The organism is Nocardia sp. NPDC004654 (assembly GCF_040609595.1).
Lineage (GTDB): Bacteria > Actinomycetota > Actinomycetes > Mycobacteriales > Mycobacteriaceae > Nocardia.
Genome location: NZ_JBEXKI010000004.1, coordinates 454,514 through 511,680, shown reverse-complemented (window position 1 = coordinate 511,680; position 57,167 = coordinate 454,514). Strand labels below are relative to the sequence as shown.

At 67.6% G+C, this 57,167-nt stretch carries 52 protein-coding genes, 1 tRNA gene and 4 pseudogenes (1 of these 57 cut by a window edge); 33 read left to right on the top strand and 24 right to left on the bottom strand.

Going from position 1 to position 57,167, the window contains the following annotated elements:
- Nucleotides 1-23: 23 nt before the first annotated feature.
- Entirely contained in the window at nt 24-1,061 is a 1,038-nt protein-coding gene (locus ABZV58_RS16665) for an amidohydrolase family protein (RefSeq protein WP_355000981.1), read from the bottom strand.
- A 220-nt stretch (nt 1,062-1,281) separates the two neighbouring features.
- Here ABZV58_RS16665 and ABZV58_RS16660 point away from each other — a divergent pair, with 220 nt between their 5' ends.
- Complete coding sequence (locus ABZV58_RS16660) at nt 1,282-2,106, top strand: class II glutamine amidotransferase (protein WP_355000980.1); 825 nt, start codon at nt 1,282-1,284, stop codon at nt 2,104-2,106.
- Between the two features lie 29 nt (nt 2,107-2,135).
- On the opposite strand, the gene ABZV58_RS16655 is transcribed toward ABZV58_RS16660, so the two are convergent.
- The gene (locus ABZV58_RS16655) at nt 2,136-2,498 is read right to left on the bottom strand and encodes a metalloregulator ArsR/SmtB family transcription factor (RefSeq protein WP_355000979.1); all 363 of its coding nucleotides are present in this window, start codon (nt 2,496-2,498) and stop codon (nt 2,136-2,138) included.
- Between the two features lie 120 nt (nt 2,499-2,618).
- On the opposite strand from ABZV58_RS16655, the pseudogene ABZV58_RS16650 reads away from it, so the two are divergent.
- From ABZV58_RS16650 to ABZV58_RS16635, 4 genes and pseudogenes are all read left to right on the top strand, one after another.
- A pseudogene (locus ABZV58_RS16650) lies at nt 2,619-3,260 on the top strand (energy-coupling factor ABC transporter permease); the annotation flags it as partial.
- A 51-nt stretch (nt 3,261-3,311) separates the two neighbouring features.
- On the top strand, nt 3,312-3,689 hold the full coding sequence (locus ABZV58_RS16645) for a PDGLE domain-containing protein (RefSeq protein WP_355001163.1): 378 nt from the start codon (nt 3,312-3,314) through the stop codon (nt 3,687-3,689).
- 1 nt (nt 3,690) lies between these two features.
- Entirely contained in the window at nt 3,691-4,446 is a 756-nt protein-coding gene (gene cbiQ, locus ABZV58_RS16640; protein ID WP_355000978.1) for a cobalt ECF transporter T component CbiQ, read from the top strand.
- Nucleotides 4,443-5,162 carry an ABC transporter ATP-binding protein gene (locus ABZV58_RS16635; protein WP_355000977.1) on the top strand — a complete coding sequence of 240 codons (720 nt, stop codon included), beginning with the start codon at nt 4,443-4,445 and terminating at the stop codon, nt 5,160-5,162. The genes cbiQ and ABZV58_RS16635 overlap by 4 nt, the downstream gene beginning before the upstream one ends.
- A 96-nt stretch (nt 5,163-5,258) precedes the next feature.
- On the opposite strand, the gene ABZV58_RS16630 is transcribed toward ABZV58_RS16635, so the two are convergent.
- The 4 genes from ABZV58_RS16630 to ABZV58_RS16615 form a co-directional block, all read right to left on the bottom strand.
- Nucleotides 5,259-5,867: a DJ-1/PfpI family protein gene (locus ABZV58_RS16630; RefSeq protein ID WP_355000976.1), complete on the bottom strand. Its 609-nt coding sequence runs from the start codon at nt 5,865-5,867 to the stop codon at nt 5,259-5,261.
- Between the two features lie 8 nt (nt 5,868-5,875).
- Entirely contained in the window at nt 5,876-6,928 is a 1,053-nt protein-coding gene (locus ABZV58_RS16625; RefSeq protein ID WP_355000975.1) for a DUF4440 domain-containing protein, read from the bottom strand.
- A 114-nt stretch (nt 6,929-7,042) separates the two neighbouring features.
- On the bottom strand, nt 7,043-8,029 hold the full coding sequence (locus ABZV58_RS16620; RefSeq protein WP_355000974.1) for a helix-turn-helix domain-containing protein: 987 nt from the start codon (nt 8,027-8,029) through the stop codon (nt 7,043-7,045).
- Nucleotides 8,030-8,130: 101 nt separating this feature from the next.
- Nucleotides 8,131-9,132, bottom strand: coding sequence for an NADP-dependent oxidoreductase (locus tag ABZV58_RS16615; protein ID WP_355000973.1), 1,002 nt, complete (start codon nt 9,130-9,132; stop codon nt 8,131-8,133).
- Nucleotides 9,133-9,360: 228 nt separating this feature from the next.
- Here ABZV58_RS16615 and ABZV58_RS16610 point away from each other — a divergent pair, with 228 nt between their 5' ends.
- The 8 genes and pseudogenes from ABZV58_RS16610 to ABZV58_RS16575 all read left to right on the top strand — a co-directional run bounded on the left by ABZV58_RS16610 (nt 9,361) and on the right by ABZV58_RS16575 (nt 15,780).
- Complete coding sequence (locus ABZV58_RS16610; protein WP_355000972.1) at nt 9,361-10,047, top strand: TetR/AcrR family transcriptional regulator; 687 nt, start codon at nt 9,361-9,363, stop codon at nt 10,045-10,047.
- A 311-nt stretch (nt 10,048-10,358) separates the two neighbouring features.
- Entirely contained in the window at nt 10,359-11,600 is a 1,242-nt protein-coding gene (locus ABZV58_RS16605) for an acyl-CoA dehydrogenase family protein (protein ID WP_355000971.1), read from the top strand.
- Nucleotides 11,600-11,761: pseudogene (locus ABZV58_RS16600) on the top strand (3-oxoacyl-ACP reductase); the annotation flags it as partial. The gene ABZV58_RS16605 and the pseudogene ABZV58_RS16600, both read left to right, overlap by 1 nt.
- A gap of 22 nt (nt 11,762-11,783) precedes the next feature.
- The gene (locus ABZV58_RS16595) at nt 11,784-12,821 is read left to right on the top strand and encodes a phosphotransferase family protein (RefSeq protein ID WP_355000970.1); all 1,038 of its coding nucleotides are present in this window, start codon (nt 11,784-11,786) and stop codon (nt 12,819-12,821) included.
- A 138-nt stretch (nt 12,822-12,959) separates the two neighbouring features.
- Complete coding sequence (locus ABZV58_RS16590) at nt 12,960-13,928, top strand: NADPH:quinone reductase (RefSeq protein ID WP_355000969.1); 969 nt, start codon at nt 12,960-12,962, stop codon at nt 13,926-13,928.
- Nucleotides 13,929-14,069: 141 nt separating this feature from the next.
- Nucleotides 14,070-14,405 carry a ferredoxin gene (fdxA, locus tag ABZV58_RS16585; RefSeq protein ID WP_355000968.1) on the top strand — a complete coding sequence of 112 codons (336 nt, stop codon included), beginning with the start codon at nt 14,070-14,072 and terminating at the stop codon, nt 14,403-14,405.
- Nucleotides 14,406-14,484: 79 nt separating this feature from the next.
- Complete coding sequence (locus ABZV58_RS16580; RefSeq protein ID WP_355001162.1) at nt 14,485-15,333, top strand: 3-hydroxybutyryl-CoA dehydrogenase; 849 nt, start codon at nt 14,485-14,487, stop codon at nt 15,331-15,333.
- A gap of 12 nt (nt 15,334-15,345) precedes the next feature.
- Nucleotides 15,346-15,780 (top strand): FCD domain-containing protein, encoded by a 435-nt coding sequence (locus tag ABZV58_RS16575; RefSeq protein ID WP_355001161.1) that lies wholly within the window; start codon nt 15,346-15,348, stop codon nt 15,778-15,780.
- A gap of 69 nt (nt 15,781-15,849) precedes the next feature.
- On the opposite strand, the pseudogene ABZV58_RS16570 reads toward ABZV58_RS16575, so the two are convergent.
- The 4 genes and pseudogenes from ABZV58_RS16570 to prpD form a co-directional block, all read right to left on the bottom strand.
- Nucleotides 15,850-15,939: pseudogene (locus ABZV58_RS16570) on the bottom strand (dihydrofolate reductase); the annotation flags it as partial.
- A 15-nt stretch (nt 15,940-15,954) separates the two neighbouring features.
- Complete coding sequence (locus ABZV58_RS16565; protein WP_355001160.1) at nt 15,955-17,076, bottom strand: bifunctional 2-methylcitrate synthase/citrate synthase; 1,122 nt, start codon at nt 17,074-17,076, stop codon at nt 15,955-15,957.
- Nucleotides 17,077-17,078: 2 nt separating this feature from the next.
- On the bottom strand, nt 17,079-17,993 hold the full coding sequence (gene prpB, locus ABZV58_RS16560) for a methylisocitrate lyase (RefSeq protein ID WP_355000967.1): 915 nt from the start codon (nt 17,991-17,993) through the stop codon (nt 17,079-17,081).
- Nucleotides 17,993-19,495, bottom strand: coding sequence for a 2-methylcitrate dehydratase PrpD (prpD, locus tag ABZV58_RS16555; RefSeq protein ID WP_355000966.1), 1,503 nt, complete (start codon nt 19,493-19,495; stop codon nt 17,993-17,995). The genes prpB and prpD overlap by 1 nt, the downstream gene beginning before the upstream one ends.
- 154 nt (nt 19,496-19,649) lie before the next feature.
- Here prpD and ABZV58_RS16550 point away from each other — a divergent pair, with 154 nt between their 5' ends.
- Nucleotides 19,650-21,074, top strand: coding sequence for a short-chain fatty acyl-CoA regulator family protein (locus ABZV58_RS16550; RefSeq protein WP_355000965.1), 1,425 nt, complete (start codon nt 19,650-19,652; stop codon nt 21,072-21,074).
- A gap of 208 nt (nt 21,075-21,282) precedes the next feature.
- On the opposite strand, the gene ABZV58_RS16545 is transcribed toward ABZV58_RS16550, so the two are convergent.
- Entirely contained in the window at nt 21,283-21,978 is a 696-nt protein-coding gene (locus ABZV58_RS16545) for a hypothetical protein (protein WP_355000964.1), read from the bottom strand.
- Nucleotides 21,979-22,204: 226 nt separating this feature from the next.
- On the opposite strand from ABZV58_RS16545, the gene ABZV58_RS16540 reads away from it, so the two are divergent.
- The 13 genes from ABZV58_RS16540 (at nt 22,205) to ABZV58_RS16480 (ending at nt 33,745) form a co-directional block, all read left to right on the top strand.
- Nucleotides 22,205-23,413, top strand: a complete 1,209-nt coding sequence (locus tag ABZV58_RS16540) for an ATP-grasp domain-containing protein (protein WP_355000963.1) — start codon at nt 22,205-22,207, stop codon at nt 23,411-23,413.
- The gene (locus ABZV58_RS16535; RefSeq protein WP_355000962.1) at nt 23,410-24,246 is read left to right on the top strand and encodes a hypothetical protein; all 837 of its coding nucleotides are present in this window, start codon (nt 23,410-23,412) and stop codon (nt 24,244-24,246) included. The genes ABZV58_RS16540 and ABZV58_RS16535 overlap by 4 nt, the downstream gene beginning before the upstream one ends.
- Nucleotides 24,243-25,283, top strand: a complete 1,041-nt coding sequence (locus ABZV58_RS16530; RefSeq protein WP_355000961.1) for a PLP-dependent cysteine synthase family protein — start codon at nt 24,243-24,245, stop codon at nt 25,281-25,283. The genes ABZV58_RS16535 and ABZV58_RS16530 overlap by 4 nt, the downstream gene beginning before the upstream one ends.
- Nucleotides 25,280-26,320 (top strand): enolase C-terminal domain-like protein, encoded by a 1,041-nt coding sequence (locus tag ABZV58_RS16525; RefSeq protein WP_355000960.1) that lies wholly within the window; start codon nt 25,280-25,282, stop codon nt 26,318-26,320. Before ABZV58_RS16530 ends, ABZV58_RS16525 begins: the two co-directional genes overlap by 4 nt.
- Nucleotides 26,317-27,612, top strand: a complete 1,296-nt coding sequence (locus tag ABZV58_RS16520; RefSeq protein WP_355000959.1) for an MFS transporter — start codon at nt 26,317-26,319, stop codon at nt 27,610-27,612. The genes ABZV58_RS16525 and ABZV58_RS16520 overlap by 4 nt, the downstream gene beginning before the upstream one ends.
- On the top strand, nt 27,609-28,439 hold the full coding sequence (locus ABZV58_RS16515) for a class I SAM-dependent methyltransferase (protein WP_355000958.1): 831 nt from the start codon (nt 27,609-27,611) through the stop codon (nt 28,437-28,439). Before ABZV58_RS16520 ends, ABZV58_RS16515 begins: the two co-directional genes overlap by 4 nt.
- Nucleotides 28,439-29,362: a hypothetical protein gene (locus tag ABZV58_RS16510; protein ID WP_355000957.1), complete on the top strand. Its 924-nt coding sequence runs from the start codon at nt 28,439-28,441 to the stop codon at nt 29,360-29,362. The genes ABZV58_RS16515 and ABZV58_RS16510 overlap by 1 nt, the downstream gene beginning before the upstream one ends.
- Nucleotides 29,359-30,147, top strand: a complete 789-nt coding sequence (locus ABZV58_RS16505; RefSeq protein WP_355000956.1) for an ABC transporter ATP-binding protein — start codon at nt 29,359-29,361, stop codon at nt 30,145-30,147. Before ABZV58_RS16510 ends, ABZV58_RS16505 begins: the two co-directional genes overlap by 4 nt.
- A 61-nt stretch (nt 30,148-30,208) precedes the next feature.
- On the top strand, nt 30,209-31,264 hold the full coding sequence (locus tag ABZV58_RS16500) for an iron ABC transporter permease (RefSeq protein ID WP_355000955.1): 1,056 nt from the start codon (nt 30,209-30,211) through the stop codon (nt 31,262-31,264).
- Nucleotides 31,265-31,287: 23 nt separating this feature from the next.
- Complete coding sequence (locus ABZV58_RS16495; RefSeq protein ID WP_355000954.1) at nt 31,288-32,265, top strand: ABC transporter substrate-binding protein; 978 nt, start codon at nt 31,288-31,290, stop codon at nt 32,263-32,265.
- Entirely contained in the window at nt 32,262-32,825 is a 564-nt protein-coding gene (locus ABZV58_RS16490) for a GNAT family N-acetyltransferase (RefSeq protein WP_355000953.1), read from the top strand. Before ABZV58_RS16495 ends, ABZV58_RS16490 begins: the two co-directional genes overlap by 4 nt.
- A gap of 157 nt (nt 32,826-32,982) precedes the next feature.
- Complete coding sequence (locus ABZV58_RS16485; protein WP_355000952.1) at nt 32,983-33,210, top strand: hypothetical protein; 228 nt, start codon at nt 32,983-32,985, stop codon at nt 33,208-33,210.
- 22 nt (nt 33,211-33,232) lie between these two features.
- Nucleotides 33,233-33,745 carry a hypothetical protein gene (locus tag ABZV58_RS16480; RefSeq protein WP_355000951.1) on the top strand — a complete coding sequence of 171 codons (513 nt, stop codon included), beginning with the start codon at nt 33,233-33,235 and terminating at the stop codon, nt 33,743-33,745.
- Between the two features lie 20 nt (nt 33,746-33,765).
- On the opposite strand, the gene ABZV58_RS16475 is transcribed toward ABZV58_RS16480, so the two are convergent.
- The 5 genes from ABZV58_RS16475 to ABZV58_RS16455 all read right to left on the bottom strand — a co-directional run bounded on the left by ABZV58_RS16475 (nt 33,766) and on the right by ABZV58_RS16455 (nt 38,627).
- Nucleotides 33,766-35,169, bottom strand: a complete 1,404-nt coding sequence (locus ABZV58_RS16475; RefSeq protein ID WP_355000950.1) for a hypothetical protein — start codon at nt 35,167-35,169, stop codon at nt 33,766-33,768.
- A gap of 20 nt (nt 35,170-35,189) precedes the next feature.
- Entirely contained in the window at nt 35,190-36,545 is a 1,356-nt protein-coding gene (locus tag ABZV58_RS16470; protein ID WP_355000949.1) for a nucleotidyltransferase, read from the bottom strand.
- Nucleotides 36,542-37,111 carry a hypothetical protein gene (locus ABZV58_RS16465; protein ID WP_355000948.1) on the bottom strand — a complete coding sequence of 190 codons (570 nt, stop codon included), beginning with the start codon at nt 37,109-37,111 and terminating at the stop codon, nt 36,542-36,544. Before ABZV58_RS16465 ends, ABZV58_RS16470 begins: the two co-directional genes overlap by 4 nt.
- 140 nt (nt 37,112-37,251) lie before the next feature.
- Nucleotides 37,252-37,896, bottom strand: a complete 645-nt coding sequence (locus tag ABZV58_RS16460; RefSeq protein WP_355000947.1) for a 2'-5' RNA ligase family protein — start codon at nt 37,894-37,896, stop codon at nt 37,252-37,254.
- The gene (locus ABZV58_RS16455) at nt 37,893-38,627 is read right to left on the bottom strand and encodes a hypothetical protein (protein WP_355000946.1); all 735 of its coding nucleotides are present in this window, start codon (nt 38,625-38,627) and stop codon (nt 37,893-37,895) included. Before ABZV58_RS16455 ends, ABZV58_RS16460 begins: the two co-directional genes overlap by 4 nt.
- 71 nt (nt 38,628-38,698) lie before the next feature.
- Between ABZV58_RS16455 and ABZV58_RS16450 the strand changes: the two are divergent.
- Nucleotides 38,699-38,854 (top strand): annotated as a pseudogene (locus tag ABZV58_RS16450) (zinc ribbon domain-containing protein); the annotation flags it as partial.
- 72 nt (nt 38,855-38,926) lie between these two features.
- Here ABZV58_RS16450 and ABZV58_RS16445 read toward each other — a convergent pair.
- Together ABZV58_RS16445 and ABZV58_RS16440 are read right to left on the bottom strand one after the other, a co-directional pair.
- Complete coding sequence (locus ABZV58_RS16445; protein ID WP_355000945.1) at nt 38,927-39,391, bottom strand: hypothetical protein; 465 nt, start codon at nt 39,389-39,391, stop codon at nt 38,927-38,929.
- 100 nt (nt 39,392-39,491) lie between these two features.
- Nucleotides 39,492-39,576, bottom strand: a tRNA-Leu gene (locus ABZV58_RS16440).
- A 389-nt stretch (nt 39,577-39,965) separates the two neighbouring features.
- Here ABZV58_RS16440 and ABZV58_RS16435 point away from each other — a divergent pair.
- Nucleotides 39,966-49,322: a fatty acid synthase subunit beta domain-containing protein gene (locus ABZV58_RS16435; protein ID WP_355000944.1), complete on the top strand. Its 9,357-nt coding sequence runs from the start codon at nt 39,966-39,968 to the stop codon at nt 49,320-49,322.
- Nucleotides 49,323-49,454: 132 nt separating this feature from the next.
- Nucleotides 49,455-49,892, top strand: coding sequence for a holo-ACP synthase (locus tag ABZV58_RS16430; protein ID WP_067788698.1), 438 nt, complete (start codon nt 49,455-49,457; stop codon nt 49,890-49,892).
- Between the two features lie 6 nt (nt 49,893-49,898).
- Here the strand turns inward: ABZV58_RS16430 and ABZV58_RS16425 are convergent, their stop codons facing one another.
- Complete coding sequence (locus ABZV58_RS16425; RefSeq protein WP_067788869.1) at nt 49,899-50,561, bottom strand: TetR/AcrR family transcriptional regulator; 663 nt, start codon at nt 50,559-50,561, stop codon at nt 49,899-49,901.
- 365 nt (nt 50,562-50,926) lie between these two features.
- On the opposite strand from ABZV58_RS16425, the gene ABZV58_RS16420 reads away from it, so the two are divergent.
- Nucleotides 50,927-52,144, top strand: coding sequence for a hypothetical protein (locus tag ABZV58_RS16420; protein WP_355000943.1), 1,218 nt, complete (start codon nt 50,927-50,929; stop codon nt 52,142-52,144).
- 96 nt (nt 52,145-52,240) lie between these two features.
- On the opposite strand, the gene ABZV58_RS16415 is transcribed toward ABZV58_RS16420, so the two are convergent.
- Together ABZV58_RS16415 and ABZV58_RS16410 are read right to left on the bottom strand one after the other, a co-directional pair.
- Nucleotides 52,241-53,029 carry an ABC transporter permease gene (locus tag ABZV58_RS16415; RefSeq protein ID WP_355001159.1) on the bottom strand — a complete coding sequence of 263 codons (789 nt, stop codon included), beginning with the start codon at nt 53,027-53,029 and terminating at the stop codon, nt 52,241-52,243.
- A 14-nt stretch (nt 53,030-53,043) separates the two neighbouring features.
- Nucleotides 53,044-54,018, bottom strand: coding sequence for an ATP-binding cassette domain-containing protein (locus ABZV58_RS16410; RefSeq protein WP_355000942.1), 975 nt, complete (start codon nt 54,016-54,018; stop codon nt 53,044-53,046).
- Between the two features lie 195 nt (nt 54,019-54,213).
- Between ABZV58_RS16410 and ABZV58_RS16405 the strand changes: the two genes are divergently transcribed.
- The gene (locus ABZV58_RS16405) at nt 54,214-54,945 is read left to right on the top strand and encodes a TetR/AcrR family transcriptional regulator (RefSeq protein WP_355000941.1); all 732 of its coding nucleotides are present in this window, start codon (nt 54,214-54,216) and stop codon (nt 54,943-54,945) included.
- Nucleotides 54,946-54,948: 3 nt separating this feature from the next.
- On the opposite strand, the gene bcp is transcribed toward ABZV58_RS16405, so the two are convergent.
- Entirely contained in the window at nt 54,949-55,419 is a 471-nt protein-coding gene (gene bcp, locus ABZV58_RS16400; RefSeq protein ID WP_355000940.1) for a thioredoxin-dependent thiol peroxidase, read from the bottom strand.
- A 140-nt stretch (nt 55,420-55,559) separates the two neighbouring features.
- Between bcp and ABZV58_RS16395 the strand changes: the two genes are divergently transcribed.
- Complete coding sequence (locus tag ABZV58_RS16395; protein ID WP_097246090.1) at nt 55,560-55,781, top strand: DUF3618 domain-containing protein; 222 nt, start codon at nt 55,560-55,562, stop codon at nt 55,779-55,781.
- Nucleotides 55,782-55,845: 64 nt separating this feature from the next.
- On the opposite strand, the gene ABZV58_RS16390 is transcribed toward ABZV58_RS16395, so the two are convergent.
- Both ABZV58_RS16390 and ABZV58_RS16385 read right to left on the bottom strand, forming a co-directional pair.
- Nucleotides 55,846-56,142: an excalibur calcium-binding domain-containing protein gene (locus ABZV58_RS16390; RefSeq protein ID WP_067788688.1), complete on the bottom strand. Its 297-nt coding sequence runs from the start codon at nt 56,140-56,142 to the stop codon at nt 55,846-55,848.
- A gap of 134 nt (nt 56,143-56,276) precedes the next feature.
- Nucleotides 56,277-57,167 carry the 3' portion of a pirin family protein gene (locus ABZV58_RS16385; RefSeq protein ID WP_355000939.1) on the bottom strand. It continues 87 nt past the right edge of the window, so 891 of the gene's 978 nt are visible here — the last part of the coding sequence; its start codon lies beyond the right edge, outside the window; it ends in the stop codon at nt 56,277-56,279.

Sequence of the window (57,167 nt, the reverse complement as noted above, 5' to 3'; positions counted from 1 at the left end):
CTGATGGTTCACAGCTCGCGGGCTCAGTGATTGCTCGCGGCGCGGGCTATGGTGCGGAACGCGCGTTGCCGCAGGCCTCGCCGTGCGCGGGCGAGGAATGGGGGTTGCGGGAGCGGGGTGGTGCGTCCGAAGCGGGGGAAGAGTGCGGTCGCGTTCGTGCGTTCGATACCGCGGCGGGTGGACGCGTCGAGGTGTGGGTATTCGTCGAGTCCGGCGTTGAAGTAGTGCACCGCGGGTTCCGGGGCGAACGGCCAGTCGCTGCCGTAGAGCACATGTCCGGGTTCGGCGAAGGCGAGGAGGCTCGGGAGTGCGGACGCGCTGGCGGAGAGCGCGGTGTCGAAGTAGAAGCCCGCGAAGTCGTCGAGGACGTCGACGGGACTGGCGCCGGTCTGGTTGAAAATGCTCAGGGACATGCGGTGCGCGGCGTAGGGCACGAAGCCGCCCCCGTGGCTGAGGATGAAGCGGATGTTGGGGTAACGGCGACGGATTCCGTTGCGTACCAAGAGATATGCAGCGCGCGTCGTGTCGAGCAGGAAGTCCGTGGCGAACGGCGGGACGCCGGGTACCGGGGCGGCGGGCAGCTCCGCGGGGTGCACGAGAACGACCGCCGAGCGCTCGTCGAGGACGCGGAACAGGTCGTTCTGGCCTTCCTCGCCGAGGTAGCTGCCGCGGGAGTTGCCGAGGAGAACGCAACCGTCGGCTCGGAGGTCGTCCAGGGCTCGCTCCGCTTCGGCGGCGGCCGCCGCCACATCGGGCAATGGCACCGTGGCGAAGAAGCCGAAGCGATCGGGGTGATCGGCGCTGAGCTTCGCGGCGTAGTCGTTGACCGCGCCGGCGAGTTCCGCGGCTTCGGCGGGATCCGTCAGGAACGCGGTGCCGGCTGTCGAAACCGACAGGATCGCGGACGCGATGCCCGCCGCCGACATCGACCGCAACGCCGCCTTCGGCGTCCATTCGGGCAGCTCACGGCCCCCCGCAGCGTCGATTCCGTGCGTCCGCAGCGCCTCGCGGTAGACGGGCGGAATCAGGTGCTGATGCACGTCGATGCGGTCGCTCGCCACGGCAATTCCTTCCTAGAACCTCACGGTAGGCCGCGCGCCTACAATTTTGAGAATATCATCAATATGTGTGGAAACTCTAGGATAATGACGAAAGTGTCAGGATGCGTGGAAAACGCGTGACGGTCCCGACGTCGAGGAGACCCCCAGCGCAGGAGGGCAAATTTCCGAAACCCGCCACAAGCGCGTGGTACGGGACTTCAATGAAGAGGTGTGCAGGTGGATGGCATACTCCGGCGATCCGATCCTCATCGAGGACCTGCTGTTCCGACCTGTCCACTCCCTGATCGACCAGAGCCTGCACTCGCGCATGGGCGCGACCACCACGAACGGTGACGGCTTCGGCATCGGATGGTACGGCGAGGGCCCGACGCCCGCGGTGTTCAAATGCATCGAGCCAGCGTGGAACGAGCGAAATCTCCAGGAGATCTCCCGGCAGATCCGGACGCCGCTGCTGTTCGCGCACGTGCGCGCGTCGACGGGCACCCCGGTGCAGCGCAGCAACTGCCATCCGTTCCGGTACGGCGACTGGCTGTGGATGCACAACGGCGCACTGCGGGGATTCTCCGAGGTCAAGCGCGACCTCTTGATGGCCGTCGACCCGGGCCTCTACCCCGACATCGAAGGTTCGACGGACTCCGAGACCCTCTTCTTCCTAGCGCTGACCTTCGGCCTCACCGAGGATCCGTTCGCCGCCGTCGCGCGGGCGGTCGGACTCGTCGAGGACGTCGGCGCCCGCCGCGGCGTCGAGAACCCGGTGCAGATGACGGTCGCGACGACGGACGGCACCTCCCTGTGGGTCTTTCGCTACTCGACCGAGGGCCGGACGCGGTCGCTGTTCTTCTCGACCGCCGTGGAGAAGGTCCGCGCTCTCCACCCGGAGGTGGAAGTGCTGCACCGGTTGAGCGACGAGACCCGGTTCGTGGTCTCCGAACCGCTTCGCGACGTCGAAGGCGCATGGAACGAGGTCCCCGAGTCGCACGCCGGTGTCATCCGGCCCGGCGAGGACGAGATCCGGCCGTTTCAGCCCGTGGCGCCGGTGCGCTGATCTCGCTGTCGAACCGGCGCCACGTTCGCTCACGGCCTCTCGGCCCGGACGGTCTCCGCGGCATGGGTCGCTCCGATCCAGTGCAGCAACTCGTGGATCGTGTCATCGGCGAGGCGGTATCGGACGATGCGACCGTCCTTGGTGCTGGTCACCCATCCCTGCTGGCGAAGCAGCCGAAGCGCTTGGGAGACAGCGGTTCCGGACTTGCCCACGGCGGCGGCGAGATCGCTGACGCTGATGTCGGGTGCGTGGTGCAGGCATACCAGAAGCCGGAGCCGGTGGGCGTCGGAGAGCATGTCGAAACGATCGGCCCACTGGTCGATGCCGACGATATCCAGTCCCGACGCGGCGCGGCTCGCGTGATCGGGGTCCAGCGGAAGACTGACTGCCACGTCTCCACTCTGCCGCTCGCGAGCGCGTAGGGCCAGTTCCCGCGCCCATACCTCCATATGTGTTCACATGCGCAGGTATCGAGCGTATCGTCTTGGGGGGTGAGCGATTACACAGTTGCCATGCATATGAGCGACGGCATCGTCGACGCTCCGACTTCGTTGGTCTTCGCCCTGATCGCGATTGCCGGAACAGGTTTCGCCGCCTGGCGGGCACGTGCCGAACTCGATGAACGTGCCGCTCCCATGGCGGGTCTGGTGGCCGCGTTCATCTTCGCGGTGCAGATGGTGAACTTTCCGATCCTGCCCGGCGTGAGCGGACATCTGCTCGGCGGGGCGCTCGCCGCGATCCTGGTCGGACCCTACGTCGGGGCGCTGTGCGTGGCGATCGTGCTCGTCGTCCAGGCGCTTCTCTTCGCCGACGGCGGCCTGTCCGCGTTGGGCGCCAACATCACCAACATGGCGCTGATCGGCGTAGCGGTGGGCTACACGGTCGCACGCCTGATCCTGCCGATGCTGGCCAAGCGGGTCGACGCAGGGATCGCTGTCACCGCCTTCGTCTCGGCGCTTGCCGGAACGCTGGCCGCCGCAATGGGTTTCGTCGTCGAGTACGCGATCGGTGGTGCGGCGGGATCGACCGTCGGGGCCGTCGCGGGATACATGGCGATCACCCACGCGCTGATCGGTGTCGGAGAGGGAATCATCACCGCGATCACCGTTGTCGCAGTGGCTAAGGCGCGACCCGATCTGGTCTACCTGTTGCGGGTCACCGAACGACACCGAACCGACGCGGCCCCGCTTCGCGCTCGACTCTCGATGACCGGGTTCCTGTGGGCGTTCGCGGGGGTCGCGGTGATCATCGCGGGCACGTTGTCCTACGTGGCCAGTTCGCAACCGGACGGACTCGACGCCACGACCCAACGCGGATGCACGGTGCTCGAGGTCGACGGCGCCGAAGAACTGCACGGCGAATGCATCGCCCAGAGCGCCGAAGAACATCGGCTCGCGAACTCTCCGCTGGCCGACTACGCGATCGACGGCAACGACGAATTGATCGGCATCGCGGGCATTCTCGGCGTCGCCGCCGCATTCGCCGTGCTGTTCGCTCTGCTTCGCACGATTCGCGCGGGACGGAAGAACAGGAGCCCTTCGGCGGAAGGCGAAACCGCGGTCGCCGGGTCGGAGTCGGCTTGAGGTGAGCGGTCACTGGCTGTATCTGCCGGGGAACTCGCCCGCTCATCGGGCGCCTGTCGAAGTGAAGATCGTCTGTGCGGTGTTCGCGATCTTCGCTGTCGTCGCGACTCCGCGAGAATTGTTCTGGCCGTTCGGTTGCTACGCGCTGGGGTTGGTCGCGTTGTGGTCGTGGATCGGTATCTCGCTCCGGTGGATCGCGCCGCGCCTGCTGATCGAAGCGCCTTTCGTCGTGTTGGCGATACTGTTGCCGTTCGCCGCGGGTGAACCGAGGACAGTGTTCGCTGGGCTATCGCTGTCGACGACCGGTCTGTATGCCGCGTGGGGGATCATCGCCAAAGGAACTATCGGCGTCGGTATTTCGCTGACCTTGGCCGCGACGACGAGCATCGGCCAGTTGCCCGCCGGGCTGGCCAGGCTGCGTGTCCCGGGCGTGATCGTCATGATCGTAGTGCTCATGCTTCGGTATGTGGATGTGCTCGTGGACGAGGCGGCGCGAATGCGGATGGCCCGGATCTCGCGCGGCGACGACCCGCGCACACTGCGTCAAGCCGGTTCGACCGCCCGCGGCGCGGGCCACTTGTTCCTGCGGTCCTACGAACGGGGCGAACGCGTACATCTGGCGATGTTGTCGCGTGGATTCGACGGAACAACCACTGATTTCGGATTCAAGCCGTCGACCCGAACACAGTGGATGTTCGGCTTGCTGCCTGCGGCCGGGGCGATCTGCGTCTGCCTGAGCGCGTGGGCGGTCCGGTGACCGAGCCGACGACACCCGCGGTGCGCCTGGTCGACCTGACTTTCGCCTATCCCGACGGAACCGGCGCCCTGCACGGCGTGAATCTCGACATCGCCACCGGGGAACGGGTGGCCGTCCTCGGCCCCAACGGTGCGGGAAAATCCACGCTGATGCTGCATCTGAACGGTGTACTCACCGCTGCATCGGGGGAGGTGCGTATCGGCGGAACTCGCTTGAACCGCAGCACTGTTCGCGCTATCCGCCAACGCGTCGGCGTAGTCTTCCAGGACCCCAACGATCAGCTTTTCATGCCGACCGTCGAACAGGACGTCGCCTTCGGTCCGGCGAATTTCGGTGTCCGAGGCGAACGCCTCGCCGAGGACGTGCGCGACGCGCTCGCGGCGGTCGGTATGACCGACCGCGCCGATCGCTCCCCGACGCACCTCTCGGTCGGCGAACGCCGCCGCGCCGCATTGGCCACAGTCCTCGCGTGCCGACCCGAGGTGCTCGTGCTGGACGAGCCCGCCGCGAACCTCGACCCGGTCGCCCGCCGCGAACTCGCCGGCATCCTCCTGACCCTGCCGACCACCATCCTGATGGTGACCCACGACCTGCCCTACGCCCAACGCGTCTGCGACCGCGCCGTGATCCTCGACGCGGGCCGGATCGTCGCGAACGGACCGATCGACGAAATTCTCGAAGACACGGCCCTTCTCGCCAAGCACCGCTTGAGCTGAAGCCCGTTCCTGTCAGCCGTTTCGCAACCCCGAATGCCGCAAGAAGGTGCGCACCGCCGCCTCAATCCCGAGCCTCGCCGTGCGGTGCGGTCGCGGTCAACTCACCTCGGGTTCGTCGGCGAGGTAGGGCGGGGCCGGGTCGTAGTGGATCTCCCGACGCACGGCCCGCGCGTGCGCCCGGCCGTGCAGTCGGCCGACGAGCCAGAGCGCACTATCGATGCCAGCCGAAACGCCCTGGCTGGTAAGGAGGTTGCCGTCTACGACGTACCGTGCGTCCCGGATGACGGTGACGTCGCCGCGCGCTTCGAGCGCGTCCTCGTATTTCCAGTGCGTGGCGACGCGGCGGCCGCGCGCCGGGCCCGCGGCATGCAGGAGAAACGCTCCGGTGCAGACGCTCACCACCCAGGAGGCTTCGGCCGCCGTCCTGGCGATCCACTCGGTGACCACCGCGTTGTGCGGCTGCGTCGTCCGTGCCCCGCGTCCGCCCGGGATCAGCAGTACGTCCAGCGGCGGGTGGTCGTCCAGCGTATGGTCCGGCAGCACGCGAAGCCCTTTGCTGAATCGGACCGGTTCGGGCCGTTCGGCGATCAGGACGGCGCGATCGGCGCCGTTCCGCAGGATCGCCGAGGTGGTGAAAACCTCCCAGGGCCCGGCGAAGTCGAGTTCCTCGGCATCGTCGAAGACGAGAATTCCGTAGGTGCTCATCGAGCGCCTCACAGCGAGAAGTACGGGTCGTCGAGCACGTAGCGCCAGGACCCGTCACGGCCGCGCCGGGCGATCTCGGTGGAACTGGAGATCACCGGATCGCCGTCGGGTCGCACGCCCGACACGGTGGCGTCGTTCGAGATCAGCGCTAGCTCGCCCACCACGTGCACCCGGCGCGTCCGCAGCTCGATCCGGGCGCCGGAGTCGATCATGTCGCCGAGCGCGTTCCGGATCGCAGCGGTACCCGATCGCCGGTCGCCCGGGCTCGGAAAGAGCAGTGCCGAGGGCTCGTACAGCGACATCAAGCCGTCGAGGTCACCGGCGTTGAAGTAGCGCTCGAACAGCGACGCCAGTTCGGCGGGCGCCGCGGCTCCGACGCTGCCGGAATCGACCCGCACCGGCCGGTCGTTCCAGCCCGCGCCGTCCACGATGTCGAACCAGGTGATCGGTCCGTGCGTCGGGTAGTACAGCTGACAGACCTGACCCGGAAACGTGAACGGGCTGCCCTTGGCCGGGTTGTCGCGCACCTGCCTGGCCAATATCTCGCCGAACGAGTACCCGAGGTCGTAACGCGGCCACACGGCATGCACCCGCTCGGCGAACCCTTCGGGCAGTAGTTCTCGGTCCCGGCCGACGATGTCGACTCCGGTGCCGCGCTGAACCAGGGCTTCCACCGGCCCGAAACGATGGGCGATGCCGTCGACGGTGTGCAGTGCGACAGCGTTCCACACTGTTCGGACCCGCGCGTCGTCGACGCCTTTGCTTCTGAGGAAATCCGCGGCGGCGTCGGCGCCGTCGACCTCGAAACGCTGGTCGCCGTTGGCGTGCTCGGTCGCGCCGAGATCGTGCAGAAGGCAGCCCAGGTAGAGCAGTTCGCCGTCGTAGTCCACACCTTCGCGCAACCCCTCGGCGGCCGCCACTTCCCGCGCGTACAGATAACTGCGCACACAGTGGTTGTAGACGAGCTCCGGTGAGACCTCGGCGACCAACGCGTCCGCGGCGACGGCGAGTTCCGAAGTGGGCAAGTTGAATTGAGCTTTGTCGGCTTGCTGAACGGTCATCGTGTGTTCCCTTCCGATTGTGCCCACTCAGTGTGTGCTCGGAAGTAACCGCCGCCCAGTGGCCAGATAGCCATGTATTGCTCAAATCTGGCCACGGGCTACGCGGAGTAGCGGCTACGCCGTTCGTTCGCCAAGCCGCGAGGAACGGCCGGAATGGTGAAAGCTGTTGCGGTAGGCCTGCGGAGACGTTCGCGTCAGGCGGGCGAAGTGGTAGCGCAAGGTCGTGGCGGCGCCGAAGCCCGCCTCTTCGGCGATGCGGTCGATGGACAGGTGGGTGGTCTCGAGCAACTGTTGCGCGCGGTGCACCCGGGCGCGCAGCAACCACTGGAGGGGAGTGGTCCCGATCTCGGCGCGGAACCGGCGGTTGAGGCTGCGCACGCTGATGGCTCCGTGCGCGGCGATGTCGTCGAGGGTGAGCGGGCGGTGCAGGTTGACCTGCATCCAGTCCAGGACCGGCTGCAGGGAGGAGTCGGGGCTGTCCGGGTCGGTGTGCGCGATGAATTGCGCTTGCCCACCGTCCCTTTGCGGCGGCATCACGATCTGCCTGGCGGTGTCGGCGGCCACCTTGGCGCCGAGATCCCGGCGAACCATGTGCAGGCACAGATCGAGCCCCGCCGCCGCCCCGGCCGAGGTGAGCACCGCGCCGTTGTCGATGAACAGCACCGAGGCGTCGACGTCGACGAGCGGATGGCGGCGCGCCAGCTCGGCGGCGTGTTCCCAATGGGTGGTCGCGCGCTGCCCGTCGAGCAACCCGGTCGCGGCGAGGGTGAACGCGCCGACGCAGACAGAAGCCAACCGCGCGCCCCGCTCGGCCGCGTCCAGCAGCGCGTGGCGAACGACAGCGGATGGCTCACAACGGAATTCGGCCTGACCAGGCACGACGACGGTATCGGCATCGGCCAGACTGTCGAGATCCCAGTCCGTCACCAGCCGCACCGCACCGTGCTCGGAAGCGGCGGCGGCCGTTCCGCCGACCGTCACGATCCGGATGTCGTAGTGCTCTTCCCCGCTCACCGTGTTCGCGGCGCCGAACACCATGCCAGGAAGCATCACTTCGAAACCGAGCACGCTGTCCGGAGCCAGAACCGCCACGATCCTCATGGCCAGAATTTAATGGATGATCAAATTCGGTCTGGCTCGGATGGTCGTCACGGGTGCTGCCGTGGTCGCCGGCGGCACCTGTCGACGCGCCGTCGGCCGAATCAGATCGCGAGCACGAGCTTTCCGTTGTTCGCACCGGTGAACAGCATGTTCAACGTCTCGCCGAAGCGCGCGACCCCACCCTCGACGACGTGCTCGTGGCTCTTCAGCTTGCCCTCGGCCAACCATTGCGCGATCTGCTGGACGGCCTCGCCGTAGCGGTCGGCATAGTCGAAGACGACGAAGCCGGTCATGGACGCGCGGAAGACCAGCAGGGACATGTAGCGCGACGGCCCGGGTGCGAGCGTCTCGTCGTTGTAGGCCGAGATCGCACCGCACAGCACCACCCGCGCGCCGCGGCGCAGGTTGGCCAGCGCGGCGTCGAGGATCTCGCCACCGACGTTGTCGAAGTAGATGTCGATGCCCTTGGGCGCCCCTTCCCGCAGCCGGCTCAACACCGATTCGTTGCGATAGTCGATAGCCGCGTCGAACCCGAGCTCTTCGGTGAGCATCCGGCACTTCTCGGGTCCACCGGCGATGCCGATGACGTGCGCGCCTTTGGCTTTCGCGATCTGTCCGACGACGCTGCCGACGGCCCCGGCCGCCGCGGAAACCACCACCGTCTCCCCGGCCTGCAACTTCCCGACCTCCAACAGGCCGAAATACGCCGTCATTCCGGGCATTCCGAGTGCGCCGAGCCAGGTGGGCCCGGGTGCGACGTTCAGGTCGACGCGCTGGACATCCCGGCCGTCGCTGACCGCGTACTCGGTCACCCCGAAGATGCCGCTCACCGTGTCGCCCACCGCGAAGTCCGGGTGGGTGGATTCGACGACGGTCGCGATATCGAGCGAGCGCATGACCTCGCCGAGGCCGACGGGCGGGACATACGAGCGAACATCGTTGAGCCAGCCGCGCATGGCCGGGTCGAGGGAGATGTAGTCGACCTTCACCAGCAGCTGCCCGTCGGAGAGGGCCGAAGTTTCCTCGGTCGTCACGTTCCAGGTGTCGGCAGTGGTCAGCCCGGTCGGGCGCTGCGCGAGACGGACCTGCTGTGTCTTCGGCATGCGTGTTCTCTTTCTGTTCCGTGATGACGTCGAAACCGGAGGTTCGGCAGTCGACCGAAGTCAGAGCCCGCTCGATGGCGGCGGCTCTTCCGGAGGGTAATTGAAATCGGCGTCAGGTTCAATCAGTGGGGCGACCCGACCGGATCGCCGGATGGCGCTGGCCGTCGACAGCCTCCGGAATCCCCGCCCGAGACCGCGAACGACATCGACCGGACGTATAAATGCGACATGACTATTCCTGACGCCGACGTCGACGACCATGACGCGCCACCGTCCATGGCGCGCTCGTCGCTGTTGCGGGAGTTGCCGGCGACCCAGCGCGGTCTGCGGACCCGCGCGGCGCTGATCGCGGCCGCGCGGAAGGTGTTCGAACGGCGCGGGTACCTGGAAACGCGGTTGGTGGACATCACCAAGGCCGCCAAATGCTCGTCCGGGACCTTCTACACCTACTTCGCGAGCAAGGAAGAGATCTTCGCGGCCGTGCTGGAAGTGGCCCAGGAGGACATGATGCATCCGGGCATGCCCCGGGTGGACGAGGACGCCGACCCGGCGCGGATCATCGCGGCGAGCAACCGCGCCTACTTCCTGGCCTACGAGCGCAACGCGAAACTGATGGGGCTGCTCGAGCAGGTCGCCAATATCGACCCCGAGTTCGCCCGGCTGCGGCGCAACCGCGCGGAGGCGTTCGTCGTCCGCAATGCGCGCAGCATCGAGAACCTCCAGGAGCGGGGGCTCGCGGACGCGGAGCTGGATCCGATGCTGGCGTCGCGCGCGCTGTCCGGCATGGTCAGCCGACTCGCCTTCAACCATTTCGTCGCGGGCACGGACGCGGTAGATCCGGCACCGCTCGACGAGGTGATCGACACCGCGACGCGGCTGTGGGTCAACGCGCTGCGCATTCCCTCGGGAGAGTGACCGTCCTCCTGGCGTGACGCGCCGCCTGGAACTCCTTCGTCGGTGCCTTCAGCAGCGCCGACATCGGCGTGTCAGTGCATCGCTGGTGTTGCCGCGAGAGATCGCGATTGGCGGAGTGCCCCGTCGCGCGCCGAAGCGAGCTCCCCTTGGCCGAGAGCGCTTCCGGTCGCGATCTTTGAAATTGACGCCGACTTCAGATATATCCTTTGGTGGGGTATGGATCGCAGCTGTCACCCCGCAGTCGGCTCGGCCGTGCCGAGGTACCGTCCGGACATCGCATCGCCGACACCGCCCTACCGTCAGGAGCCAGGATGTCCTTTTTCGACATGTCCGAACGTGCTTTGAAGTACCAGGCGGATCTGCTCGCGTTCATGGATTCGCACGTCTATCCCGCCGAACCCGTCTACGAGCGGCAGATGCGTGAATCCGGTGACCCGCATTTCCATCCGCCGATCTTGGAGGAGCTCAAGGCCGAGGCCCGCCGTCGCGGACTGTGGAATCTCTTCCACCCCCATCCGGAATGGGGTCCGGGGTTGACCAACCTCGAATACGCGCCGCTCGCCGAGATCATGGGTCGCAGCCATATCGCGTCGGAGGCGTGCAACTGCAATGCGCCCGACACCGGGAACATGGAGGTGCTGACCCTCTTCGGCACCGACGAGCACAAGCAGAAGTACCTGAAGCCGCTGCTCGAAGGCACGATGGCGTCGGCGTTCGCGATGACCGAACCGCGCGTGGCCAGCTCGGACGCGACCAATGTCGAGCTGTCGATGGTTCGCGACGGCGGCGACTACATCCTGAACGGCCGCAAGTGGTTCGCGTCCAACGCGCTGCACAAGAACTGCAAGGTGCTGATCGTGATGGGCAAGACCGATCCGAACGCGGCGCCGCATCGGCAGCAGTCGATGATGGTCGTGCCGATCGATGCGCCCGGCGTCACGGTCATGCGCAACCTGCCGGTCTTCGGCTATCAGGACCGCGAGGGCCACGCCGAGATCGATTTCGCCGACGTCAGGGTGCCCGCCAAGGATGTGCTGAAGGGTGAGGGCGAAGGGTTCGCCATCAGCCAGGCGCGCCTCGGACCGGGCCGAATCCACCACTGCATGCGTTCGATCGGCATGGCCGAACGCGCGCTGGAACTGATGTGCAAGCGCGCCGGCTCGCGCACCACTTTCGGCAAGCCGATCAGCGAGAACGCCAACATCCAGGATTGGATCGCCGAATCGCGGATCGAGATCGAGATGATCCGGCTGCTCACCCTGAAGGCCGCCCATCTGATGGACACGGTCGGCAACAAGGAAGCGCGCACGGAGATCGCGGCGATCAAGGTCGCGGCCCCGCAGATCGCGCTGAAGGTGGTCGACCGCGCGATCCAGGTGCACGGCGGCGCCGGCGTCACCGACGATTTCCCGCTCGCCATGGCCTGGGCGCACCTGCGCACGCTGCGCCTGGCCGACGGACCTGACGAAGTACACAAGCGGGCGATCGCCCGGCAGGAGCTGGGCAAGTACCGCACCGCCGAGACCGCCGCGAGCAATGGAGTGAAAGCCTGATGACCAGCATTGATCTGACCGGCCGCACGGCCAGCGTCACCGGCGCATCCCGCGGTATCGGTCTCGCCGCCGCGCACGCCACCGACGAGGACCGGGCGCGGCGCTGCGTCGACCTGACGCTGGAGAAGTTCGGAAGCGTCGACATCCTGGTCGACAACGCGTTGTTCCGCGGGGGGTCGGCCGGTGCCTGAGGTTTCCGACAGCGTGGCGGTCGACCCGGCGGCGGTGGCCGGTTGGCTCGAATCGCTGGGCATCGAGGTCGACGGGCCGCTGCGTTTCACCAGAATCGGTCTCGGCCAATCCAATCTGACCTATCTGGTCACCGACGCCGCCGAGCGGCGCTGGGTGTTGCGCAGGCCGCCGCTTGGCCATCTGCTCGCGTCGGCGCACGACGTGGTGCGCGAGGCGCGGATCATCGCGGCGCTGGAAGACACGCCGGTGCCCGCGCCGCGCATCCTCGGGGTCGCCAACGATCCGGCCATCTCCGACGCGCCGCTGGTCTTGATGGAGTTCGTCGACGGTCAAGTCGTCGACACGATGGACATCGTGCGGTCGCTGACACCGCAGCGGCGTCGCGAGATCGCGTTGTCGCTGCCGCGCACGCTCGCCAAGATCCACGCCGTCGACATCTCCGAGGTCGGTCTCGCGGATCTGGCCAGCCACAAGCCGTATGCCCAGCGCCAGCTCAAACGTTGGGCGGGGCAGTGGGAGCAGTCCAAGACCAGGGAACTGCCCGAACTCGACGACCTGACCCGCAGGCTGGTCGCGGCCATCCCGGAACAGCGCGAGACCACGCTGGTGCACGGCGATTTCCATCTGCGCAACGTCATCGCGGATCGCGAATCCGGTGAGCTCGTCGCGGCTTTGGACTGGGAGTTGTCCACGCTGGGTGAACCGCTGGCCGACATGGGCAGCCTGCTCGCCTACTGGCCCGAGCCAGGAGAGGGCACCGGCGGTGATTTCCCCGCCTCGACGCTGCCGGGTTTCCCGACCCGCGCCGAACTCGCCGAGGTGTACCTGGCCGAAACCGGGCGCGATCCGTCGGCCTTGCGGTACTGGCACGTGCTCGGCCTGTGGAAGGTGGCCGTGATCGCGGAGGGCGTGATGCGCCGGGCGATGGACGAGCCACAGAATAAGGCCGCGGCGGGCACGCCGACCGTCGAGCTCATCGACGCGTTGGTGCACAAGGCGATCGAGATCGCGGACGCCGCGGGCATGTGACCGATCCGGTGCAGCGCGCCGAAGAGCTCTGCCGAGCTCATCGATCCGCCGATCGCGGCGGATGCCGCACCGTTGCTGGTCCGGCGGCCGCATGACAGACTGAGCCCACTCCGCTCCCCACTCGAAGGGGGCCGTCGCGTGCGAGCTGCTTACATCGAACGACTCGGGCCGCCGGAAGCGATCGTCTACGGCGAGCTGCCGCCGCCGGTGTGTGAACCGGACGATGTTCTGGTCAGGGTCACGGCCACGGCGGTGGATCATGTCGACACCTTCGTGCGCTCCGGGCGATACCCGACCGCGATGGAGTTTCCGTTCGTGATCGGCCGCGACTTGGTCGGAAACGTCGTCGAATCGCGTTCGCCGGAGTTCTCTCCCGGCGATCAGGTCTGGTGTAACAGTCTCGGGCACGACGGGCGGCAGGGAGCGGCCTCCGAGCTCGCCGTCGTTCCCGTCGATCGCCTCTACCCGCTGCCCGACGGAGCGTCTCCGACGCAGGCGGTGGCTGTCGTCCATCCGGCGGCCACCGCCTACCTCGCCGCGTTCACCCACGGAAATCTCCGGCCGGGTGAGACGGCACTGATCGCGGGCGCGGCAGGCAATGTCGGTAGCGCACTCGTCGCCATGATCAGCCGCGCCGGAAGCACGGTCATCGCGACAGCGCATCCCGACGACCATGAGTACTGCCGACGCGTGGGCGCCGCGCACACCATCGACTATCGCGACCGAGACATCGTCGACAAGGTCCGCGCGATCGTCGGCAGCGGCATCGACCTCTCTATCGACACCTCTGGTCGCAACGACATGGTGGACGCCGTGGAGATGCTCGCGGTCGGGGGCCGGGTCGTCATCGTCGCGGGCCCCGCTTCCCGGAGCGAACTCCCGACGGGACCGCTGTATCTGAAGGACGGTTCGATTCGCGGTTTCGTCATCTCCCGCGCGACCAGCGCCCAACTGCGCGAGGCCGCGACGGTGATCAATCGCCACCTGCTCGACGGAACGCTGCGACCGCGAGCGGTCGACCTACTTCCGCTGTCCGCCGCCGCGGAGGCGCACCGCAGAATCGAGACCGAGCGGCTACACGGGACGCGCCTCGTGCTGGAAATCTAGCTCCGTGTCGGGTGATCGAACGCGAGGCCATAAAGCCAACTTATGAGGTGGTCGGTAACAGGCCCCTACCCACGCACAGGATTCGGCACCAGGATCGGAACGTCCGCTTGTCGCGGGGTGTGAAGGGCAGAGGAGAACATCGTGACGTTCGTGGTCGGCGCTGCCTGCGTCGATGTCCTGGATCGGGCCTGCGTCGAGGAGTGCCCGATCGACTGCATCTTCGTCGGCAATCGGATGGCGTACATCCAGCCCGACGAGTGCATCGACTGCGGGGCGTGCGAACCAGTGTGCCCGGTCGAGGCGATCTACTTCGAGGACGACATTCCCGCGGGGCAGGAGCAGTTCGTCATCGAGAACGCCCGCTTCTTCTCCGAGCCGCTGCCCGGACGACAAACGCCACTCGGCCAGCCGGGTGGTGCGGCGGGGGTCGGCGAGTTGGGAGTCGACACGGTTTTCGTGCAGGAATACCAGCCGTGAATGTGTTCCCGGCTCCTGTTCGTCGCCTGATTTCGAGCCCTGCTAGTAATGGTGTCGACTTTGGATAGGAGACATGACTGTGAAGTTGATCGGTGTGATCGGTGGCGGCACGATGGGTGCGGGCATCGCCGAGGTGTGTGCGAAGGCCGGGAGTGAAGTCCTGGTGCTCGAGACGAAGCAGGAGTTCGCCGACGCGGCGCAGCAGCGGATCGCGGCGTCGATCTCGCGCGGGGTGACGAAGGGCAAGATCACCCAGGCCGACGCCGACGCCGTGCTGGCTCGGGTGCGCGTCACCCTCGATATCGAGGAGTTCGCCGATCGTGACCTGGTCATCGAGGCGGCCCCGGAGATCGAGTCGCTGAAGTACGAGATCTTCGGCAAGCTCGACGCGATCGTGAAGCCGACCGGCATCCTCGCGACCAACACCTCGTCGATCCCGGTGATCAAGGTGGCGGGCGCGACCAAGCGTCCCGAGCAGGTCGTCGGCGTGCACTTCTTCAACCCGGTGCCGGTGATGCCGCTGGTGGAGATCATCTCCACCCTGGTCACTTCCCCGGAGACGGCCGCCGCGGTCACCGACTACGCGAAGAACACGCTGAACAAGACCACCGTGCAGGCCGGTGACCGCTCCGGGTTCATCGTCAACGCGCTGCTGATCCCGTACCTGTGCCAGGCGGTGCGGATGCTCGAGTCGGGTTACGCCTCGGCCGAGGACATCGACGCGGCGATGAAGGGCGGCTGCGGCTACCCGATGGGTCCGCTCACCCTGCTGGACACCGTCGGCCTCGACATCGCGCTGGCGGCGGCCGAGTCGCTGTACGCCGAGTTCGCCGAGCCGCACTACGCGCCGCCCGCGCTGCTGCGCCGGATGGTCGACGCGGGCCGCCTGGGCCGCAAGAGCGGACGCGGCTTCTACAACTACAGCTGACAGCGCGGGCTCATCGCCCGTTGCCGGGGCACCACCGCGCCACCCGACGAGTCATCGAGAGGTGCGCGGTGGTGCCCGCGCTGTTGCACGGATCGGCGGAACCGGTGGAAGGCCGACGTCCGGGCCGCCCACCACCGTTTGGCGGGTACCCCGGCGTTCCTCCCGGACGAAGGCAAGCACTACAGCGAGGCATGGTCCGAAGCCCATCGGATCTTCCACCGGACGCTGCTGGAGGGTTGCGGGAACCCCGTCCTGCTCGAGACCTTCGACCGGATGTGGACCGCGAGCGAATTGGCCCGCCGCTGGTCGACGGACCGCAACCCCGGCCGAGACGGCGCCGAGGAACACCGTCGGCTGGAAGAGGCGGCACTGGCCCGCGACGCCGACACCGCGGCCGAGCTGTTGACCCACCACCTCACCCTGACCGCAGACGCGTTGCGAGAGTGATACGCCACGCCGCGTTCGACTCCATACGCCGCGCTGGCTGCGACCGCTCGCGCCGTCCGCCAGGCACCCTCAGTCGGCGAGGTAGCGCAGCATCACCGCGGTGTCGAAGTGCCTCGTCTCGGCCAGTCGGAGCCGGATTCGCTTGTCCAGCAAGGGGAACTGTGCCCGACGCTGTCAGGCGACGACGGAACGCTGTGGCACGCCGACGTATTCGCTCAGCGGCCGGATCAGGGCGTTGGATTCGCCCTGCTCGATGATGTGGGCGGTCCAACCGGTGATGCGGCTCATCACGAAGATCGGCGTGAAGACCTCGATATCGAAACCGAGCAGGTAATACGCAGGGCCGGTGGGGAAGTCGAGATTCGGCTTGATGCCGGTGGCCTCGTTCATGGTGCGCTCGAGGATCTCGTACATCTGCACCCACTTGGCGCCGTCGGTGACGGCGGCGACGTCCAGGAACGCCTTCTTCATGGTCGGCACCCGGGAGTCACCGTTCTTGTAGACCCGGTGGCCGAAGCCCATGACCTTTTCCTTCTTGGCCAGCTTCTCGCGCATCCACTGCTCGGCCAGCGCCGGATCGCCGATCTCGATCATGTCGTGCATGACCGCCTCGTTCGCCCCACCGTGCAGCGGACCCTTGAGTGCGCCGATGGCGGCGGTGACCGCGCTGTAGATGTCCGACAGCGTAGAGGTGACCACGCGGGCGGCGAAGGTGGAGGCGTTGAAGCTGTGCTCGGCGTAGAGGATCAGCGACACCTCGAACGCCTTCACAAGCTCCGGAGCTGGGACCTTGCCGAAGCACATGTTCAGGAAGTTCTCCGCGAAACCCCTGTGCGAGTGCGGCGCGATCGGATCCAAGCCCCGGCGACGCCGGTGGTCGGCGGCCACGATGGTCGGCAGCACCGCCATCATGCGCAGTGCCTTGGCGAGGTTGGCCTTCGGCGTGTTGTCGTCCTCGGCCGGGTCCTCGGCGCCCAGGTAGCTGATCGCCGTGCGCACCACATCCATCGGATGGCAGTTCTCGGGCATCTTCGCGATCAGTGCGAGAAGCGAGCGATCGGCCCGCCGCGCGGCACGTTCCCGCTGGTTGAACAGCGCGAGCTGCGCAGCGTTCGGCAGTTCGCCATACCAGAGCAGGTAGGCGACTTCCTCGAAGCTACAGTTCGCCGCCAAATCCTGGACCGCGTAGCCGCGGTAGGTCAGGGAGTTGGTTTCCGGCACCACCTTGGAGATCGAGGTGGTGTCGACGACGACGCCGGCGAGACCTTTGTAGATGGTCGGTATCGCGGTCTCCACCATCACTGGTTCCTTCCCAATGTGAAATTGAAGATGTCGGAATCGAATTCGTTGTAGCGCTGGTACTGCAGAAGCTCATACAGGCGGCTGCGGTGCTGCATCCCGTCGAGCAGGTCGGCCTGCGTGCCCTGCTCGAAGATCTTCCGCAGCCCGGTCTCGGCGGCGTACATGGCCAGCCGCAGCGTCGTCACCGGGTAGATGACGGCGTTGTAGCCGATGGACTCCAGCGTCTCGGCCGTGAGCAGCTCGGACTTGCCGAACTCGGTCATGTTGGCCAGCAACGGAATCGAGACCGCCGCCCGGAACTTCTCGAAATCGGCGGGGGTGTGCAGGGCCTCGGTGAAGATCAGGTCCGCGCCCGCGTCGGCGTAAGCCTTCGCCCGGTCGATCGCCGCGTCGATGCCTTCGATCCCGGCGGCGTCGGTGCGCGCGCAGATCACGAAGTCCGGATCCCGGCGAGCGGCCACCGCCGCGCGCAGGCGGCGCACCATTTCGTCGGCGGGCACCACGGCCTTACCGTCCAGATGCCCGCACCGCTTCGGGTTCACCTGGTCCTCGAGGTGCAGACCCGCGATTCCGGCGTCCTCCATGATGGTGACGGTGCGCGCGGCGCTCATGGGTTCGCCGAATCCGGTGTCGGCGTCGATGAGCACCGGCAGGTCGGTGACCCGCGCGATCTGCTGACCGCGACCGGCGACCTCCGTGAGCGTGGTGAGGCCGATATCCGGCAGGCCGAGGTCGGCTGAGAGCACCGCGCCCGAGACGTAGACGCCTTCGAAGCCGATCTCCTGAATCAGCTTGGCCACCAGCGGGTTGAACGCGCCCGGGAAGCGCTGGATCTGCCCCGAGGTCAGTCCTGCCTTGAACGCGGCCCGCTTGTCGGCGGCGGACGTGGTGGCAGCCAGGAGCCCGGTCATCAGAACAGGCCCTTCGGGGACTTGGGCGCGCGGGCGAGCACGTCCGCCGAGACGGTGAAATTGAGCTCCGACAGCTCGGCGGCGGACAGCTCGCCCGCGCGCTGGACCACTTCCAGGAAGCGATCCTGCTCGGCGGGCTCCACGACGCCCTCGGCGAGGGTGCGGAACTTCGCGATGTACTGCTCGCGGGCGAACGGCCGCGCGCCGAGCGGATGGGCGTCGGCGACCGCCAGCTCGTCGGTGATGACCTCACCGCTCTTCAGGGTGATCTCGGCGCGCGCGCCGAAGGCCTTCTCGTTCGGGTCGGTGGAGTGGTAGCGCCGTGTCCACTCGGCGTCCTCCGCGGTGGAGATCTTCTTCCACAGCTCGATGGTGTCCGGGCGCTGCGCACGCTCCGGAGCGTAGGAGCGCTCGTGGTGCCACGTGCCGTCCTGCAGCGCGACCGCGAAGATGTACATGACCGAGTGGTCGAGGGTTTCGCGAGAGGCGAAGGGATCGAACTTCTGCGGATCGTTGGATCCGGTGCCGATCACGAAGTGGGTGTGGTGGCTGGTGTGGAGCACGATCGAGGCGATCTGATCCAGGTCGCCGATGCGATCGCGCATACGCCGCGCCAGGTCGATCGGAGCCTGGCTCTGGTACTCGGCGGAGTGTTCCTTGGTGTAGGTGTCGAGGATGCCGCGCTTGGCCTCGCCCGGGCTGGGCAGCGGCACGGTGTACTCCTTGCCGGGACCGCCGAGCAGCCAGGCGATCACGCCGTCCTCGCCTTCCCAGATCGGCGAGGGCGCGCCCTCGCCGCGCAGCGCGCGATCCACGGCCTCGACGGCCATCTTCCCGGCGAACGCGGGCGCGTAGGCCTTCCAGCTGGAGATCTCGCCCTTGCGGGACTGGCGGGTGGCGGTGGTGGTGTGCAGCGCCTGGCCGATGGCCTGGTAGATGGTCTCGGTGTCCAGGCCGAGCAGCGTGCCGATACCGGCCGCGGCCGAGGGGCCCAAGTGCGCGACATGGTCGATCTTGTGCTCGTGCAGGCAGATTCCGCGCACCAGATCCACCTGGATCTCGTAGCCGGTCGCCAGACCACGGATCAGGTCGCGGCCGCTGCGGCCGGTGTGCTGGGCCACGGCCAGGATCGCGGGGATGTTGTCACCCGGATGCGAGTACTCCGCGGCGAGGAAGGTGTCGTGGAAGTCGAGTTCGCGCACGGCGACGCCGTTGGCCCAGGCCGCCCACTCCGGCGAGAAACGGCCCTCGACGCCGAAGACCGTCGCGCCCGGCTGGTAAGGGTGGGTCAGCGCCTGCGCGCGGGCATTGGCGACCGGACGGCGGGTGACCGAGGCCGCGGCGACAGCCGCGTTGTCGATGATCCGGTTGACGATCATCTCTTCCGTGTCCGCGGCAACCTCCACGGTATCCGCGGCCACCTCGGCGATCTTCCACGCGAGATGCTCCTCGTGCGGAAAGTGCTCCGCAGAACGGTAGGTGCGGACGAGATGGTTCTTCACGGTCGAAGCCTCCAAGAAGTCGATTTTCACCGGTACATTTCGCACGCTACACAGCGCCAAGTCCGAGGGAAATGTCACGCAAATGCCTAATTTTGTGGAAATGGATCTGTGAAATTGTGAAAGTTGTGGAAGCCGAAGCCACTAGACTGAACGCATGCAGAAGATGTACGCGGGTGCACGGTTGCGCACGCTCCGGGAACAGCGCGGGCTCTCGCAGTCGGCGCTGGCGAAGGAGGTGGGGCTATCGGTGAGCTACATCAATCAGCTGGAGCACGATCAACGTCCGCTGACCGTTCCGGTGCTGCTGCGCCTCAATGCGCGCTACGACCTCGACATGGGCTTCTTCGCCGCCGACACCGACGCCCGGCTCATCGCCGACCTGCAGGATGTGTTCGCCGAGGACCCCGACGGCGCGAGCATCACCACGGCCGAGATGGACGACTTGGTTGCCCGAGTGCCCGCGGCCGCGCGGCTGCTGGTCGGCTTGCATCGGCGCTTGCGCGGCGCGACCGAGCAGATGGAGCGGGTGTCGGCCGGAATCGAAGGCGCCATAACGGGTTCCGCTTCCGTTATGCCCTACGAGGACGTCCGCGACTACTTCTACGACCGACGCAACCACATTCCCGAACTCGACCTGGCCGCCGAGGAGCTGTTCGCCCGCAACGGACTGAGCCTGGGCGGCCTGGACCTGCAGCTGACCCGGCTGCTGCGCGAACAGCACGGTATCGCGGTGGCGATACGCACCGACGATCCCGATCACCCTGGCCCCAAACGGGTCTACGATCCGAACGGGAACGTGCTGACCCTGGCGCGGCGGCTCAGCCCAGGGCAACGCGCGTTCCAGCTGGCCACGCAGCTGGCCTTTCTCACCCAGGCCGAGGTCATCGCCGACCTGATCGACGACGCGGACACTGTGCCCGAAGGTTCGCGCGGCCTGCTGCGCATCGGGCTTGCCAACTACTTCGCCGGAGCGCTGATCCTGCCCTACACCCAGTTCTGGGACGCGGCCGAAACCCTGCGCTACGACATCGAATTGCTGGCGGCGAAATTCGAGGTCGGCTTCGAGACCGTCTGCCACCGCCTGTCGACCCTGCAGCGTCCCGGCAAGCGGGGCGTGCCGTTCTTCTTCGTCCGCACCGACCGTGCTGGAAACATCTCGAAACGCCAGTCCGCCACCGCCTTTCACTTTTCCCGGGTGGGCGGCAGCTGCCCGCTGTGGGTGGTGCACGAGGCGTTCGCCACCCCGGGCAGCATCCGCACCCAGATCGCGCAGATGCCCGACGGACGCAACTACCTGTGGCTGGCCCGAACCACCGACGAGAAGACTCCCGGATATCTCTCTGCCAAAAGGGATTTCGCCATCGGACTAGGTTGCGACCTGGCCTACGCGGGCAAGCTCGTCTACTCGCACGGACTGCCCGTCGACGACCCGCGCACTGCGGTGCCGATCGGCGCGGGCTGCAAGGTCTGCGAGCGAACCGACTGCGCACAGCGCGCCTTTCCGCAACTGGGCCGCCCGATTCGCGTGGACGACAACAGTTCCCAGAACATCCCCTACGTACCGACGACAGCGAGCTGACCTCGGGTCGCGACCTTCCCGCGCCGTTCTCGAGGGGATGTCCGTTACGGCAGGGTGACCAGGAGCGCGCGATCGGCCGGTGCGATGTATTCGCCCGAACCGTCGCGGTCGACGAGATCGATGGTTTCGCCCGGTTCGGGCTCACGAATGTCGCTGCAGCACAAGGCCGACCGGGTGGCCGGTCGTGTGACCAGCCACCCGGGGATAGTCACTTCGCGGGCGGGGTGAACGGTGCGTTGATGGTGGTGAAGTACTGGATGGCCGCGCCGATGGCGACCGGTGCGGTCACGAAGATCTGCCCGGCGAGAGTTCCGAGGGCGCCGACGGCGAGGATGCCGCCGATGCAGCCGACGGCGGCGGCGGGGATGAAGGGCCCGAAGAGGCCGACGATGGTGGCCGAGGCGACCGTCGCCCCGACGATGCCGCCGAGCACGCAGCCGACGGCGCCGCCGCCGAGGCCGCCGACCAGGGTGCCGATGCTCGCGCCCATGCTGATGGTGCTGGTCATCCGGGACCAGGCTGCCTGCTCTCGTTCGTATTCGGTCTTCCACGGCGCCTTGTCCTCGAAGGGCAGCGCGACCGGCTTGTAGACGGCCTTGTCCATGGACAGTTCCGGGGTGAGGGTCGCGGTGCGGCCGTCGATGTCGGCGCGGATCGGGAACTGGAAGTCATCGATGCCGAAGGTCAGCGGGGTCGCGGCGATCACGGTTCCACTCGGCGACTTCACCTTCAGCGCTCCGTCCTCGACCGCCAATGCACCGGAATCGATCTCGATGATCGAGGCGGTGTCGGTGGCGTGCGCGGTGAAGGACACCGGCGATTCCGGTGTGGCGTGCGCGGTGGCGGTGGCGGTGGTCAGCGCGGCCAGAGCCAGCGCGGGCAGAGCCAGGGTCCTCATCAGCATGGAGATGTTCCTCGTTGTCGAACAGTGCCGAGCGGTGCGTCGGCTGCCCTACTATTGATAATGATTATCGTTAGCGCAAATCGGTCGACGAAACGCGCTGTGCCGCAAGGGTGTCGCGCCGCTGGCTTGTCGTCTATCTAAAGATAATGGTTATCATTAGCGTCTGCGTGAGGTTTGGAGGCTTCTGTTGGGACACCTGCTGATGGTGGAGAGCTGGGTCGGATCGATGAGCACACTGCTGCCGGCCGGAATCGGGGACAGCGGGCACACGTTCAGCTTCCTGACTCGCGATCTGGGGCATTACCTGCGCGGGAAACCGGGTACCCATCCGCTGCTCGGCGCGGCCAATGTACTCACCGCCGAGACCAATGACGAGGACACGCTGCTGCCGTACGTGCGGCGCCTGCACGAGGTGCTCGGCTTCGACGGGGTGCTGTCGTCCTGCGACTACTACCTGCCCACCGTGGCGGCGATCGCCGCCGACTTGGGTCTGCCCGGCCCCGGCCGCGACGCGGTCGCCGCGGCCTGCCAGAAGCACCGCACTCGGGAATTGTGCGGTGCCGCGGGCGTTCCGGGTCCGGCGTTCGTGGTGGTGACGTGCGCCGAGGAGGCCGTCGAGGCGGCGCGGGGCATCGGATACCCGGTGGTGGTCAAACCGGTCGACTTGTGCGGCGGCATGTTCGTGACCCGCGCCGAGGACGACGCCCAACTGCGCGAGGCGCTGGACGCGCTCGGCGGATTCCCACGCAACGCCCGCGGCCAGGAGCGCTCACCTCAGGTACTCGTCGAAAAGCTCCTGCACGGACCGGAATTCAGCGTCGAGACGGTGACCGCCCGCGGCATCACCACGGTGGTCGGGGTCACCGACAAACGGCTCACCGGCGCCCCGGCGTTCATCGAGGCGGGACACATGTTCCCCGCCGCGCTCTCCCCGGCCGAACACGACGCTCTCACCGGCACGGCCCGCGCCGCGATCTCCGCGCTCGGTCTCGACGACACCGTCGCCCACATCGAGATCATGCTCACCGCGGAAGGTCCGCGTTTGATCGAGGTGAACCCGCGCCCGGCGGGCAACCGCATCACCGAACTCGTCCGCCGGGTCACCGGCATCGATCTGGCAGCCGTCCACGCGCAGGTCGCCGCGGGGCAGACGCCCGATCTGACGGTGCGGCCCACCGGAATCGGCAGTGCCGCCATCGCTTTCGTGGTGCCACAGGAGGCGGGCACCTTGACCGCGCTGACGGGTGCGCAGGACTGGCCGCTCGACCCGCGGATCGTCGAGCACACCCTCGCCGAACCCGGCGCGACCGTGCGGGCCGCGACGAACAACAACAACTATCTCGGTCACGTCATGGTTGCCGTCGAATCCGCTGACACCGCAGGCGATCTCGCTCAGTCGCTGATCGAAAAGCTGTCGGTCGAGGTCGCCTCATGAGTCCCGTGCAGACCACCGCCCCGCATTCGGTCGCCGAACTCCTGACCCGGGCCGCGGACGGACGCCTCGGCCCCGACCCGGCGACCCTCACGATCTCCAACGCCTTCCTCACCCGATACGACACCCGCCACCGAGGCAGCCGCAGCGGCTACCGCAATGCCGTGCTCGGCCTGCGCACCGGAGCCTCGGTCGGCTCGTGCAGTGTCGAGCCCACCGCCGACAACGACGAACTGCTCGACGACTGTGTCGGCGTCCGCGTGGCCGATCTCCTGCGGCACCCGCTGCTCCCGGTGCGCATCGCCGCCTTGGACGCCTATCTGATGCACCTGCGCCCGCATCCGGCGGCAGTCGGCACGATGGCCCGTGCGGTGACGATCGAGCCCGGCGACAGCCTGACGAAATCGCGGCAGCGGGCGCGGGCGGTGGTGGCGCTGCTGCCCGACCGCACCCGCCGCGTGCTGGTCGTCGGCGTGGTCGGATCGCTGCTCGCCGCGCTGCGTGAGCGCGGAATAACTTATATCCCTTGTGATTTCGCTGGCGGCACCAGCGAGTGGGGCGAACCGGTGCATCGCGACCTCGACGGAGTCGACCGCGACTACGACGCCATGCTGGTGACCGGGATGACCTTGGGCAACGGTTCCTTCGACGCTTTGGCGGCCGAGGCTCGGGACCGCTCGCTCCCGCTCGTCGCCTACGCCCAGAGCGGCAGTGCGGTGCTGCCGTGGTTCCTCGGCGCCGGTGTGCACGCCGTGTCGGCCGAGCCGTATCCGTTCTTCTCTCTCGACGGCGGACCGAGCACTCTGTTCCACTACCGCGGCGGGGTGGACGAGTGAAACCCCAACCGGATCTGCTGGCATTGGTCGGCGGTACTCCCGTGATCCCGGTCCCGGCCGGCGCCACCCACTATCTGGCCAAACTGGAGGCGGCGAGCATCGCGGGAATGAAAGCACGCGCCGCGGTCTCCATGCTGACCGCCGCCCGCGCCCGCGGCGAGCTCGCGGTCGGTGCGCCGGTGATCGAATCCACCAGCGGCACACTGGGGCTTGGCCTCGCCCTGGCGGGCAAAGCGCTCGGCCATCCGGTGACCCTCGTGGTCGACGCCGGTCTCGAACCGGAGATGCGCTCCCTGTTCACCGCCTTCGGCGTCGGACTCGACATCGTCACCGAACCACACCCCGACGGTGGATGGCAGCAGGCCCGCCTCGACCGGCTCGCCGCCCTCGTTGCCGCGACACCGGGCGCCTACTGGCCCGACCAGTACGACAACCCCGACAACGCGGCCGGATACACCGCCATGGGCCAGGAAATACTAACCCAAGTCGACCGAGCCGATGTCCTGGTCGCCGCGATCGGGTCGGGCGGGCACTGCGCGGGCCTGACCCGGGTCCTGCGCACCCGCTGGCCGGATCTGCGGGTCGTCGGCGTGGACGCGACCGGGTCGCGGATCTTCGGCCAGCCCGACCGGCCGCGCCTGATGCGCGGCCTCGGCAGCAGCATCCTGCCGCGCAATGTGGCCTACGACGACTTCGACGAGGTGCACTGGGTCGGTGCGGCCGAAGCGGTGGCCTCCTGCCGGGAGCTCGCCGCACGGACCGGCGTCGCCGGTGGCTGGAGCACCGGGGCGACCGCCCTGGTCGCGGACTGGCTGGCTCGGCGCGAACCCGATTCCCGCGTCCTCACGGTGTTTCCGGACGGACCGCATCGCTACCTGCGCTCGATCTACGACGACGACTGGTGCCACCGGCACGGCATCACCGCCGTACCGGCCACCGAACCGGACGAACTCGCCGCCCCGGATGCCGCCGAGGTCCACGGCTGGGCTCGGTGCGCGGTGGTGCGTGATCCCCGTCGCGAGCAGGTGGGAGCATGAGGATCACCTGGCAGACCGCCCGGCTGGAACTTGCTCGCCCCCTTCGCATCTCCCGCGCGAGCATGTCCGGACGCGACGCGGTGTGGGTGCGCCTGAGCGACGGGGAAGACCACGGCTGGGGTGAAGTGGTCACCAGCCCCCGGCTGGGACTCGACACCGCCCGCATCACCACCGCGCTCACCGAACTGGCCGCCCGGGTCGAGGCATGCGATGCGCCCGAACAACTTCGCGCGAACCTGTCCGGCCTGCGCACCACCTTCCCGCCGCCGGTGGTCTGCGCCGTCGACAGCGCGGTGCACGACCTGCTGGCCCGCCGCGCAGGCGTGTCCGTCGCGACGTATCTCGGCTTGCCTCATCGTGTTCGGGTACCGACCGCCTGCACGATCGGCCTGACGAGCGTCGCCGAGGCCGGTGACCGCACCGCCGAACTGATCGCTGCCGGGTTCTCCGTCGTGAAGATGAAACTCGGCGCGCCCGACCCCGCCGACGACATCGCCCGCGTCCGCGCGGTGCGTGCCGTCGCCCCGTCGGCGACCCTGCTGCTCGACCCCAACGGCGCCTGGGACGCCGCTACCGCGGTGACGGTGCTGCGGACATTGGCCGAGCTCGATATCGCCGCCGTCGAGCAGCCGGTGCCCGCCGGTCGGCCCGCGTGGCTGGCCGAGGTCGCCGCCCGTGCGCCGATGCCGGTGATCGCCGACGAGGACGCGGGCACCGTCGCCGACCTGGACTGGCTACCGGACGGGATCGGCGGCATCAACATCAAACTCGCCGAATGCGGCGGGCTCGATGCCGCGCTCGCCATGATCGGCCACGCCCGCGACCGCGGCCTGGATGTGATGCTCGGCTGCCAGGCCGCCAGCTCGCTCGGCATCGCCCCGGCGGTGCATCTGCTCGGCGCCGCACGCTGGGTCGACCTCGACGGGCACCTGCTACTGGCCGAGGACCCGTGGACCGGCCTCGGAGCAGCCGACGGCGTCCTGAGCACACCTGCCGGACCAGGTCTCGGCGTCACCACCGCGGTGGCCGCGCGGTGAGCGCCTTGATGGAGCTGCGGAGTCTCCCGCGTTCGGTGCGGTTGCTGCTGGCCAATCAGTGTCTGGGCAATATCGGGTTCTTCATGCTTGTGCCGTTTCTGGCCGACTACCTACGCACGGATTTGGCGCTGTCGGTGACGGTCGTCGGCGTCGTCCTCGGCGTACGCAATCTCAGCCAGCAAGGCTTGTTCCTGGTCGGTGGGTCGGCCGCGGACCGGCTCGGCGCGCGCGGGGTGATCATCGTGGGCGCTGGCATCCGCGCGATCGGTTTCGTGCTGTTCGCGATCGGTGGGTCGCTGCCGGTGGTGCTGGCCGGGTCGGTGCTCACCGGATTCGCGGGCGCCCTGTTCAACCCGGCCGTGCGCGCCTACATCGCTCGTGACAGCGAGGACCGCGCGGCGCAAGCTTTCGCCTGGTTCAACGTGTTCGGCAATGCCGGGTGCGCGCTCGGTCCGGTGATCGGGACCGTGCTGGTGGGAGTGGGTTTCCGGATCACCGCGCTGACGGCGGCAGCGGTGTTCGCCGGATTGACCGTGGCGCAGCTGCTGCTCCTGCCGGACCGGCCCGTACCGCCGAGCGGCACCACCTTGCGCGCGGATTTCGCCACCGTGTTCACCGACCGCCGGTTCTGGGCGTTCTCGCTGGCGCTGGCCGGATTGTTCGTACTGCAGAGCCAGCTGTACTTGCTGTTCACCCTGCAAGCACGCGACCTGGCCGGGGCCGCCGCGGGTCCGGCCGCCGTCGCCGCCCTCTTCGTCGTGGAGACCGTCGCGGTGGTGGTGTTGCAGGTTCCGGTGACCAGAGTGCTGGGTCGCCGCGGCGAGCGCGGCCCGATGATGGCCGCCGGAATGGCTTTGCTCGGCGCGGCGTTCCTGCCGGTACCTCTGGCGGCAGCTGGAGATCCTCCCGCCGGGACCGGCGTCGCCGAGGTTGCCGTGCGCATCGCTCCCGTCCTGCTCGGCGCGGTGGTGCTGGCACTGGGGGTGACGGTGGCGCAGCCGTTCGTGAACGAGGCCATCCCACGCTTCTCCGGCCCCACCCTCACCGGAACCTATTACGGCGCTTTCTATTTGGCTTCGGGCCTGCTCACGTTGGCCGCCGGTGCGCTGGTCGGTGCGGTCGTCGACCACGGCGGCGGGCCGCTGGGGTGGCGGCCCGCCCTGGTGTGCGCCGCGCTCGGATTCGGCTCGGCCGCAGCGGTCTTGGCCTTGCACCGCGCGCGTCTCCTGCCCGGCCCCGAAGTATCGACCTCCCCGGCGCAGTCGCTGCGCCCCGCGAAAGGCAACCGATGACCCCCGCAGGCCCGGTCCGCTTCAGCGAGAACCTGCTCACCGACAACCCCGCTCTCTACGAGCGCACCTTCCCCGGCACGGGTGCGGACAACGCGCGATTCGTCGCCGACCTGGTGGACCGCTTCGGCACCGGCCCGCGGCTCAGCCTGCTCGACGCGGGCTCGGGCACCGGCCGCGACGCCGCCCGCTTGGCCGAACTCGGCTTTCGGGTGCGCGGCGTCGACCTGTCCGAACAGATGGTCCGCTACGCCCGGACCCGTTGCCCCGCCGTCGAATTCGTGATCGGCGACCTGCGCACCCTCGATACCCCGGCCCCGGTGGACGTGCTCACCTGTCTTGGCAGCACCCTGCTGCACCTGCACGACACCGCCGACGTGCTCACCGCACTGCACCGTTTCGCCGCCTGCCTGCGGCCGGGCGGCCTGCTCGTCCTCGAGATGCGCAACGGCGCCTTCCTGCTGACCGACCGAGGCCGTCGCGAACTTCTCGACGACCAGCCGCAGCGGCACATCGAATGGGAGGGACTGACCTACACCTCGCGCACCCGCCTCACCGTCGACCTGCCCGCCCAGCTGCTGCGCCGGGAACGGGTCTGGACCTGGCCGGGCTGCGCGGAGCCTGTCGCGCAGCACACCGCCTGGCGGCTGCTCTTCCCGCAGGAACTGCGTCACTTGCTCGACAGTGCCGGATTCGAGGTGCTGGCCCTGTTCGACCAACCGGGCCCGCTCACCACACCGGCATGGCCCGGGGACGGAACACTCGGCGACCGTCTCGACGGCGACCGACTGCACGTGGTCGCCCGCCAGGCCCGTAGCGGGGAGGCATGATGAGCGTCCCGATCCGCGTCGGCGTCGGCGCAGCCTTCGGCAGTTGTGGCGAACTTCTCCAGGGCGTCACCGCCGAGAACGGGCGCGATTTCCTGGTCACCCTCCCGATCACCCGCGGCTCGGTGGCCGTGTTCGAACCCGACCCCAGCCGCGACGACGTGACCGTCGTGCCTGCCCACAAGACCAAGTCGCGTGCTGTCGCGGCCGCCGTGCTCGCCGGATCCGCGGCGCTGCGCGGCGGCGTGCTCACGGTGCTCGGCGACCTGCCCGAGGGCAAGGGCCTGGCCAGCTCCACCGCCGACTTGGTCGCGACCGCACGCGCCGTCGCCGACGCGGAGGGCAGGACACTGGCCGCCACCGAGATCGAGGCCGTCTTGCGCGGCATCGAACCCTCCGACGGCATCATGTATCCGGGAGCCGTGGCCTACTACCATCGCGAGGTCCGCCTGCTGGCCGCGCTCGGCGCGCTGCCGCCGCTGACCGTCGTCACCGGTGACGAGGGCGGCTGTGTCGACACGGTCGCCTTCGACCGGAATCGGCCTGCCGTGCCGCCCGTCATCGCACGCGAATACAGTTCGCTGCTCGCCACACTGACCGAGGCCGTCGCCCGGGGCGATGCCGCCACCATCGGCGCGGTGTCCACCCGCAGCGCCCGCCTCAGCGCACCGCTGCGTGAGCGTCCGCACCTGGAAGCCACCATCGCCGCCGCCGAACGCATCGGCGCCCTCGGCGTTGTCGTCGCGCACAGCGGAACAACCACCGGCATCCTGCTCGACGAGCGCGACCCCGAGGTGGCGGCGAAAACGGTCGCGGCACAGCGGATTTGTGCGCAGTTCGCGGTTTCGGTGGACCTACACCGCTCGTGGCGCCCCGGTCCACCCGAGGGCATCTCCCGGCTGTTCGCCGAGGCGGCGAGCCGATGATCACAGTGCGCGACATCGGATTCGCCTACGGCGGCGCGGTCGTACTCGACGGCGTCGGCCTCGTCGCCGAACCCGGTGACACCGTCGGGCTCATCGGTCCCAACGGGTCGGGCAAGTCCACCCTGCTGCGGCTGATCTACCGGGCGCTGCGTCCCACCTCCGGCGTGATCACCGTCGACGACATCCCCATCACCGGCCTGCGGGGGCGGGCGCTGGCGGAGCGGCTCGCGGTGGTCACTCAGGAATCCGCCGCGGACACCCCCATGACCGTCACGGAATCGGTCCTGCTCGGCCGCGCACCGTGGGCCAATGCGGTGCAGGGCATTTCGCGGGCGGACCGGATCACCGCGGCCGCCGCGCTGGCACGAGTCGGCGCCCGGCATCTGGCCGAGCGGCCGTTCGCGCACCTGTCCGGCGGAGAACGCCAGCGGGTGCTGATCGCCCGCGCCCTCGCCCAGCAAGCCGACCACCTGCTGCTCGACGAGCCAACCAACCATCTCGACATCGGCTACCAGCACGAGCTCCTCGGCCTGGTCCGTGACCTACCTGGCACGACAACGATCGTCGTCCTGCACGATCTGAATCTGGCCGCCCGCTACTGCGACCGCCTTGTCCTGTTGCACCACGGACGAGTCCGCGCGGCGGGCACGGTGGACGAAGTGCTCACACCGGACATCCTCGAACCCGTCTACGGCGTCGCCGTGCAGCGGGCCGACGCGTTCGGTGCGCCGCAGCTGCTCTTCGGTCCGCGCGCAGGCACCGAGGAGAAGGTGGCGCTGCGATGAGCGAACCATGTTGCCAGCGCGCTTCGCGCATGCCGGAGCCGAGCGCCAGCGAGGCGCGGGCATGAGCGTCGACGATCTCGGCCATGACCGGCACCGCGCGCACACCCTGCTCTGGGTCGGCGGGCTCACCGGTCTGCTGCTGCTCGTGCTGGTTCTGGCCACCGGCTTGGGACCGGTGTCGGTTCCGCCCGTGACGGTCGCGCGCATCGTCGGGCACCACACCGTCGGGTTCCCCGCGACCGCGGAGTGGACGACGGCGCAGGACGCCATCGTGTGGTTGGTCCGTGTGCCACGAGTCCTGCTCGGCGCGCTGGTCGGCGCCGCGCTGGCCGTCAGCGGCGCGGTCTTGCAGACGCTGGTGCGCAATGTGCTGGCCGACCCGCACATCCTCGGCGTCACCTCCGGCGCCTCCACGGGCGCCGCGGTGTCGCTGCTGTTCGGGGTCTCCGTCGCGGCCGGCGCCCTGGCCGCGAGCGCGTTCGCCGGTGCGCTGGGAGCGACGGCACTGCTGTTCGCCGTCGCGCGCATCAACGGCGCGATGACCTCGCTGCGGCTGCTGCTCGGCGGCGTCACCATCGGATACCTGTTCTCCGCCGCCACCAGCTTCCTGATCTTCGCCTCCGACAATCAGGAAGGCGCACGCACGGTGCTCTTCTGGCTGCTCGGCTCGCTCGGCTCGGCGGCATGGCCGAGCGTGGCGACGACGACCATCGCGACCCTCGCCACCGTCGCCACGCTGGTGCTGCTGGCGCCCCGCCTCGATGTGCTCGCCGCCGGTGACGACACCGCACGCGCACTCGGCATGTCGCCGGTCCGGTTCCGGATGTTCGTGCTCGGCATCGTCGCCCTCGCCGTCGGGGCCGTGGTCGCGGTCGCCGGGGCGATCGGGTTCGTCGGCCTGATCGTGCCGCATGTGGCGCGGCTGTGCGTCGGCTCCGCGCACCGGCAGCTTCTCCCGGTCTCGGCGCTGCTCGGCGCGCTGTTCCTGGTGACCGCGGACGTGGTGGCCCGCACCGCGTTCGCGCCGCGCGAGCTGCCGCTGGGCATCGTCACCGCCGTGGTCGGCGCCCCGCTGCTCCTGGTGCTCATTCGGCGATTCCGGCAGTCCCCCAACTGATTTCCCCTTCGAAAGGACCACCCGTGCCCACCCGTCTCCTGCATCAACGCCGTGCCGCGCTTCCGGCCGCTCTGCTCGCCGCCGCCGTCCTCACCGGCTGCGGGGGCCCCGCGCCCGCCACCACCCCGGCTGCCGACGGCTTCCCGCTGACCATCTCGAGCTGCGGCCGCGACGTCACCTTCACCGCGCCACCGCGCCGAGTCGTCACCGTCGGGTCGGTCGCCGCCCCGCTCATCGCCGCCGCCGGCGCCGCGGACCGCATCGTCACCCGCACCTTCGAGACCGCACCCCTTCCCGGGCAGTACGCCGACGCGGTGAAGAACATCGAAATCGTCGCCCCCACCGGCGAACTCGCGCGCGAGGAGATCATCAACCGGGCGCCTGACCTGGTGGTGAGCTACGAGGGCGCGGCCGTCACCCCCGACGACTTGGCGAAGGTGAACATCCCACTGCTGGTCACCCGCGGCTACTGCCGCGACGCCGCGGGCACGTTCGACGACGTGTTCGCCGACATCGAGCTCTACGGCAAGCTGTTCGGCACCGCCGACGCCGCCACCGCGTCCACCGCCGAACTGCGCGGCCGAGTGGCCGCCGTCGCCGCCAAGCACCAACCGGCCAGCACGTCGGCGAAACCCGCTGCCGCCCTGATCATCTCCCGTGACGGTGCCAAGGTCAGCGCCTACGGCAGCACCAGCACGGTGGCCACCCAGATGCGGATGCTCGGCTTGGACAACATCTTCGGCGATGTGGCCAAGCGCCAGTTCGACGCCAACACGGAGACGCTGATCCAACGCGATCCCGAAGTGATCATCCTGCTCACCCAGGGCACGCAGACCCCCGAGTCGGCCACGGCGGCTCTGAAGGAGCGCCCGGAATTCGCCGGACTGCGCGCGGTCCGGGACAACCGCATCATCGCGGTGCCCTTCGGTTACACGGGGCCGGGACCGGTCGCCGTGGAAGGTCTCGAGATTCTCGACCGCGCCCTGGGCGGTCAGCGGTGAGCGCGGACTACGTGGTGCGCCTGGCCGGGCCCGCCGACGTGGCAGGCGCCCGCAGCGTCATGCTCGACACCTTCTACCACGTCTTCGGCATCGGCTACCTGCCCGAATACCACGACGACGTAATCGATCCCGAGTCGGCCTACCTGCGTCACCCGCTCAACCGCCTCTGGGTAGCAGAACACGCCGGACACATCGTGGCCACCACGGCTATCCGCGCCCAGGGACCGCGCCCACCACACCCGCGCTGGCTGACCGAGCGCTATCCCGACCCACGCACCGCCCAGCTGTTCCGCGTCTATGTCCGCCCCGAGCACCAGCGGCGCGGCCTGGCCCGCCGACTGGTGGCAACGGCGGTCGAATACGTCGACGCCACCCCGGAATTCGACGACCTGTACCTGCACACCGACGCACGCACACCCGGCGCTCTCGAATTCTGGCAGAGCTGCGCCCGACTGGTGCACGACGCACGCACCCCCGGCGAGGGATTCCAAACGGTGCATTTCGACATCCCGCTGCCCCGGCACGCCGCCACCGCGCGACGAGAGCACGCCGTGCGGTAGTAGCTCGGCTCGAGGCCACGGCCGCGCGGACGTTGCGCCAACGCGCGCCCGTCTGCGCGGCCGACCGGTCACGAAGCCCGTATGCCCGGCGCCTCCCGACCGATCACTCGAGCCCGGCTGCGTACCGGTCCAGACCTGACTTCCGCGACGAGCCGCAATGCCGATCCAGGGCATTCGCCGGATCCCGGACATGATGATTCTCCTGGCCGAATGGCAACCCGAGGTATCCCTGACCGAGTTGCGCAGGGCCGTCGACTTGCTCCTGAACCATCTCGAAGCTGTCGCAGCCGGCGACACCATTCGCCTGGACGAGGGACTACTTCTGCGCTCGAACACACAGCCGGCGAATGCGGCAAATCTGCCAGGTTTTTGTGCACCTAAGTGAACCTCTTTCAAACCATGAAAGTTTGAAAGAACTCGCTTTGGTGCGCCTAACCCAAACCCTTTCAAATGTGCCGCGTGCTCTGGAACGTCTCATTGACAAGGTCGGCGAACATCCCGCTCGTGTTCCACGCAAGAAGCTCGTACACAAGGTGACATCGACAAAGCCCGAGCGGCGTAGATACAAGCCGAACCGAAAACTGTCGCCGGAAGAAGTGCAGAAGTTGGTAGCGCAGTATGAAGCCGGAGCAACAATCGCTGCTCTTGCGCGTGAGTGGGGAATGCATACGCAAACGGTCGACACCCACCTAAAAAGCTGCGGCGTTCAGAAGCATGGAAGTTTCAAGCTGTCTCCGACACAAGTCGATGAAGTCGCGTGGCTATACACCAGTGGTTGGTCAGCAGGAGAGATCGCCAGGAAGTTCGAGGTCACGACCACAACGATTAGCAAGAGTCTCGTCCGCGCAGGTGTAACCCTTCGGAGTCATCGACAGGCGCAACGGAGAATCCAGAATAGGAGGAAGCAGCGCAAAAATTAGGCAGCGCGCGATTATAAGAGTCATCCCTCATCCGAATCCGTCTGGACAAGAACCGATCGCCAGTCGTCGGCCCCCTCGATCACCCCCGCAGTTTTGAGGATCTTGTCTCGCCAGTATTCGGCGCGCGATGGGGCGGTTTCGATGTCGCTACGAATCGCGAAAAGTTGGAGCCCTGTCATTAGGCAATGGTCGCGGCTAACGCAGTACGGAAGCATCTGGTCGGGAAAATCCTTCTCAGTCCTCGCTGACAGATCGGTTTCTCGCCAGGTATTCACTATGAGGATGCCCTTCGGGGCTGTGCCCGTCGCCTCCAACTCGCCAGCCACCCATTTTTCGAGCTGCGCGGCATGCTTCTCAGCGGCGCTCTTATTTACCCCTTTTACCTCAACGACGGCATTCCGTGAGTCAAACTTGACCTTCCAGTCATCCCGTCCCGGTTCGGGTTCAGTGACGTCCCCGCCGAGCAACTCAAGCACTGCTTTTACTTCCAGTTCAAGAGCGCGACCAGTGCCAAGAAAGAGCTGGTCCTTAGATTGCCCTTGCTCCTCCTTTTGCTGGAGCGTGGACAGCTTTGCGCGGGCCGTCTCAACACGATTTTGCTGCTTTACGACGGCATCGCGAAGCGCAAGCTGATCTTTTGTGGAGTACTTAGTCGCCCACGCCGGACGCGCTTCGACAACCCTCGCTTTTATTTTTTCGATTGCTGCTAATAGGTCTTGCTGTACTTCTACCGACTCTTCTTTCCACGTCATCTCCCCCGTTTCCCCATCCCTACCATCCGACAATCCGAACGGAGGCAAAAGGAGGAGCACACCATCATCGCTGGTCTGGAGGACTGATCCAACAATACGATTGGTTCCTATGACGGATGCGACAGGTTTTCCAGGAGGCGCGGACATGACAGCTTCATACCTGAGGAGATGCTTGTACTTACGCAAGAAAGACGAAATTGCACCTTCGCCATCGATGCCAATGCGATTACCAGCGGCACGTGTCAGCTGCGGGTCGGTAATCGGAAACGCATCCCATATGTCTATTTTTTCTACTATGGGCGTAACCTTCTGATTGCGACCAGTGCCGAAATATCGTTTTTCTCCCGTTGCAATGTAACATTCCTGCGGTGGGCGAACGATTACTATCACAGTACGCCCCGACTTTAGGAATTCGGCGAATTCCGACCTGCGACGCGAGATATCTGATTTAAGACTGACAGAGGCATGATCGCTCAGTCGTGGTAGATTCTTGAAATAGGACTCACTGAAATAGGAATCGGACTGCAAGTAACTGTTCAACGTACTTTCAGGATCCCAGATCACAACATCGTAGTCAAATACGCTAACGTCACTACTGAAAGATTCGCGGTCGCAGTCATCACTATCGTCGCCACCGTAGACGGGGTCGTAGTCGAGGGATAGCAGTCGCATGCTCTAGATCGTCCTTCTCACTATGGCTGCCAAATATTTTGCGGGTTGAAGATATTGACCTTGAATGCGGTACTTTTGGCCACAATGCGAGAGTTCACCACGAGAAATACCTCAACAAGATGACTACCGGTGTAGGATGTACGCTCCCAGTTCACTGTCGGATCATCCGACACACCGCCCGACAATTTTTTTCCTCGTATAAATTCGCCTCGCAGCCCCTTCGTGCTTGACCGAGCATGTTTGCCTGTGTTGGTAATTCGCCACCACACACTCGAAGTGGTCGGACCTGTTCGAGTCGCCTTGAAACGGATAAATCTACCAGAGAATAGTAGGCCGCCATCGCTAGGATAGCGCATGCTTCGGCCTTTGTTGCCTCGCTGCGACCAGGCTTCAAGAGTCACTTCGTAGCGAGAATCCAGCATCTCAAGCCAACCTTTTGCCTCTGGTGATTGCGCATGAGACGTGTCCGCAAGTTGGACGTTGAACACACCTTTGTCGACCGACGGGAATGCATCTCCAAAGAGTTCTTTCCAAGCATCAACCTTCTCAACTAGCGTGTCAGCATTGGCAGCTACATTCACCAGTCCAGCAGCTTCGCCTAATTCTGTCTTAAAGTTGGCAAAAGACTCCTTGCTCCACCGCTTAGCGAGATTCTCGACCCCTATGTCCATGACGGGGTTCCAGACTTCGGGAGGCGATTCAAGCGAGGACAATTCGTTGTGTAGACCAAGGATGGTTTGCGCAACGCGATCGGCATCATCGACAGCATCCGCTGGAAGATGCTGAGATATCAAGACCTGAAGTACGATTGACTTAATAGCACCACGTACTTCCTGGTGCTCATCACGCCAGCGCTTGAGCATCTGCACAGTCTGCCGGAACTCCAACCCCTGCTGCTCACACCAGTTCGTGTATTCATTGGGTGCGGTCGGATGCCAGCCATCGCCAGCTCGCGGCGCATCAAGCGGTGCCTTATCCGTCTGGCTAACCCTCACTGGTACGACATCGACGTGAAACTGGCCGATATCGTCGTCGGCGTATTGTATCCGCACACACGGCTTCTTTGGTGTCAGTTTGTCTTTGTAGCGACCGTGGTCCTGAAGAGTGTCGAATAGGTCGTTGATCGCCTCATCCGCAGATTCGTCGTGTTTGACCGAGACGCAGACAATATCGACGTCGTATTCACCTCCGTCAACAGGCTTGACCGCAGTGCCGTTGGCGTATGAGCCTTGAAGAAAGATTTCTTCATTACTCAAGCTATACGCTTTTTGCAGAAAGTCTATCAAGGCATTGGAGGCGCTGGTTATCCGGTCAACTTGCCTCTGCTTCAGCGAGATATCGTCTAAAAACTTTGCAAAGTATGACCGTAAACTCACGGTACCTCCTGCCAGTTCCGGATGATAATACGAAGCCAGCGCCAAGGCTGAAAAGAAAGATGGTCGCGCACGTCCTGAAGAAATTTCCGACGCACGTTAGGATCTATATTGGGGTGGACATCCGATGAATCAGAGTTACCAGTCTTGCCCGGTCGATCCCATGCGTCTCTGATATGCGGCAGAGTTGCGCTCTTAGACGCCGAAACCAGCTTTCTAAAACTCCGCCTCATGTATTCGGATTCACTGCCGATCCAACCTTCGTAGTAGTCGAGACGTTCCTGAAGATCATGGAACCTATCAGTTATGGCTCGATCACATTCGTCAGTGTTGTTGCGTCGCCTCACTCGATACAGCATCTCACGCCATTCCAACGCTGCACGAAAGGCTTCGCCGTACATCTGACGCCGACGATCACGTTGAGAAAAAATCCGCGTTGCGAAGGCGGAAAATATTGCAACCGCGATGGCGCTGGCGGCGGCGGCTCCAGCTAAAATGAGCTTGACTTCAGTATCCGTGAGATCGGCGCTAATTCTTGTTCCCCTTTTGAAGCGCAAATTTGTGCGCAATTTTACCTAGTTTATTATGCGCTTAACGTATGTTTCTGACAAGCTGTGCTAGATTCGCAAAATCCGATGCTCTCCTTTGAGGGTGTCTGAGTGTAGACCACTCCGTAGTATGCACCCGAAGACCGACAGCAACGCGCAAGCTACGGGTGTGTCGGCGAATCTTCGCTCGTGATTCTGAGCGGAGCCCGCGCAGCCACCTGCCATGAATACAGATTCCCGCGCTGCTCCAGCGCCACCATGACGACCTCCGACACCACGACATCGACCCCCTCGATCGACGCATTCATCGCGTCTGCGGTCGCAGCAGCTCGTGCAGACAGCTCCTCAAAGATCGGGTACGCGATGGTGACATGCGGGACGGAGGACGAGTCCCTGACGGTTGCGCCCGGAAAGGCGGAGAGTGTTGCTGCCCTCAGTGTTTCGCGTAGGTCGCGAACCTGATCGGCAGGCGACACAGCGAAGCCAACCGCACCGCGAAGATTGGTCAGCCGCTTGAACGTGAGCGTGAGTGGTGTCCGGTCGCCACAGGCCCGGCGTGCAGTTGCTGCGATGGATGCGCGTTGCTCCGGTGTGCTCGCTCCGTCGAAGGCGATTCGGTCGAGTGTGAGGTGAAGTCCGTCAACGGGAGTCGCCTCGAAGTAGGCCGGATCGATCGCCTGCTGGCAGGTTTTCGTCAGCGCATGAAGTTCCGGCGCGTGCTCGAAGGTCAGGAACCAATAGTGACCAAGCGGGCCGCTGCGGTCTTCACGGGGTTGCAGGCGCAAACCGTCCGTTGTGCTCGTCATCGCTCCTCACGGCTGCTTGCCAACACGTCCTCCACTGTCCGCAGTTCCGGCGTCGTACCCCACCGGGCGGCAGCATCCCGCACGAACTCCGAACCCCGCCGCTGAACTTGCAGCATGAGCCTACCGCGCGTTGGACTGAGCGCTTCGTGCATGATCGCCACCGCGGCGTCCAGGTCAGCGTCCTCGCTCAGGACGTGCGACCGTGCCACGTCGATCATTACCAGCGAACGGCCCCACGGCGAATTGGCGTCGCTCATCTCCGACAAGGCGAGGTCAGCGAAGTACTCGACCCTGTCCGGTTTCGCCAACGACAGATAGGCCGTGGCTGCGTTCCCGGCGATCTGCGCCGGACTGTAACTCTCCAGCGAGATGCTGGACGGAACCCCTACCGGCGCATCGCTCCGCGGCAGCAGTTCATACGCCGCCTCAACCGCACGGTGTACGCCGTCGATGTCGCCGAGTTTTCCGCTGGCGCGAGCCACGCCGTTGATCGCCAACCGAACACTCTGAGGTCCGGTCGCATTGCGCGCAAGGCCGTCCTCCGCGTAGTGCAGTGCGTTGTCGAATCGGCCCGCATAGTATTCGCAGAAGCTTTGCAGGCCGCGTGCCCATGCCGCCAGATTGCTGTCCTGGGCGTAGTCGCCGAGTTGGAAGGACTCCTGGCAGTAGGCCCGCGCAAGCGAGAAGTGAGCGCAGCCAACCGCGATGTAGCCAAGCAGTCCAGAGGTCATGCTGGCGATTCCGAAATGCTGACTCCGCTGTACGGGATGGCCGCACTCGCTGATGAGTTCGTCGAGCGACCGTGTTCTGCGGCGGATGCGGCAGCAGGCTGATCGTCACCCACGCCAGGAACCGTCACGGCACCGTGTATCCGTACTTCGTGTGCCTGGGCCGCCACCAGAAGGCGAACGACTGCACGCGCAAGGCAGTGCTCATCGAACACGTCGAGGAACTGGTCGAGGAGGAATACAAGACGATCCAACTGACGACCGGACTGAGGGAGAGGGTCGAGACCAGCCTCCGAGACGAACTATCGATCAGCCGCCAGGCAGCCGACCGCGACGCTCATGACCTGGAGAAGCAACGGAAGCGCCTGCTCGATGAACGATCGAAGCTGCTGCAAGCCCACTACGCCGGAGCGATCCCGCTCGACCTCATGAAAGACGAACAGGACCGCATCGCCGACCAACTGGCCCGGATCGAGATCCGCCTGGAGGCTAGCTTGCTCAGCATCGAGGTCGTTGAGAACAATCTGCGCACCGCGCTCAACTACGCCAGCAACTGTCATGCGGGCTATCTGGAAGCAAGTTCCAGCGTCCGTCGCCTGTTCAACCAAGCATTCTTCGAGAAGGTCTACCTCGAACAGGACCATGTCCACATCGAGCTGGCCGAACCGTTCAAGACCCTGCTGGGCGGTGAACTGATCGCCGCCAGTGTGGGCGAGATCGAGGCCGTTCGGGCAGGTCAGACCGACGTTACCGACCCGGACGACCAACGAGTGGCTGCGGATGGCGTGGAAGTGATGGAGATCATCTGCAGGAGCCCGGAAACCAACAAACCCGCACCGGTGGGTGCGGGTTTGAAAGGTAATAACCTGGTGCGCGAGAGGGGACTTGAACCCCTACGTCCGTGGACACCAGAACCTAAATCTGGCGCGTCTGCCAATTTCGCCACTCGCGCTTGATGGTACGACCGTCCAAACTCTACCGGGCTTGACCGAGATCGCGAAGCTTCTGTGAGGAGTGTCGTACTGGCCGGTAACACGACCAGGGACTATAACGATTAGATAACGGTCAACATGAGGGGCACTCATGTTTCATACGTGTTGGTAACCGGGTGGACCAGCGGGTTCAAACATGAGGACGGGTCATGTTTTTCATAATTCTGGTACGGACGTACGTAAATACCGGGCGGTAAGAGGGCGCCGACGAGCCAAACGTGAGGATTTCCTCATGATTTTGTGCCATCCTCGCCCGTATCAGGCCTAGAGGTCGAGGACGACCCGCGCACCTATAGGAAGCGGCGTGTCGACTACGGGCATGTCGCCAGGAGAAGGAAGTCGAAGCGTCTTGACGATCAACGAGAGCACCGAGACCGGAACCGGAGCGAGCGCGAAGGTGGTCAGGACTGCCGGGCAGGCAGCCGGCGTGCGATCGCCGCTGCTCGATCGTTTGCTGAACGGGACGCCGTACGCGCTGGCCTTCGGCGGGCAGGGCGCGCAGTGGCTCGGCGAACTGGAGGAGATCGGGCGCGACAGCGCGCTGGAGCCGGAGCTGACCGCGTTGGTCAACGAGGCGGCCGCGCTGCTGGAACCCGTTGCGGCACAACTACTTGTGGTCCGTCCCGTCGGGTTCGACCCGATCGGGTGGATGCTCGAGGACGAACTGGTCGACACCGAGCAGGGTGAGACCTCGGCGGCGCCTTCGGAGCAGGTGCTGCGGTCCGCGTCCGTCTCGATGCCGGGCGTGCTGCTGACGCAGCTGGCCGCGCTTCGGGCGCTGCGGTTGCAGGGTCTCGATTTCGCCGAGCACGCGCCGGTCGCCGTCGTCGGACACTCGCAGGGCAAGCTGGCGGCCGCGGCGGTGCGATCGGGCGGCGCGCGGGACGCGGAGCTGCTGGCGATCGCGCAGTTGATCGGCGCCGCGGGCAATCTGGTGGCGCGCAGGCGCGGGCTGATGCCGGTGGGCGAGCGGTCGCCGATGGTGGCGGTATCCAACGTCGATCCCGAGCAGTTGCGCGCGGTGGTCGCGGAGGTCGCCGAAGGCGTGAATCCCGATGCGGCAGCGGTGGTCTCGATCCGCAACGGGCGGCGCAGGGCGGTGCTCTCGGGTGCCCCGACGCAGCTGGAGCGGGTGCGGCAGCGCTGCACGCAGATTTCCGAGGAGCAGACCCGTGCCCGCGACGCGAAGGTGCGCGGCGGTGCGGTGTTCGCCCCGGTCTTCGAGGACGTGCTGGTCGACGTCGCCTTCCATCATCCGGCCCTGGCCGAGACGGTGGAAATGGTGGCGGGCTGGGCCACCCAGTGCGGACTGGACGCGGAGCTGGCCGGTTCGCTCGCCAAGTCCATCCTGGTCGACCCGGTGGACTGGGTGCAGTCCGTCGACGACATGGTCGACGCGGGCGCGCAGTGGATTCTGGATCTGGGCCCCGGCGATCTGCTCAGCCGTATCACCGGCGGCACGTTGAAGGGCAGTGGCGTCGGCATCGTCGCCGCCGCGACCCGCCCGGGCCAGCGCAGCCTGCTGACCCCCGGCGCGGCTCCGGAGCAGGCACGGCCGTGGTCGGACTACGCGCCGCGCCCGGTGCGGCTGCCGAACGGCCGGATCGTGGTGGAGACCGCGTTCACCAAGCTGACCGGTCGCTCGCCGATCCTGCTCGCGGGCATGACGCCGACCACCGTGGACGCCAAGATCGTCGCGGCCGCGGCGAACGCGGGCCACTGGGCCGAGCTCGCGGGCGGTGGCCAGGTGACCGAGCAGATCTTCGCCGACCGGGTCGCCGAGCTGAAGAAGCTGCTGCAGCCCGGTCGCGCGGTGCAGTTCAACTCGCTGTTCCTCGATCCTTACCTGTGGAAGTTGCAGCTGGGCGGCAAGCGCCTCGTGCAGCGGGCCCGCAGCGCGGGCGCTCCGTTCGACGGTGTGATCGTCACCGCGGGCATCCCGGAGCTCGACGAGGCCGTCGCGCTCATTCAGGAGCTCACCGAGGTCGGCATCTCGCACGTCGCGTTCAAGCCGGGCACCGTCGCGCAGATCCGCGCCGTGCTGCGCATCGCCGACGAGGTGCCGGACTACCCGGTGATCATGCACATCGAGGGCGGCAAAGCAGGCGGCCACCACTCCTGGGAGGACCTGGACGACCTGCTGCTGGAGACCTACGCCGAACTGCGCAACCGCGCCAACGTGGTGGTCTGCGTCGGTGGCGGCATCGGAACCCCCGAGCGCGCCACGGAATACCTCACCGGCGCGTGGTCGCAGGCGCACGGCTACCCGGTGATGCCGCTGGACGGCGTGCTGGTCGGCACCGCGGCGATGGCGACGCTGGAGGCGACCACCGCACCCGAGGTCAAGCAGCTGCTCGTCGACACCCCCGGAACCCCGGACTGGGTCGGGGCGGGTACCGCGTCCGGCGGAATGGCTTCGGGCCGTAGCCAATTGGGCGCCGACATCCACGAGATCGACAACGCCGCCTCGCGCACCGGCCGCCTGCTCGACGAGGTCGCGGGCGACGCCGACGCGGTCGCCGCCCGGCGCGCGGAGATCATCGAGGCCCTCGATGGCACGGCCAAGCCGTACTTCGGCGATCTCGGCGCCATGACGTATCTGGAATGGCTGGAGCGCTACGTCGAGCTGGCCGTCGGCTTGGACCGCCGCAAGGACTTCGACTGCGGCAGCGACCTCGGCGACGCCATCCTCGACGCCACCCGTTCGGTGTGGCTCGACATCACCTGGCGCGACCGCTTCGCGGAGATGATGCGCCGCACCGAGTCCCGGCTGCACCCGGCCGACCGCGGCGAGATTCCGACGCTGTTCGCCGACGACGAGGCGTTCGAGCGCCCGGTCGACGCCTTGTGCACGCTGAAGAAGCAGTACCCGGCCGCCGAGCAGACCCTGCTGCACCCCGCCGACGTGCCGTTCTTCATCGCGCTGTGCAAGACGCCCGGCAAGCCGGTCAACTTCGTGCCGGTCGTCGACGCCGACGTGCGGCGCTGGTGGCGCTCGGATTCCCTGTGGCAGGCGCACGATCCGCGCTACTCCGCCGATCAGGTGTGCGTCATCCCCGGCACCGTGTCCGTCGCGGGCATCACCCGGGTGGACGAGCCGGTCGGCGAGCTGCTGGATCGCTTCGAGCAGGACACCGCCTACTCGCTGGTGCGCGAGGGCGTGGTGCCCACCCCGATCGACGCGCGCCGTGCTGCTGGCGTGACGAGCGGCCCGATCGACGCGGTGCTGGCCGCACCGGACGTGGAGTGGGCGGGCCGCACCACCGTGAACCCGGTGCACCGGCTCGGCGACCACACCGAATGGACCGTGGACGGCAAGGGCGCCGTGCACCCGCGCACCGGAGCCACTCTGGTCGAGACCACCGGTCCGGAGGCCGACCACTCCTACGTCGAGCTGACTGTCCCGCTGCTGCGCAGCGACGCGGTGCGCATCCGGATCACCGTGCCCGTTTCCATCTACAACGGCGGCGCGCCGGTCGTCACCGAGGCCGACGCCGAGGCCGCCATGGCGGCGCTGCTCGCGGTCGCGGCCGGGCAGTCGCTGCCGGAGGTCAAGGGCTCGGCGGCGCACGTCAACCTGGCCTGGACCCCGGATCTGATCGCCGACCACGCCGGTGTCACCGGCGCGGGTCTGCCCGCCTCGCTCAGCACGCTGGGCCGCACCGCGCCCGACGTGCTGGTCGGCGCCTGCTGGCCCGCCGTGTTCGCGGTGCTCGGCGCCACCCGCACCGGCGACGCGCGCTCGGTCATCGAGGGCATGCTCGACCTGGTGCACCTCGACCACCAGATCGAGCTGCTGCGCGAACTGCCCAGCACCACGAGCATTCTCGTGGTGCGCGCGGAGTCGAAGTCGGTGCTCGACACCGACATGGGCCGCGTCGTCGAGGTGGAGGTCACCGTCGGCGAGATGCGTGACAAGGGCCTGGACGTGGTGCCGCTGGCCCGGCTCAGCGAGCGCTTCGCCATCCGCGGCCGCAACGGCGCGGGCGAACTGGCCGACCCGCCGCGGGCCGCGGGCACCGCCGCGTCGGCCACCGACACCCCCCGACGCCGTCGCCGCGACGTCACCCTCGTCGCGCCGCGCGCCATGCACGCTTTCGCCGCGGTGTCCGGCGATCACAACCCGATCCACACCAGCGACAACGCCGCCAAGCTCGCCGGGCTGGGCAGCCCGATCGTGCACGGCATGTGGCTGTCGGCCGCCGCGCAGCACGCGGTGTCCGCCGTGGATCCCGAAAGCTCGGTTCCCGCACGGACTCTCACCGCATGGACCACGCGCTTCCTCGGCATGGTGCGTCCGGGTGCGGAGATCGACGTGCGGGTCGAGCGGATCGCCGTCGACGCGGGCAGCGAGATCGTCGAGGTCTCCTGCCGCACGGGCGGCGATCTCGTGATGACCGCGACCGGCCGCACGAAGGCGCCGAAGACCGTGTACGCCTTCCCGGGGCAGGGCATCCAGCGCAAGGGGATGGGTCTGGACGCCCGGTCGCGGTCCAAAGCGGCCAAGGACATCTGGGAACGCGCCGACAAGCACACCCGCGAGGCGCTCGGCTTCTCGATCCTGGCCGTGGTGCGCGACAACCCGACCTACCTCAAGGCGCGCGGCGTCGAACACCGGCACCCGGACGGCGTGCTGCACCTGACACAGTTCACCCAGGTCGCCATGGCGACCCTGGGCGTCGCGCAGGTCGCCGAGCTGCGCGAGGCGGGTGCGTTCGTCGAGGGCGCCATGCTCGCGGGCCACTCGGTCGGTGAATACAACGCGCTCGCCGCGGTCGCCGGGGTGCTGCCGCTCGAGGCGGTGCTCGAGGTGGTGTTCCAGCGCGGTTCGGCGATGCACGAGCTGGTGCCGCGGGATGCCCAGGGCCGCAGCGACTATCGGATGGCCGCCATCCGGCCCTCGCAGATCGGCCTGCCCGACGAGGACGTGATCGGCTTCGTCCAAGGCGTGTCCGAGCAGACCGGCGAATTCCTCGAGGTCGTCAACCTGAACCTGCGCGGCTCGCAGTACGCGATCGCGGGCACGGTGGCGGGCCTGGACGCGCTGGAGACCGAGATCGACCGCCGCCGGGCCGAATTCGGCGGCAAGCGGGCGTTCATCCTGGTGCCCGGCATCGACGTGCCGTTCCACTCCACCGTGCTGCGCAAGGGCGTGCCGGAGTTCCGGCAGAAGCTCGAGCAGCTGCTGCCCGCCGACCTGCGGCCGGACGTGCTGGTCGGCCGCTACGTTCCGAACCTGGTGCCGAGGCCGTTCTCGCTGGAGCGCGATTTCGTCCAGGAGATCGCGGATCTGGTGCCCTCGGAACCGCTCGCCGCGGTGCTCGCCGATTTCGACAGCTGGGCGGCTCGGCCGACCGATCTGTGCCGTGTGGTGCTGGTCGAGCTGCTCGCCTGGCAGTTCGCCAGCCCGGTGCGCTGGATCGAGACTCAGGACCTGCTGTTCACCGACGCCGAGAACGGCGGGCTCGGTGTCGAGCGGTTCGTCGAGATCGGTCTCGGCGCGACGCCGACCGTGGCGAACCTGGCCAGCCAGACACTGAAGCTGCCCAGCTTCGGCACCGCCACCGTCGAGGTGCTCAACATCGAGCGCGAGGCCGCGGTCGTCTACGCGACCGACACCGACCCCGCCCCGGTCGACGAGCCCGACGAGACCCCGGCCGAGACCGCAGCCCCGGCCGCCGCCGCGCCCGCCGCGGTGGCCGCACCGGCCCCGGTCGCGAGTTCGGGCGGTCCCCGTCCCGACGACATCCTGTTCACCGCCGCCGACGCCACCCGGGTGCTCATCGCCCTGTGGACCAAGCTGCGGCTGGACCAGATCGGCCCGGTGGACACCATCGAGGGCCTCTGCGACGGCGTCTCCTCGCGGCGCAACCAGCTCCTCGTCGACCTCGGCTCGGAACTCTCGCTCGGCGCCATCGACGGCGCGGCCGACGCCGACATGGGCGCGCTCTCGGCCACCGTCGAGCGGCTGGCGCGCACCTACAAGCCGTTCGGTTCGGTGCTCTCCGACTCGATCAACGACCACCTGCGCAAGGTGTTCGGCCCGTCCGGCAAGCGGCCCGCCGCGATCGCCGAGCGCGTCAAGAAGGTGTGGGAACTCGGCGACGGCTGGGCCAGCCACGTCACCGCCGAGGTCTCGCTCGGCACTCGGGAAGGCGCCAGCGTGCGCGGCGGCGATCTCGGCGGACTCGTCTCGGGCGCGCTGAACGACGCGGCCTCGGTCGACGCCGCCATCGACGCGGCCGTGCAGGCCGTCGCCGCCCGGCGCGGTGTCGCGGTGTCGCTGCCCACGGCGGGCGGTGGCGGCGGCGCCACGGTCGACGCGGCGGCGCTCGGCGAGTTCACCGAGCAGATCACCGGCCGCGACGGCGTGCTCGCCTCGGCGGCGCGGGTCATCCTGGAGCAGCTCGGCCTCACCGATCGGGTGTCGGCGCCGGAGGCCACCGACGACACGCTGGTCGACCTGGTCTCGGCCGAATTGGGTTCGGACTGGCCGCGTTTGGTCGCGCCCGCGTTCGACGCACGCAAGGCGGTGCTGATCGACGACCGCTGGGCGACCGCGCGCGAGGATCTGGCGCGGCTGTGGCTGCTCGACGACTCGCACACGGCCGACGGCTCGGTCATCGGCTTCCTCGGTGCGGGCGAAGCCGTTGCCGCGCAGGCCGAATGGTGGCGCGAGCAGGCCAAGCACGAGGCGCGCTCGGTGCTGGCGGGCTTGTACGAGCGGATCGCCGAGGCCGCGCGTACCACCGAGGAGCCGGGCCTGTGGTCCGACGACATCGCGGTGATCACCGGCGCGAGCAAGGGTTCCATCGCCGCGGCGGTGACCGGACGCCTGCTCGGCGGCGGCGCGACCGTCATCGTCACCACCTCGGGCCTGAACGACGACCGTCTCGGCTTCTACAAGAAGCTCTACCGCGAGAACGCCAGGCACGGCGCCGCCCTGTGGGTCGTGCCCGCGAACATGGCCTCCTACCAGGACGTCGACGCGCTGATCGACTGGGTCGGCAGCGAACAGGTCGACAACGCGGGCGGCGCGAAGGTCAAGATCAAGGACGCCATGACGCCGACCGTGCTGCTGCCGTTCGCGGCGCCGCGGGTGGCGGGCGATCTGGCCGACGCGGGCGCGCGCGCCGAAATGGAGATGCGCGTGCTGCTCTGGTCGGTGGAGCGGCTGATCGGCGGGTTGTCCAAGCTCGGCGCCGATCACGACGTGGACGCGAAACTGCATGTGGTGCTGCCCGGTTCGCCGAACCGCGGCATGTTCGGCGGCGACGGCGCCTACGGTGAGTCCAAGGCCGCGCTCGACGCGGTGGTCGCCAAGTGGCGGGCCGAGAAGTCCTGGTCGACGCGGGTGACGCTGGTGCACGCGCTGATCGGCTGGGTGCGCGGCACCGGCCTGATGGGCCACAACGACCCGATGGTCGAGGCCGTAGAGAAGGCGGGCGTGCAGACCTGGTCCACCACCGAGATGGCCGACGAGCTGCTCAAGTGGTGCACCTCGCGGGCCCGTCAGGTGACGGTCACCGGTCCGCAGCAGATCGACCTGACCGGCGGACTGGCCAGGGCCAAGCTGGATCTGCCCGCGCTGGCCAAGGAAGCGGCCGAGCAGGAGGCGGCGGAATCCGCGGAAACCGCCGCGGCCGCGACCATTCCGGCCCTGCCCGCCCCGCCGACCATGACCTCGGCGCTGCCGGTGCCCGAATGGGGCGAGGTCACCGCCGACCTGGCCGACATGGTGGTCATCGTCGGCGCGGCCGAACTCGGACCCTACGGCTCCTCGCGCACCCGCTTCGAGATGGAGGTCTCCGACGAGCTCTCCGCCGCGGGCGTGCTCGAACTCGCCTGGACCACCGGGATGGTGACCTGGGAGAACGATCCCAAGCCGGGCTGGTACGACGCCGAATCCGGTGACTACGTCCCGGAATACGAAGTGGCCGAGCGTTACCACGACGCCGTGGTCGCCCGCTGCGGCATCCGCCGCTACGAGGACGACGGCGCCATGCTCGACAACACCGCGCCGCTGATGACCTCGGTCTTCCTCGATCAGGATCTGTCGTTCACGGTCGGCAGCGAGGCCGAGGCCCGCGCCTTCCACGCGGCCGATCCGGAGCACACCGTCGTCACGGCGGTGCCGGACTCCGGCGACTGGACGGTGACCCGCAAGGCGGGCACCGAGATCCGGGTGCCGCGCAAGGCCAAGCTCTCGCGCACGGTCGGCGGCCAGATCCCGACCGGCTGGGATCCCACCATCTGGGGCATCTCCGCCGACATGGCCGCCTCGGTGGACCGGGTCGCGCTGTGGAACATCGTCTGCACGGTGGACGCGTTCCTCGGCTCCGGCTTCAGCCCCGCCGAGCTGATGAGCTGGGTGCACCCCTCGCTGGTCGCCAACACCCAGGGCACCGGCATGGGCGGCATGTCCTCGATGCGCTCGCTCTACGTCGACAACCTGCTCGGCGAGCCGCGGCCCAACGACATCCTGCAGGAGGCGCTGCCGAACGTGGCCCTCGCGCACGTGGTGCAGTCCTACGTGGGCAGCTACGGCGCGATGGTGCACCCGGTGGCGGCCTGCGCCACGGCGGCGGTGTCCGTCGAGGAAGGCGTCGACAAGATCCGGCTCGGCAAGGCCGAACTCGTGGTCGCGGGCGGCTACGACGACCTCGGGATCGAGGGGATCGTCGGCTTCGGTGACATGTCGGCTACCGCGGATTCGGCGACCATGAGCGCCAAGGGCATCAGCGACCGGTACTTCTCCCGCGCCAACGACCGCCGCCGCGGCGGCTTCGTGGAATCGCAGGGTGGCGGCACCGTGCTGCTCGCCCGCGGTGACGTGGCGCTGGAAATGGGTCTTCCGGTGCTCGGCGTGGTGGCCTACGCGCAGTCCTTCGCCGACGGCGTGCACACCTCGATCCCGGCGCCCGGCCTCGGTGCGCTCGGCGCGGGTCGCGGCGGTCGCGAGTCTCGGTTCGCCGCGGAGCTGCGCAAGCTCGGCCTCACACCGGACGAGATCGCGGTGGTGTCCAAGCACGACACCTCCACCGCGGCAAACGATCCCAACGAGTCCGAGCTGCACGAGCGGCTGGCCGGGGCGATCGGTCGTTCGGAAGGCGCGCCGCTGTTCGTGGTTTCGCAGAAGAGCCTGACCGGACACGCCAAGGGCGGTGCGGCCGCGTTCCAGCTGATCGGCCTGTGCCAGGTGCTGGAAACCGGTGTGGTGCCGCCGAACCGGAGTCTGGACTGTGTCGACGAGAAGATGCAGGCCTACCCGCACCTGGTGTGGCCGCGCGAGCCGCTGCGCTTCGGCGAGCGATTCCCGCTCAAGGCCGGTCTGGTGACCTCGCTCGGTTTCGGGCACGTCTCGGGCCTGCTCGCCGTCGTGCACCCGCAGGCGTTCCTCCAGGCCATCGAGCCCGCGCGGCGCGAGGAGTACCAGCGCCAGGCCGAGCAGCGTCAGCTGGCCGGTCGGCAACGGTTCGTCGAGGCCATGTGCGGCGGCGCGCCGCTGTACGAGCGGCCCGCGGACCGGCGGCTCGGCGGAGAAGGCACGCCCGCCAAGCGGATTCGCCAGCTCGAGGCGGACATGCTGCTCTCGCCGCAGGCTCGCCTCGGCGCGGACGGCGCCTACCGTGCCGACGGATTCGGTTGCGGCACGGGCGCGGTCATCGTCGGGCAACTCGAGGGCGATGCCTCTTTGGATCGGTGACTTCGGCCACTACCCTTCACTCAGGCCGTCCGGCGCGGGCGGCCGGGACCCGGCGGGAACGCCGGGTCCGGTGAAGCGGGGTGCGGTCGCGCGAACGGCCGCACTCCACGAGGCTCGAGGAGCTGCGACGCATTGACCATCCTGGGGATCGGCCTCGACTTGGTGACCATCTCCGAGTTCGCCGAACAGCTCGAGCGGTCTGGAACCACCATGCTCAGGGAGAGTTTCACCGCGGGTGAGCGGCGCTACTGCCAGAGCAAGGGCACCGATCCGGCGCGCAGTTTCGCCGCGCGCTGGGCCGCCAAGGAGGCGGTGCTCAAGGCCTGGGCCTCGTCGCGTTTCGCCCGTCGCCCGCAGATCGGCGACAACCCCTATCCGCTGATCGAGGTGGTCAACGACGCGTGGGGCAGGCCGAGCATCAAACTGCACGGTCTCGCGGCCGAATTCCTGCCGCGCGCCAGGGTGCATCTGTCCCTGACCCACGACGGCGACACCGCGGCGGCGATGGTGGTGCTGGAGGATCCGGGCGAGCTGGCCGACTTGATCGAGGGACGCGAAACGACCGCGTGAGCGCCGTCAGCGCTCGCTGGCGGTGCGGGATTCCTTCTCCGCGACAAGCAGATACGCGACCATCAGCCGCTTGAGCTCGGCGACGGCCTCGGCGTGCGACTGCTCGTCCTGGACCGAGAAGTTGAGCATCGAGTACACGACGTGCACGAGGACCTCGGCCATCATGGTGCGCCGGACCCGCGGCGTGCGCGGGGTGAGCGGCCGCAGCATCTGCGAGACGACCTCGGCGAACTGCTTCTCGTGGATGGCGCCGGTGGCGCGGGTGGACGGCGTGGACTGCATGGCCAGCCAGACCTCGCGCCGGGAGGGGTCGGTCATCCAGAGATTGGCCAGGTGGTCGACGAACTGGTTCATGTGCCGCAGCCAGTCCAGCGAGGGTACTTCGCCGTGGAAGTCGGCCAGTTCCTGGGAAACGGCAACGAGATCTTGGCGATTCAGTTCGCAGACGATGACGTACTTGTTCGCGAAGAACTGGTACAGCGTGCCGATCGGGACCTCGGCGCGCGCCGCGACCTCTTCACAGGTGAACGATTCGAAACCGACCTCGACGAGCAACTCGCGGGACGCCTGGAGCAGCGCGTCGAACTTGCGTTTGCTGCGTTCCTGAGTCGGCCGCTTGCGCGGCATCAGCTCTTGCGGATCGTCCTGCAGTTCCAACGCGGGGTCCAGGTGTCGCTTGGACGGCGTCGCCCTGGCCTCCGTGTGTACTTCCACGTATCCAGGCTAGCGGTACCGACACACACGCGACACGCGCAGTTGGTCTGCGTGTTCAGGTCTGTCACATTTCACGACCCATCCGCGACGGTTGTGGCCGCGAACACTAACCGAGCGTGCGTGCATCCGCAGGCACGTTGCCAAGGGTGTTCGCCCACCTCGGCGCACCTTCGCCTTCGCTCCGGCGCGTGCGCGGGCTGAGGAAGGACTTCGTCCGCGTCCGTAGGGCGGGGCGATCCGGTCCGGACAGTCACTGGGAAGGCGTATCTGTGGTAGCTCGATCTGTGGTAACTCTCGGCGTTTCCACCGAACGTGGCGCCGTGCACGCGGTAGCGCTCGCCGACACCGGCGAGAAGCTCGTGGAGCGCGTGCTGGTGCACCGGGTGGCGAAGACGCACGGCGACAACAAGGCGGATGTGGCGGCGGCGGTCCAGGCCGCGATGGACTACGTCGCGGCGGAGGTCGGACAGGGACGGGAGATCGCGGGCGCCGCGGTCGCCTACCGCGACGCCGCCGAGCGGAAGGCCATCGTGACCCGGCTCGCGTCCGGGCCGTGGCGCACCGCGTCGCTGCTCTCGACGAAATCCGCGCACCTGAGCGCGGCGGGCGTGATGACCTGGCTCGCCGAGTTCGATGATCTGCTCGTCTGCGAGGTCGTTCCCGGATATCAGGCGTTCACGCTGGTCGACAAGGGTCGCGATCGGGTGCTCGCGGCGGTCGCGCAGACCGGTGGCACTAACGAGTCGTCGCTCGGCGCCGCGGTGACGGCCGCGTGGGACCAGTTCGAGGCGGCCGCCGTCCGCCCCGACGGGGTCGTGTTGATCGGCTCCGCCGCGGACGAACCGGCGGTGCGCGCGGCCGTGGATCGCTTCGGCGCGCCCGTGCTGCCCTGCAAGATCGCGTCGTCGGCCGCGGCCGTCGGCGCCGCGCTGTTCGCCATGGCCGACGTGCCGGAACTGGTCGACACCGTCGAAGAGCCACGCGGCGGCCGGAGTTCGACGGCGATGTTCGCGGCGGCCAGCGTGGCCGCGGCCGGTCTGGTCGTCGGCGGTGTCTACGCGGTCGGCGACTACTCCATCCGCTCGGTCGTCGCCGACGCGCGGAACACCGCCGATGCCCATGTGGTCCCCGGCACCGGATCGTCCAGTGGGATGGCCGTGGGTTCGTCGGTGCAGCCGGAGATCTTCGAGCGCGAAGACAAGGGTGCGTCGTCGGTCCCGCGGCAGTTGCCCGTGATCACTCCGGACAACCCTGCCGTCGCGCCGCAGACGGTGTTTCAACGCTGGGGCAGCGGCCAGGCGGGTCCGCTGACGCTGGAGGAGTTCGAGGCACTGCAGGAGTCCGACACCGCCGCCGCGTCGGTCCTCCCCGGCACCGGCATCCCGTCCACCACCAAGGTCGGCGCGCCCAACGACGCCATGTTGTTCCCGGGCGAGGCGCCCCCGCCGGCGGCCTTCACCCCGGAGTTCTACCAGTGGTGGGACAACCACCTGCGCTTGCTCGCGCAGTGGGCCTCGCAGCAGTGGTCGGAGGCCTGACTCCGAACAGCACGAAAGGCCCGGCGCCGCGCCGGGCCTTTCGCCTGTCCGGCGCACCCTCGCGCTCGGTTCGGCCGCGGTCGAGTCGGCCTCGGATCAGGTGCGGGTGCGGTGTCGGAAGAGCGCGCCCGCCGCGAGGTAACCGACCACGGCGATGCCCGCGCACCACAGCACCGCGAGCAGGGCGCTGTCGCCGATGGGCGTCCCCATCAACAGACCGCGCATCGTCTCGATCACCGGCGTCACCGGCTGGTTCTCGGCGAACCGGTGCAACCAGCTCGGCATCGATTCGGTCGGCACGAACGCGCTGCTCACGTAGGGCAGGAACATGAAGAAGAAGGTGAAACCGTTGGCCGCCTCCGGGTTTCGCGCGAGCAGGCCGAGGGCGGCCGACAGCCAGGACAGCGCGAGCACGTACATGGCGATCACCCCGAGCGCGCCGAGCCAGCGCAGCGGGTCGGTGGTCGGGCGGAAACCCAGCGCGACCGCGACCACGATGACGAGTCCGGTGGTGATCAGGTTGCGGATCAGGCTCTCGGCCACATGCCCGGTCAGCACCGCCGATCGCGCGATCGCCATGGTGCGGAACCGGTCGATGATGCCCTCGGCCAAGTCGGTCGAGATGCTGACGGCGGTGGTCGAGGCGCCGAAACCGGCGCACAGCAGGATGATTCCCGGCACCACGTAGTCGATGTACGCGCCGGGACCGACGTCCATCGCGCCACCGAAGACGTAGACGAACATCAGCAGGATCACGACCGGCAGCGCGATCGTCATGATCATGGTGTCGGGACTGCGCAGCGTGTGCCGCAGGTTGCGGTCCAGCATGGTGCCGGAGTCCTGGACGGTGCGCAGCGCACGCAGGGCGGGGGACGGGGTGATCATGGTCGTCTCGTTTCTCATGCGGCCGATTCGGTGCGGCCTGGGTGGCCGGTCAAGGCGAAGAAGACGTCGTCGAGGTCCGGGGTGTGCACGGTCAGCCGCTCGACGGCGATGTCCAAGTCGGCGAACCGGTCGAGCAGGCGCTTCACCTCGGCCGCACTGCCGTCGGACGGCACCTGAAGGGTCAGCTGCTCCGGGTCCACCTGGCTACCCGCCGTGGGGACGGCGCGATCGTCGACGGCGCGGGCGGCGGCCGCGAGCAGGTGCCGGTCGGCGAAGCGAAGACGAATGTGGCCGCCGGGGGCGAGGCGCTTGAGCTCCTCGGGGGTGCCCTCGGCGACGATGCGTCCGCCGTCGAGCACGGCGATGCGGTCGGCGAGTTGGTCGGCCTCCTCCAGATACTGCGTGGTGAGGAAGATCGTTGCGCCGTCGTCGGCGAGTTCCTCGATGGCCGACCACAAGTCGCGGCGGCTGCGCGGGTCGAGGCCGGTGGTCGGTTCGTCCAGGAAGACGATGCGCGGCCTGCCCATCAGGCTCATCGCGAGGTCGAGGCGACGGCGCATGCCGCCGGAGTAGGTGGCGACCGGCCGGTCGGCGGCGTCGGCGAGGTCGAAACGTTCGAGCAGGTCGGCGGTGCGGCGGCGCGTCTCGGCCGAGCCGAGGTGCAGCAGCTTGCCGGTGAGGCGCAGGTTCTCGGTGCCGGTCAGCACGCCGTCGACGGCCGCGTACTGGCCGGTGACGCCGATCAGACCGCGGACGACGTCCGGCTCGCCCGCCAGATCGTGCCCGAAGACGCGGGCCTCGCCGCGATCCAGCGTGCTCAACGTGGCGAGGATGCGCACCAGGGTGGTCTTGCCCGCGCCGTTCGGTCCGAGCAGTGAGAAGACCGTTCCCGCTGCGACATTCAGATCGATGTCGGCGAGCACGGTGTGCGTGCCGAAGGACTTGCCGAGCCCGTGCACCGCGAGGGCGGGGGGTGGTTCGGGGGACATGGGATCTCCGATCCGGAAACTGTTTATCGAATAAACTCTGTTTATAGAGTAAGCAGTTTTAGAGCGCAAGAGGTCCTGGGCGGGTAACCCACGATCGCCACCACCGGACGTAGTTCGTCGACCGACCGCGCACGGCCGCAGTGGAGGCGGGAGGTACGCCTAGAGTCGAGGCGAGCGAAGGAGGCTGAAGGGGAGATGACGACGTCGGACGACGCGGCGCTACCGAAGTCGGTGGAACTGTTGTGGCGGCTCGATCAGCCGGGCGGGCGCGGCCCCAAACGCGGGCTGACGCTGGACCAGATCCTGGAGGCCGCGATCGAGGTGGCCGACGCGGAGGGTTACGCGGCGCTGTCGATGAACCGGGTGGCCCAGCAACTCGGCTTCACCGCGATGTCGCTCTACCGGTACGTCGACAGCAAGAACACCCTGGTCGAGCTGTTGCTGGATCGGGTGATCGGCGAGCCGCCGCGCATCCCGCCAGGCACACCGTGGCGGACGGGGCTGGAGTACTGGGCCCGCAGCGAGTTCGAGGTGGTCGGGCGGCATCCGTGGTGGCTGGACATTCCGCTCAAGGCGCCGCCGATGGGCCCGAACAACATGGCGTGGCTCGAGGCGGGACTCGCGACGCTCGCCGAAACTCCGGTGCCCGAGCCGGTGCGGCTGCAGCTGGTGATGAATCTGTCGCTCTACGTCATCGGCAGGCGCTGGGCGGCGAGCAATGTGGTCGGCGGGACCGAGGGCGAGCAGGACTTCACCGCGGCGCTGCGGCGCGTGCTCGATCCGCAGCGGTTTCCCGCGATTCTCTCCGCCCTCGCCCACCAGGCCTTCGACCAGGACGACATCGACTGGGAGAAGGCCGATTTCGAGTTCGGTCTGGCGCGGATGCTGGACGGCTACGAGAGCCTCATCCGCTCCTTCGAGAGCTGACGTTCAGACCGACAGGTCGCGGCGCAACTTGGCGACGTGGCCGGTGGCGCGCACGTTGTACTGCGCGACCTCGATCTTGCCCTGCTCGTCCACCAGGAAGGTGGACCGGATGACGCCGGTGACGGTCTTGCCGTACATCGTCTTCTCGCCGAACGCGCCCCACGCGGTGAGCACCGCGCGGTCCGGATCGGACAGCAGCGGAAAGGTCAGTCCCTCGGCGTCGCGGAACTTGGCCAGCTTGGCGGGCTTGTCCGGCGAGATGCCGAGGACGTCGATGCCCGCCTCGTTCAATTCGCCGAGGTTGTCGCGGAAGTCGCAGGCCTGCTTGGTGCAGCCGGGCGTGCTCGCGGCGGGGTAGAAGTAGACGATCACCTTGCGGCCGCGGTAGTCGGCGAGCGAGATCTCCTTGCCGTCGGCGTCGGGCAGTGTGAACGCGGGGGCGGTGTCGCCGGGGGAGAGTCGTTGGTTGGTCACGTCCTGCACGGTAACCGAACGCCCATCGAGCAGGCGGATACACTCGTCCGCGAGCCCTGGTGACTCGCGAACGGCCGGTGGGAACGTGGTCCCCGGCCCGGTTCGCGCCCGGCGGCACGCCCATCGACAGGAGGACATACGTGGCGAAGGACACCGAGCGGATCGAGCGGGAGATCGAGGCCGCCCGCACCCGGCTGGCGAGCACTCTGGACGAGATCGCCGTGCGCGCCGATCCGCAGCGGATCGCGGACGACACCAAGAGCATCGTCGTCGCCAAGCTGAACGAACCCAAGGTCAAGTACAGCCTGATCGGCGCCGGTGCGCTGGTCGTCGGCTTGGTGCTGGTGAAGCTCTTCCGCTGATTTCCCGGCAGACGAAAACACCCGGTGCGGCACTGCCACACCGGGTGTTTTCGTTTTGGCGGTATCAGACCGTCGGGCAGGCGAATCCGTCGCCGTCGGGATCCAGGTGCGGGCCGAAGCCCGGCTCGCCGCGGAAGATCGGGGCGCGACCAGCCGCGCGGGCGTCGTCGCAGTTGGCGAAGGCGCCACCGGCCGAGCCGGTCTGGGACACGCCCGCCGAACCGGTCGCGGCGGAACCGGTGTCGATGGCGGAGGAGCCGGTTCCGGAAGAACCGGTCGGGGCGGCGGCCAGGGCGGCGGGCGCCGCGAGGATGGTCAGTCCAGCGACGGCGGCGCTGACGGTAAGCCGGCGAACGTTCATGTATTCCTCTGTGTGTGCTGCGGTGGGAGGGCGCCTTGACGAGCGACGCCGCACCCACTGTTGCGAGGGGTCGCCCAGTTGTCAACCGCGCGTCACCCGAATTAGGGCCATTAGGGGCTATAGGGCAGCCCGGTTCAGCGGGCCGGGCGGGTGCCGGAGAGGTGTTCCGCCGGGATGTTGCCCATTCGTCCCGACTGGAAGTCCTCTATCGCCTGGATGATCTCCGCGCGGCTGTTCATGACGAACGGGCCGTACTGGACGACGGGTTCGCGGATCGGTTGCCCGCCGAGCAGTAGCACCTCGAGATCGCCGGTGTGCTCGCGCTGCTTCGCATCCGCGTCGACCGAAATCGAATCGCCCGGTCCGAACACCGCGAGCTGACCCGCCCCGATCGGCCTGCGCTCGGCGCCGACCGTCCCACTGCCCGCGAGCACATAGGCCATCGCCGAGAAGTGCTGCGGCCAGGGCGTTTCCAGTCGGCCGCCCGGGGTGATCGAGGCGTGCGCGTAGGCGATCGGCGTGTAGGTCGATCCGGGACCGGCGAATCCGCCGATCTCACCCGCGATCAGTCGCACCAGCGCGCCGCCGTCGTGCGAGCTGACCAGCGTCAGTTCGCTGCCGCGCAGATCTTGATAGCGCGGCGCGGCGAACTTCATGGCCCGCGGCAGATTCACCCACAGCTGCACCCCGTGGAACAGTCCGCCGGCGACCACCAGTTCCTCGGGCGGCACCTCGTCGTGCAGGATGCCGGAGCCCGCGGTCATCCACTGCGTGTCGCCCTCGCTGATGACGCCGCCGCCACCGTTCGAGTCGTGATGCACCATGGTGCCGTCGAGCATGTAGGTAACGGTCTCGAAGCCGCGGTGCGGATGCCATGGCGCACCCTTGGCCTCGTGCGGTTCGTAGGTCACCGGACCCATCTGGTCGAGCAGGATGAACGGGTCGGCGGCACGCAGGTCCACGCTGGGGAACGGACGCGTCACCTCGAAGCCCGCGCCTTCGCTTTGCTTGTGCGCGGTGACGAC

What these genes read in the sequence shown, in the direction of transcription:
- ABZV58_RS16660 (WP_355000980.1), top strand. Translation starts at nt 1,282, where the DNA reads ATGGCATACTCCGGCGATCCGATCCTCATCGAGGACCTGCTGTTCCGA.
- ABZV58_RS16645 (WP_355001163.1), top strand. Translation starts at nt 3,312, where the DNA reads ATGACCGGGTTCCTGTGGGCGTTCGCGGGGGTCGCGGTGATCATCGCG.
- ABZV58_RS16630 (WP_355000976.1), bottom strand. Translation starts at nt 5,867, where the DNA reads ATGAGCACCTACGGAATTCTCGTCTTCGACGATGCCGAGGAACTCGAC.
- ABZV58_RS16625 (WP_355000975.1), bottom strand. Translation starts at nt 6,928, where the DNA reads ATGACCGTTCAGCAAGCCGACAAAGCTCAATTCAACTTGCCCACTTCG.
- ABZV58_RS16620 (WP_355000974.1), bottom strand. Translation starts at nt 8,029, where the DNA reads ATGAGGATCGTGGCGGTTCTGGCTCCGGACAGCGTGCTCGGTTTCGAA.
- ABZV58_RS16615 (WP_355000973.1), bottom strand. Translation starts at nt 9,132, where the DNA reads ATGCCGAAGACACAGCAGGTCCGTCTCGCGCAGCGCCCGACCGGGCTG.
- ABZV58_RS16610 (WP_355000972.1), top strand. Translation starts at nt 9,361, where the DNA reads ATGACTATTCCTGACGCCGACGTCGACGACCATGACGCGCCACCGTCC.
- ABZV58_RS16605 (WP_355000971.1), top strand. Translation starts at nt 10,359, where the DNA reads ATGTCCTTTTTCGACATGTCCGAACGTGCTTTGAAGTACCAGGCGGAT.
- prpB (WP_355000967.1), bottom strand. Translation starts at nt 17,993, where the DNA reads ATGACCGGGCTCCTGGCTGCCACCACGTCCGCCGCCGACAAGCGGGCC.
- ABZV58_RS16550 (WP_355000965.1), top strand. Translation starts at nt 19,650, where the DNA reads ATGCAGAAGATGTACGCGGGTGCACGGTTGCGCACGCTCCGGGAACAG.
- ABZV58_RS16545 (WP_355000964.1), bottom strand. Translation starts at nt 21,978, where the DNA reads ATGCTGATGAGGACCCTGGCTCTGCCCGCGCTGGCTCTGGCCGCGCTG.
- ABZV58_RS16540 (WP_355000963.1), top strand. Translation starts at nt 22,205, where the DNA reads ATGAGCACACTGCTGCCGGCCGGAATCGGGGACAGCGGGCACACGTTC.
- ABZV58_RS16535 (WP_355000962.1), top strand. Translation starts at nt 23,410, where the DNA reads ATGAGTCCCGTGCAGACCACCGCCCCGCATTCGGTCGCCGAACTCCTG.
- ABZV58_RS16525 (WP_355000960.1), top strand. Translation starts at nt 25,280, where the DNA reads ATGAGGATCACCTGGCAGACCGCCCGGCTGGAACTTGCTCGCCCCCTT.
- ABZV58_RS16515 (WP_355000958.1), top strand. Translation starts at nt 27,609, where the DNA reads ATGACCCCCGCAGGCCCGGTCCGCTTCAGCGAGAACCTGCTCACCGAC.
- ABZV58_RS16510 (WP_355000957.1), top strand. Translation starts at nt 28,439, where the DNA reads ATGAGCGTCCCGATCCGCGTCGGCGTCGGCGCAGCCTTCGGCAGTTGT.
- ABZV58_RS16505 (WP_355000956.1), top strand. Translation starts at nt 29,359, where the DNA reads ATGATCACAGTGCGCGACATCGGATTCGCCTACGGCGGCGCGGTCGTA.
- ABZV58_RS16500 (WP_355000955.1), top strand. Translation starts at nt 30,209, where the DNA reads ATGAGCGTCGACGATCTCGGCCATGACCGGCACCGCGCGCACACCCTG.
- ABZV58_RS16485 (WP_355000952.1), top strand. Translation starts at nt 32,983, where the DNA reads ATGCCGATCCAGGGCATTCGCCGGATCCCGGACATGATGATTCTCCTG.
- ABZV58_RS16475 (WP_355000950.1), bottom strand. Translation starts at nt 35,169, where the DNA reads ATGCGACTGCTATCCCTCGACTACGACCCCGTCTACGGTGGCGACGAT.
- ABZV58_RS16460 (WP_355000947.1), bottom strand. Translation starts at nt 37,896, where the DNA reads ATGACGAGCACAACGGACGGTTTGCGCCTGCAACCCCGTGAAGACCGC.
- ABZV58_RS16455 (WP_355000946.1), bottom strand. Translation starts at nt 38,627, where the DNA reads ATGACCTCTGGACTGCTTGGCTACATCGCGGTTGGCTGCGCTCACTTC.
- ABZV58_RS16415 (WP_355001159.1), bottom strand. Translation starts at nt 53,029, where the DNA reads ATGATCACCCCGTCCCCCGCCCTGCGTGCGCTGCGCACCGTCCAGGAC.
- ABZV58_RS16410 (WP_355000942.1), bottom strand. Translation starts at nt 54,018, where the DNA reads ATGTCCCCCGAACCACCCCCCGCCCTCGCGGTGCACGGGCTCGGCAAG.
- ABZV58_RS16405 (WP_355000941.1), top strand. Translation starts at nt 54,214, where the DNA reads ATGACGACGTCGGACGACGCGGCGCTACCGAAGTCGGTGGAACTGTTG.
- ABZV58_RS16390 (WP_067788688.1), bottom strand. Translation starts at nt 56,142, where the DNA reads ATGAACGTTCGCCGGCTTACCGTCAGCGCCGCCGTCGCTGGACTGACC.